The sequence below is a fragment of the Enterobacter cloacae complex sp. IR5450 genome, from assembly GCF_049238665.1.
GTDB classification, from domain to species: Bacteria; Pseudomonadota; Gammaproteobacteria; order Enterobacterales; family Enterobacteriaceae; genus Enterobacter; species Enterobacter hormaechei_C.
The window spans coordinates 1-56,698 of sequence record NZ_JBMKIC010000015.1; the positions used below are offsets into that span (position 1 = coordinate 1).

General features: G+C 55.2%; 56 protein-coding genes and 2 tRNA genes (1 of these 58 cut by a window edge). 27 read left to right on the forward strand and 31 right to left on the reverse strand.

Features of this window, described 5'->3' with window-relative positions; translation table 11 throughout:
* Positions 1 to 154: 154 nt before the first annotated feature.
* Positions 155 to 958, reverse strand: a complete 804-nt coding sequence (locus ACOTYB_RS13095; RefSeq protein ID WP_003861724.1) for a DeoR family transcriptional regulator — start codon at positions 956 to 958, stop codon at positions 155 to 157.
* Between the two features lie 239 nt (positions 959 to 1,197).
* Between ACOTYB_RS13095 and kbaZ the strand changes: the two genes are divergently transcribed.
* The 11 genes from kbaZ to ACOTYB_RS13150 all read left to right on the forward strand — a co-directional run bounded on the left by kbaZ (position 1,198) and on the right by ACOTYB_RS13150 (position 13,292).
* Positions 1,198 to 2,505, forward strand: coding sequence for a tagatose-bisphosphate aldolase subunit KbaZ (kbaZ, locus tag ACOTYB_RS13100; protein WP_421765820.1), 1,308 nt, complete (start codon positions 1,198 to 1,200; stop codon positions 2,503 to 2,505).
* Positions 2,506 to 2,524: 19 nt separating this feature from the next.
* Positions 2,525 to 2,998, forward strand: a complete 474-nt coding sequence (gene agaV / locus ACOTYB_RS13105; RefSeq protein WP_003861728.1) for a PTS N-acetylgalactosamine transporter subunit IIB — start codon at positions 2,525 to 2,527, stop codon at positions 2,996 to 2,998.
* Positions 2,999 to 3,008: 10 nt separating this feature from the next.
* On the forward strand, positions 3,009 to 3,788 hold the full coding sequence (gene agaW / locus ACOTYB_RS13110) for a PTS N-acetylgalactosamine transporter subunit IIC (RefSeq protein ID WP_003861730.1): 780 nt from the start codon (positions 3,009 to 3,011) through the stop codon (positions 3,786 to 3,788).
* Positions 3,778 to 4,656, forward strand: coding sequence for a PTS N-acetylgalactosamine transporter subunit IID (gene agaE, locus ACOTYB_RS13115; RefSeq protein WP_022651905.1), 879 nt, complete (start codon positions 3,778 to 3,780; stop codon positions 4,654 to 4,656). The genes agaW and agaE overlap by 11 nt, the downstream gene beginning before the upstream one ends.
* A 17-nt stretch (positions 4,657 to 4,673) precedes the next feature.
* Positions 4,674 to 5,108 carry a PTS galactosamine/N-acetylgalactosamine transporter subunit IIA gene (gene agaF / locus ACOTYB_RS13120; protein ID WP_003861734.1) on the forward strand — a complete coding sequence of 145 codons (435 nt, stop codon included), beginning with the start codon at positions 4,674 to 4,676 and terminating at the stop codon, positions 5,106 to 5,108.
* Entirely contained in the window at positions 5,105 to 6,238 is a 1,134-nt protein-coding gene (gene nagA, locus ACOTYB_RS13125) for an N-acetylglucosamine-6-phosphate deacetylase (protein ID WP_058648362.1), read from the forward strand. The genes agaF and nagA overlap by 4 nt, the downstream gene beginning before the upstream one ends.
* Before the next feature lie 246 nt (positions 6,239 to 6,484).
* Entirely contained in the window at positions 6,485 to 7,627 is a 1,143-nt protein-coding gene (locus ACOTYB_RS13130) for an SIS domain-containing protein (RefSeq protein WP_003861737.1), read from the forward strand.
* Between the two features lie 12 nt (positions 7,628 to 7,639).
* Complete coding sequence (gene kbaY, locus ACOTYB_RS13135) at positions 7,640 to 8,512, forward strand: tagatose-bisphosphate aldolase subunit KbaY (protein WP_003861740.1); 873 nt, start codon at positions 7,640 to 7,642, stop codon at positions 8,510 to 8,512.
* Between the two features lie 117 nt (positions 8,513 to 8,629).
* Entirely contained in the window at positions 8,630 to 10,201 is a 1,572-nt protein-coding gene (malX, locus tag ACOTYB_RS13140; RefSeq protein WP_126525085.1) for a maltose/glucose-specific PTS transporter subunit IIBC, read from the forward strand.
* A gap of 12 nt (positions 10,202 to 10,213) precedes the next feature.
* Positions 10,214 to 11,386 (forward strand): MalY/PatB family protein, encoded by a 1,173-nt coding sequence (locus ACOTYB_RS13145; protein WP_023314897.1) that lies wholly within the window; start codon positions 10,214 to 10,216, stop codon positions 11,384 to 11,386.
* Between the two features lie 16 nt (positions 11,387 to 11,402).
* Entirely contained in the window at positions 11,403 to 13,292 is a 1,890-nt protein-coding gene (locus ACOTYB_RS13150; protein ID WP_023323780.1) for an enterotoxin, read from the forward strand.
* Between the two features lie 67 nt (positions 13,293 to 13,359).
* Here the strand turns inward: ACOTYB_RS13150 and rsmI are convergent, their stop codons facing one another.
* Entirely contained in the window at positions 13,360 to 14,223 is an 864-nt protein-coding gene (gene rsmI / locus ACOTYB_RS13155) for a 16S rRNA (cytidine(1402)-2'-O)-methyltransferase (RefSeq protein WP_000809144.1), read from the reverse strand.
* A 61-nt stretch (positions 14,224 to 14,284) separates the two neighbouring features.
* Between rsmI and ACOTYB_RS13160 the strand changes: the two genes are divergently transcribed.
* From ACOTYB_RS13160 to dolP, 4 genes are read left to right on the forward strand one after another with little or no spacing between them, the layout of a single operon-like run.
* Complete coding sequence (locus ACOTYB_RS13160; protein WP_421765821.1) at positions 14,285 to 16,423, forward strand: penicillin-binding protein activator; 2,139 nt, start codon at positions 14,285 to 14,287, stop codon at positions 16,421 to 16,423.
* The gene (locus ACOTYB_RS13165; RefSeq protein ID WP_003861751.1) at positions 16,381 to 16,776 is read left to right on the forward strand and encodes a YraN family protein; all 396 of its coding nucleotides are present in this window, start codon (positions 16,381 to 16,383) and stop codon (positions 16,774 to 16,776) included. The genes ACOTYB_RS13160 and ACOTYB_RS13165 overlap by 43 nt, the downstream gene beginning before the upstream one ends.
* A 21-nt stretch (positions 16,777 to 16,797) precedes the next feature.
* Positions 16,798 to 17,388, forward strand: a complete 591-nt coding sequence (diaA, locus tag ACOTYB_RS13170; RefSeq protein WP_003861754.1) for a DnaA initiator-associating protein DiaA — start codon at positions 16,798 to 16,800, stop codon at positions 17,386 to 17,388.
* 9 nt (positions 17,389 to 17,397) lie between these two features.
* Positions 17,398 to 17,973 carry a division/outer membrane stress-associated lipid-binding lipoprotein gene (dolP, locus tag ACOTYB_RS13175; RefSeq protein WP_003861756.1) on the forward strand — a complete coding sequence of 192 codons (576 nt, stop codon included), beginning with the start codon at positions 17,398 to 17,400 and terminating at the stop codon, positions 17,971 to 17,973.
* A 50-nt stretch (positions 17,974 to 18,023) separates the two neighbouring features.
* Here dolP and ACOTYB_RS13180 read toward each other — a convergent pair whose 3' ends face one another.
* Both ACOTYB_RS13180 and ACOTYB_RS13185 read right to left on the reverse strand, forming a co-directional pair.
* Complete coding sequence (locus tag ACOTYB_RS13180) at positions 18,024 to 19,061, reverse strand: permease (RefSeq protein WP_047054277.1); 1,038 nt, start codon at positions 19,059 to 19,061, stop codon at positions 18,024 to 18,026.
* Between the two features lie 40 nt (positions 19,062 to 19,101).
* Positions 19,102 to 19,746 carry an NAD(P)H-binding protein gene (locus ACOTYB_RS13185; protein WP_220153372.1) on the reverse strand — a complete coding sequence of 215 codons (645 nt, stop codon included), beginning with the start codon at positions 19,744 to 19,746 and terminating at the stop codon, positions 19,102 to 19,104.
* A gap of 128 nt (positions 19,747 to 19,874) precedes the next feature.
* Here ACOTYB_RS13185 and ACOTYB_RS13190 point away from each other — a divergent pair, with 128 nt between their 5' ends.
* On the forward strand, positions 19,875 to 20,393 hold the full coding sequence (locus ACOTYB_RS13190) for a type 1 glutamine amidotransferase domain-containing protein (RefSeq protein WP_220153373.1): 519 nt from the start codon (positions 19,875 to 19,877) through the stop codon (positions 20,391 to 20,393).
* On the opposite strand, the gene ACOTYB_RS13195 is transcribed toward ACOTYB_RS13190, so the two are convergent.
* Positions 20,373 to 20,807 (reverse strand): YhbP family protein, encoded by a 435-nt coding sequence (locus ACOTYB_RS13195; protein ID WP_003861766.1) that lies wholly within the window; start codon positions 20,805 to 20,807, stop codon positions 20,373 to 20,375. The two genes, ACOTYB_RS13190 and ACOTYB_RS13195, sit on opposite strands and share 21 nt — an antisense overlap.
* 14 nt (positions 20,808 to 20,821) lie before the next feature.
* On the opposite strand from ACOTYB_RS13195, the gene ACOTYB_RS13200 reads away from it, so the two are divergent.
* Positions 20,822 to 21,151 carry a GIY-YIG nuclease family protein gene (locus tag ACOTYB_RS13200; RefSeq protein ID WP_003861768.1) on the forward strand — a complete coding sequence of 110 codons (330 nt, stop codon included), beginning with the start codon at positions 20,822 to 20,824 and terminating at the stop codon, positions 21,149 to 21,151.
* On the opposite strand, the gene ACOTYB_RS13205 is transcribed toward ACOTYB_RS13200, so the two are convergent.
* On the reverse strand, positions 21,138 to 21,641 hold the full coding sequence (locus ACOTYB_RS13205) for a GNAT family N-acetyltransferase (RefSeq protein ID WP_126525083.1): 504 nt from the start codon (positions 21,639 to 21,641) through the stop codon (positions 21,138 to 21,140). The genes ACOTYB_RS13200 and ACOTYB_RS13205 overlap by 14 nt on opposite strands.
* Positions 21,635 to 22,159, reverse strand: a complete 525-nt coding sequence (ubiT, locus tag ACOTYB_RS13210; RefSeq protein ID WP_003861771.1) for a ubiquinone anaerobic biosynthesis accessory factor UbiT — start codon at positions 22,157 to 22,159, stop codon at positions 21,635 to 21,637. Before ubiT ends, ACOTYB_RS13205 begins: the two co-directional genes overlap by 7 nt.
* Before the next feature lie 221 nt (positions 22,160 to 22,380).
* Here ubiT and ubiU point away from each other — a divergent pair, with 221 nt between their 5' ends.
* From ubiU to ACOTYB_RS13225, 3 genes are all read left to right on the forward strand, one after another.
* Entirely contained in the window at positions 22,381 to 23,376 is a 996-nt protein-coding gene (gene ubiU, locus ACOTYB_RS13215) for a ubiquinone anaerobic biosynthesis protein UbiU (RefSeq protein ID WP_047726829.1), read from the forward strand.
* A 7-nt stretch (positions 23,377 to 23,383) separates the two neighbouring features.
* Positions 23,384 to 24,262, forward strand: coding sequence for a U32 family peptidase (locus ACOTYB_RS13220; RefSeq protein ID WP_421765822.1), 879 nt, complete (start codon positions 23,384 to 23,386; stop codon positions 24,260 to 24,262).
* Positions 24,263 to 24,340: 78 nt separating this feature from the next.
* Positions 24,341 to 25,348, forward strand: coding sequence for a luciferase-like monooxygenase (locus ACOTYB_RS13225; protein ID WP_220153375.1), 1,008 nt, complete (start codon positions 24,341 to 24,343; stop codon positions 25,346 to 25,348).
* 100 nt (positions 25,349 to 25,448) lie between these two features.
* On the opposite strand, the gene mtr is transcribed toward ACOTYB_RS13225, so the two are convergent.
* From mtr to ACOTYB_RS13285, 12 genes are all read right to left on the reverse strand, one after another.
* Complete coding sequence (mtr, locus tag ACOTYB_RS13230) at positions 25,449 to 26,693, reverse strand: tryptophan permease (RefSeq protein ID WP_003861779.1); 1,245 nt, start codon at positions 26,691 to 26,693, stop codon at positions 25,449 to 25,451.
* A gap of 142 nt (positions 26,694 to 26,835) precedes the next feature.
* Positions 26,836 to 28,731 (reverse strand): DEAD/DEAH family ATP-dependent RNA helicase, encoded by a 1,896-nt coding sequence (locus tag ACOTYB_RS13235; protein WP_003861780.1) that lies wholly within the window; start codon positions 28,729 to 28,731, stop codon positions 26,836 to 26,838.
* Positions 28,724 to 28,804: a protein YrbN gene (gene yrbN, locus ACOTYB_RS13240; RefSeq protein WP_097397692.1), complete on the reverse strand. Its 81-nt coding sequence runs from the start codon at positions 28,802 to 28,804 to the stop codon at positions 28,724 to 28,726. The genes ACOTYB_RS13235 and yrbN overlap by 8 nt, the downstream gene beginning before the upstream one ends.
* A 107-nt stretch (positions 28,805 to 28,911) precedes the next feature.
* Positions 28,912 to 29,796: a lipoprotein NlpI gene (gene nlpI, locus ACOTYB_RS13245; protein ID WP_003861782.1), complete on the reverse strand. Its 885-nt coding sequence runs from the start codon at positions 29,794 to 29,796 to the stop codon at positions 28,912 to 28,914.
* A 110-nt stretch (positions 29,797 to 29,906) separates the two neighbouring features.
* Positions 29,907 to 32,045 (reverse strand): polyribonucleotide nucleotidyltransferase, encoded by a 2,139-nt coding sequence (gene pnp, locus ACOTYB_RS13250; RefSeq protein WP_003861786.1) that lies wholly within the window; start codon positions 32,043 to 32,045, stop codon positions 29,907 to 29,909.
* Positions 32,046 to 32,287: 242 nt separating this feature from the next.
* Positions 32,288 to 32,557: a 30S ribosomal protein S15 gene (rpsO, locus tag ACOTYB_RS13255; protein WP_003861789.1), complete on the reverse strand. Its 270-nt coding sequence runs from the start codon at positions 32,555 to 32,557 to the stop codon at positions 32,288 to 32,290.
* A 154-nt stretch (positions 32,558 to 32,711) separates the two neighbouring features.
* A complete protein-coding gene (gene truB / locus ACOTYB_RS13260) occupies positions 32,712 to 33,662 on the reverse strand; it encodes a tRNA pseudouridine(55) synthase TruB (protein WP_003861791.1) in 951 nt (316 codons plus the stop codon).
* The gene (rbfA, locus tag ACOTYB_RS13265; RefSeq protein WP_003861793.1) at positions 33,662 to 34,066 is read right to left on the reverse strand and encodes a 30S ribosome-binding factor RbfA; all 405 of its coding nucleotides are present in this window, start codon (positions 34,064 to 34,066) and stop codon (positions 33,662 to 33,664) included. The genes truB and rbfA overlap by 1 nt, the downstream gene beginning before the upstream one ends.
* Before the next feature lie 106 nt (positions 34,067 to 34,172).
* A complete protein-coding gene (gene infB, locus ACOTYB_RS13270) occupies positions 34,173 to 36,860 on the reverse strand; it encodes a translation initiation factor IF-2 (protein WP_003861796.1) in 2,688 nt (895 codons plus the stop codon).
* A 24-nt stretch (positions 36,861 to 36,884) separates the two neighbouring features.
* Positions 36,885 to 38,387 carry a transcription termination factor NusA gene (gene nusA / locus ACOTYB_RS13275; RefSeq protein WP_003861798.1) on the reverse strand — a complete coding sequence of 501 codons (1,503 nt, stop codon included), beginning with the start codon at positions 38,385 to 38,387 and terminating at the stop codon, positions 36,885 to 36,887.
* 28 nt (positions 38,388 to 38,415) lie between these two features.
* Complete coding sequence (rimP, locus tag ACOTYB_RS13280) at positions 38,416 to 38,868, reverse strand: ribosome maturation factor RimP (protein ID WP_014833432.1); 453 nt, start codon at positions 38,866 to 38,868, stop codon at positions 38,416 to 38,418.
* Between the two features lie 207 nt (positions 38,869 to 39,075).
* Positions 39,076 to 39,152: transfer RNA gene (locus ACOTYB_RS13285), tRNA-Met, on the reverse strand.
* Between the two features lie 286 nt (positions 39,153 to 39,438).
* Between ACOTYB_RS13285 and argG the strand changes: the two genes are divergently transcribed.
* Positions 39,439 to 40,785, forward strand: coding sequence for an argininosuccinate synthase (argG, locus tag ACOTYB_RS13290; protein ID WP_022649518.1), 1,347 nt, complete (start codon positions 39,439 to 39,441; stop codon positions 40,783 to 40,785).
* 186 nt (positions 40,786 to 40,971) lie between these two features.
* Here the strand turns inward: argG and ACOTYB_RS13295 are convergent.
* From ACOTYB_RS13295 to rlmE, 6 genes are all read right to left on the reverse strand, one after another.
* Positions 40,972 to 41,058, reverse strand: a tRNA-Leu gene (locus ACOTYB_RS13295).
* 9 nt (positions 41,059 to 41,067) lie between these two features.
* Positions 41,068 to 41,400 (reverse strand): preprotein translocase subunit SecG, encoded by a 333-nt coding sequence (gene secG / locus ACOTYB_RS13300; RefSeq protein WP_003861803.1) that lies wholly within the window; start codon positions 41,398 to 41,400, stop codon positions 41,068 to 41,070.
* Between the two features lie 222 nt (positions 41,401 to 41,622).
* Positions 41,623 to 42,960 (reverse strand): phosphoglucosamine mutase, encoded by a 1,338-nt coding sequence (gene glmM, locus ACOTYB_RS13305; protein WP_003861804.1) that lies wholly within the window; start codon positions 42,958 to 42,960, stop codon positions 41,623 to 41,625.
* Complete coding sequence (gene folP, locus ACOTYB_RS13310; RefSeq protein WP_220153378.1) at positions 42,953 to 43,801, reverse strand: dihydropteroate synthase; 849 nt, start codon at positions 43,799 to 43,801, stop codon at positions 42,953 to 42,955. Before folP ends, glmM begins: the two co-directional genes overlap by 8 nt.
* Before the next feature lie 98 nt (positions 43,802 to 43,899).
* Entirely contained in the window at positions 43,900 to 45,834 is a 1,935-nt protein-coding gene (ftsH, locus tag ACOTYB_RS13315; protein ID WP_003861810.1) for an ATP-dependent zinc metalloprotease FtsH, read from the reverse strand.
* A gap of 102 nt (positions 45,835 to 45,936) precedes the next feature.
* Positions 45,937 to 46,563 carry a 23S rRNA (uridine(2552)-2'-O)-methyltransferase RlmE gene (gene rlmE / locus ACOTYB_RS13320; RefSeq protein WP_003861812.1) on the reverse strand — a complete coding sequence of 209 codons (627 nt, stop codon included), beginning with the start codon at positions 46,561 to 46,563 and terminating at the stop codon, positions 45,937 to 45,939.
* Between the two features lie 127 nt (positions 46,564 to 46,690).
* Between rlmE and yhbY the strand changes: the two genes are divergently transcribed.
* Positions 46,691 to 46,984: a ribosome assembly RNA-binding protein YhbY gene (gene yhbY, locus ACOTYB_RS13325; protein WP_003861814.1), complete on the forward strand. Its 294-nt coding sequence runs from the start codon at positions 46,691 to 46,693 to the stop codon at positions 46,982 to 46,984.
* A 151-nt stretch (positions 46,985 to 47,135) separates the two neighbouring features.
* Here yhbY and greA read toward each other — a convergent pair whose 3' ends face one another.
* Positions 47,136 to 47,612: a transcription elongation factor GreA gene (greA, locus tag ACOTYB_RS13330; protein ID WP_006812122.1), complete on the reverse strand. Its 477-nt coding sequence runs from the start codon at positions 47,610 to 47,612 to the stop codon at positions 47,136 to 47,138.
* Positions 47,613 to 47,840: 228 nt separating this feature from the next.
* On the opposite strand from greA, the gene dacB reads away from it, so the two are divergent.
* From dacB to pmrB, 3 genes are read left to right on the forward strand one after another with little or no spacing between them, the layout of a single operon-like run.
* A complete protein-coding gene (gene dacB, locus ACOTYB_RS13335) occupies positions 47,841 to 49,274 on the forward strand; it encodes a serine-type D-Ala-D-Ala carboxypeptidase (RefSeq protein WP_003861817.1) in 1,434 nt (477 codons plus the stop codon).
* A gap of 2 nt (positions 49,275 to 49,276) precedes the next feature.
* Complete coding sequence (pmrA, locus tag ACOTYB_RS13340) at positions 49,277 to 49,939, forward strand: two-component system response regulator PmrA (protein ID WP_003861819.1); 663 nt, start codon at positions 49,277 to 49,279, stop codon at positions 49,937 to 49,939.
* Complete coding sequence (gene pmrB, locus ACOTYB_RS13345; protein WP_003861821.1) at positions 49,936 to 50,979, forward strand: two-component system sensor histidine kinase PmrB; 1,044 nt, start codon at positions 49,936 to 49,938, stop codon at positions 50,977 to 50,979. Before pmrA ends, pmrB begins: the two co-directional genes overlap by 4 nt.
* 33 nt (positions 50,980 to 51,012) lie before the next feature.
* Here the strand turns inward: pmrB and cgtA are convergent, their stop codons facing one another.
* From cgtA to rplU, 4 genes are all read right to left on the reverse strand, one after another.
* Positions 51,013 to 52,188: an Obg family GTPase CgtA gene (gene cgtA, locus ACOTYB_RS13350; RefSeq protein WP_003861823.1), complete on the reverse strand. Its 1,176-nt coding sequence runs from the start codon at positions 52,186 to 52,188 to the stop codon at positions 51,013 to 51,015.
* 15 nt (positions 52,189 to 52,203) lie between these two features.
* Entirely contained in the window at positions 52,204 to 53,169 is a 966-nt protein-coding gene (locus tag ACOTYB_RS13355; protein ID WP_003861826.1) for a DMT family transporter, read from the reverse strand.
* Positions 53,170 to 53,264: 95 nt separating this feature from the next.
* Positions 53,265 to 53,522 (reverse strand): 50S ribosomal protein L27, encoded by a 258-nt coding sequence (gene rpmA, locus ACOTYB_RS13360; RefSeq protein WP_003861831.1) that lies wholly within the window; start codon positions 53,520 to 53,522, stop codon positions 53,265 to 53,267.
* Positions 53,523 to 53,541: 19 nt separating this feature from the next.
* Complete coding sequence (rplU, locus tag ACOTYB_RS13365) at positions 53,542 to 53,853, reverse strand: 50S ribosomal protein L21 (RefSeq protein WP_003025032.1); 312 nt, start codon at positions 53,851 to 53,853, stop codon at positions 53,542 to 53,544.
* A 257-nt stretch (positions 53,854 to 54,110) separates the two neighbouring features.
* Between rplU and ispB the strand changes: the two genes are divergently transcribed.
* Together ispB and sfsB are read left to right on the forward strand one after the other, a co-directional pair.
* Positions 54,111 to 55,082: an octaprenyl diphosphate synthase gene (gene ispB / locus ACOTYB_RS13370; protein ID WP_003861833.1), complete on the forward strand. Its 972-nt coding sequence runs from the start codon at positions 54,111 to 54,113 to the stop codon at positions 55,080 to 55,082.
* A gap of 228 nt (positions 55,083 to 55,310) precedes the next feature.
* On the forward strand, positions 55,311 to 55,598 hold the full coding sequence (gene sfsB / locus ACOTYB_RS13375) for a DNA-binding transcriptional regulator SfsB (protein WP_017382732.1): 288 nt from the start codon (positions 55,311 to 55,313) through the stop codon (positions 55,596 to 55,598).
* Between the two features lie 63 nt (positions 55,599 to 55,661).
* Here sfsB and murA read toward each other — a convergent pair whose 3' ends face one another.
* Positions 55,662 to 56,698 carry the 3' portion of a UDP-N-acetylglucosamine 1-carboxyvinyltransferase gene (gene murA, locus ACOTYB_RS13380; protein ID WP_006812128.1) on the reverse strand. It continues 223 nt past the right edge of the window, so 1,037 of the gene's 1,260 nt are visible here — the last part of the coding sequence; the start codon falls outside the window, past its right edge — the gene reads right to left on this strand; it ends in the stop codon at positions 55,662 to 55,664.

Consider the following 56,698-nt stretch of genomic DNA (forward strand, 5'->3'; position numbering starts at 1 on the left):
GGCCTACAGGAAACGCCTCAGCGATTTACAGCCGGACCGAGGCATCGCTGAAAGCCCTCAGTTATTCTGAGGCAACGTTATAGTTTTTGCTTTCAAATTACTGGGGAACCCTCTCCCCTATGGGGAGAGGGTTAGGGTGAGGGGAAAAGCCTCTTTAGACCAGCACCACATCGATCCCGCTTTTGCGTAACCCTTCCAGGCTTTCCGCCGGAATGCCTTCATCAACAATAATCATGTCGATTCGCTGAGTATCAATGATTTTATGCAGGCTTGAACGGTTAAACTTGCTGGAGTCAGTGACAACGATAATACGCTCCGCCACCTCGCACATTTTGCGGTTCAGACGGGCTTCATCCTCGTTGTGCGTACTCACCCCCCGGTCGAGATCGATGGCATCGACGCCCAGGAACAGCAGGTCAAAATGGTAATTCTGTAAGGACTGCTCCGCCTGGTCGCCGTAGAAGGACTGTGACTGACGGCGCAAATGCCCGCCGGTCATCAGCAGCTCTACGCCTTCCGCTTCCAGTAGCGCGTTTGCCACGTTCATCCCGTTGGTCATGGCAATGACATCGGTGTGCTGGCGCAGCATGCGGGCAATTTCAAAGGTTGTGGTGCCGGAGTCCAGAATAATGCGGTGACCCGGCTTCACCAGTTCAACCGCCGCCTGCGCGATGCTGCGCTTCACTGCCGTATTAAGGGAACTTTTGTCCTCAACGGATGGCTCCACGCCGGGGGCATTGCCTTCGCAAATCAGCGCGCCGCCGTAAGCGCGAACGGCAATCCCCTGCTTTTCCAGAAAGGCCAGATCGTTACGGATCGTCACCGTCGACACGCCGAATAAAAGAGAAAGATCGTTAACCTGCACGCTTCCCTGCGCCCGCAACCGCTGAATGATCTGCTCTCGCCTTTCACTGGTGCCGGTGATGCGCTTCTCTGCGGATGAATCGGTGCTGCTCATACGAGCTCCTTAGTAAATAAACTTTCGTTTCATTTCGTTTTTCTTATTAACGCCTTTCTTTTGAGGGAATGCAAGCCCTGTATGGTAGGCGGACGCAAGCTTAATCGCCGCTGAAACCTTTCATTATGTTTCTTTTGTGAAACAGATAGGAAAACTATTATCTTTCGTTTTATTTTTACATCACCATAATGCAGTATCAAATGAAACAAAACGAAAGATGAATACCAACACCATCCGAAATGGAGAGGAAAGTGAAACATCTGACAGAAATGGTGGAACAACATAAACGGGGGAATACAAACGGGATTTATGCCGTCTGTTCCGCACATCCACTGGTACTTGAAGCTGCAATACGTTACGCCCATTCACAACAGACGCCTCTGCTGATTGAAGCCACCTCAAACCAGGTGGATCAGTTTGGCGGCTATACCGGTATGACGCCCGCCGATTTTTATGGGTTTGTCTGCAAGCTGGCGGGATCCCTCGGTTTCCCCACCTCACAGCTGATCCTTGGCGGCGATTATTTAGGTCCAAACCGCTGGCAAAACCTGCCAGCTTTGCAGGCGATGGCGAACGCCGACGATCTGATCAGAAGCTACGTGGCGGCCGGATTTAAAAAAATTCACCTCGATTGCAGCATGTCCTGCGAAGACGACCCGGTTCCTTTAACCGATGCAATCGTTGCCGGGCGTGCCGCTCGGCTGGCTAAAATTGCCGAAACCACCTGTCTCGAGCAATTTGGCGTAGCCGATCTGGTCTACGTTATCGGCACGGAAGTTCCGGTTCCCGGTGGGGCACACGAGACGCTGACCGAGCTTGAGGTCACCACGCCAGAGGCGGCACGCGCCACGCTTGAGGCACACCGCCACGCATTCGAGAAGGAAGGGTTAAGCGACATCTGGCCGCGCATTATTGGCCTGGTCGTTCAGCCTGGCGTTGAGTTCGACCATGCGCACGTTTGTGACTATCAACCGCATAAAGCCGTCGCGCTGAGCAAGATGGTTGAAGCCTACGACACGCTGGTATTTGAAGCACACTCTACCGATTACCAGACGCCGCAGGCGCTGCGCCAGTTGGTGAAAGATCACTTCGCCATTCTGAAAGTCGGCCCTGCGCTAACCTTCGCGCTGCGCGAAGCGCTGTTCTCACTGGCAGCAATTGAAGAAGAGCTGCTGCCGGCAAAAGCCTGCTCAGGGCTGCGTCACGTCCTGGAAAACGTGATGCTCGATCGCCCGGAATACTGGCAAAGCCACTATCACGGCGACGGCAATGCCCGTCGCCTGGCCCGCGGTTACAGCTATTCCGACCGCGTGCGCTATTACTGGCCAGACAGCCAGATTGACGACGCCTTTGAGCGGCTGGTACGCAACCTGGCGGATGAACCGATCCCGCTGCCGCTGATCAGCCAGTATCTGCCGTTGCAGTACAGCAAAGTTCGCGATGGTGCTCTCAGCTCCACACCACGGGAACTCATCCTCGACCACATTCAGGACATACTCCATCAGTACCATGCCGCCTGCGAAGGCGTAACGACTCAACACGCATAATTAAAAAGAGGAAAACGCTATGCCAAACATTGTCTTATGCCGCATTGATGAACGCCTGATCCACGGTCAGGTGGGCGTACAGTGGGTGGGGTTTGCGGGGGCGAACCTGGTGCTGGTGGCAAATGACGAGGTTGCAGACGATCCGGTTCAGCAAAACCTGATGGAGATGGTGCTTGCGGAAGGCATCGCCGTGCGTTTCTGGTCTCTGCAAAAAGTGATCGACAACATTCATCGCGCCGCCGACCGGCAGAAAATTCTGCTGGTCTGTAAAACACCGGCTGATTTTTTAACGCTGGTCGAGGGCGGCGTGCCCATCACCCGTATTAACGTCGGAAATATGCATTACGCCAGTGGCAAACAGCAAATTGCCAAAACGGTATCTGTAGACGCGAACGATATCGCCGCGTTTAACGGCCTGAAGGCGGCCGGAGTGGAATGCTTCGTTCAGGGCGTTCCAACAGAGACTGCTTTGGATCTCTTTAAACTGCTCTGAGGGATTCACAATGGAAATCAGTCTGTTGCAGGCTTTCGCGCTGGGGCTTCTCGCCTTTATAGCGGGCCTGGATATGTTTAACGGCTTAACACACATGCACCGTCCAGTGGTGCTCGGGCCACTGGTTGGCCTGATTCTGGGCGATTTGCACACCGGAATTCTGACCGGCGGTACGTTAGAACTGGTCTGGATGGGACTCGCGCCGCTGGCGGGCGCGCAGCCGCCAAACGTGATTATCGGCACCATCGTTGGCACCACATTTGCCATTACTACAGGCGTGAAGCCGGATGTCGCCGTTGGGGTCGCCGTGCCGTTTGCCGTGGCGGTTCAGATGGGGATCACCTTCCTCTTCTCGGTGATGTCCGGCGTGATGTCCCGCTGCGATCGCATGGCGGCTAACGCAGACACCCGTGGTATTGAACGGGTCAACTATCTTGCACTGCTGGCGCTCGGCGTCTTCTACTTCCTGTGCGCATTTCTGCCCATCTACTTCGGCGCTGAACATGCGAAAACCGCCATTGACGTGCTGCCGGAACGTCTGATCGACGGTCTCGGCGTCGCGGGCGGCATCATGCCAGCGATCGGCTTCGCCGTGCTACTGAAGATCATGATGAAAAACGTTTACATCCCTTACTTCATTATCGGCTTTGTCGCCGCGGCCTGGCTGAAACTCCCGGTGCTGGCGATTGCCGCGGCTGCACTGGCGATGGCGCTGATCGACCTGCTGCGCAAATCGCCTGAACCCACGGCGCCTGCGGCCCAGAAAGAGGAATTTGAAGATGGCATCTAATCACACCACCCTGCCGGGCGTGTCTGAAAGTGAAGAGACACTGCTGACCGGCGTGAATGAAAACGTCTACGAAGATCAGAGTATTGGCGCTGAGCTAACGAAAAAGGATATTAACCGTGTCGCCTGGCGTTCCATGCTGCTACAGGCCTCGTTTAACTACGAGCGTATGCAGGCCTCCGGCTGGCTGTATGGGCTACTGCCCGCCCTGAAAAAGATCCACACCAATAAGCGGGACCTGGCGCGCGCCATGAAAGGCCATATGGGCTTCTTTAACACCCACCCGTTCCTGGTGACCTTCGTCATCGGCATTATTCTGGCAATGGAGCGTTCCAAGCAGGATGTGAACAGCATCCAGAGCACTAAAATTGCCGTCGGCGCACCGCTCGGTGGCATTGGTGACGCCATGTTCTGGCTGACCCTGCTGCCCATCTGCGGGGGGATTGGCGCCAGCCTGGCGCTACAGGGATCCATTCTTGGCGCGGTGGTCTTTATCGTTCTGTTTAACGTGGTGCATCTCGGCCTGCGTTTTGGTCTGGCGCACTATGCCTACCGAATGGGTGTCGCCGCGATCCCGCTGATCAAGGCCAACACCAAAAAGGTTGGTCATGCTGCGTCCATTGTCGGAATGACAGTGATTGGCGCGCTGGTGGCAACCTATGTGCGCCTGAATACCACACTCGAGATTAAAGCCGGGGACGCGGTCGTCAAACTGCAAACCGATGTGATCGACAAACTGATGCCCGCCTTTCTGCCGCTGGTCTACACCCTGATCATGTTCTGGCTGGTACGCCGTGGCTGGAGCCCACTGCGCCTGATTGGTATCACCGTGGTGCTGGGCGTTGTCGGTAAATTCTGTCACTTCCTGTAAAAAGCAAAGAGGTTGCGATGTTAGGCATTATTTTGACGGGTCACGGCGGTTTTGCCAGCGGCCTGCAACAGGCGATGAAGCAAATCCTCGGCGAACAGCCGCAGTTTATCGCCATCGATTTTCCGGAAAGCTCCACCACTGCGCGGCTGACCGCGCAGCTTGAGCAGGCAGTGAATGAACTGGATGCAGAGCACGATATCGTGTTTCTCACCGATCTTCTCGGCGGTACGCCGTTTCGTGTGGCCTCTACCCTCGCGATGCAGCGCCCCGGCAGCGAAGTGATTACCGGCACCAATCTCCAGCTTTTGCTGGAGATGGTTCTGGAGCGCGACGGATTAAGCAGTGAAGCCTTTCGTTTGCAGGCGCTGGAGTGCGGCCATCGCGGCCTGACCAGCCTGGTGGATGAACTTGCACGCTGTCGCGAGGAAGCGCCCGCCGAGGAAGGGATATGAGCCAGCTGCTGCGCGCGCGTCGTCTGCTTACCGGGCAAGGCTGGCTGGATGACCATCAGCTGCGTATGGATAGAGGCGTCATCACCGCCATCGAGCCGATTCCGGCAGGGGTTAACACCCGCGAGGCAGACCTGCTTTGCCCGGCATACATTGATATCCACGTCCACGGCGGCGCGGGTGTGGATGTGATGGATGATGCCCCCGACGTGCTGGACCGGTTAGCCTTACATAAAGCGCGTGAAGGCGTAGGGGCGTTTCTGCCTACCACCGTCACCGCTCCGCTGGAGGCGATCCATGGCGCGTTACGGCGCATTGCCCGGCGCTGTCATGCCGGTGGCCCCGGCGCGCAGCTCCTGGGCAGCTATCTGGAAGGCCCGTACTTTACACCGCAGAACAAAGGGGCGCACCCGCCAGAACTGTTTCGCGAGCTGGATCTCGCGGAACTTGATGAGCTGATTGCGGTTTCGCAGAACACGCTGCGGGTGGTGGCGCTTGCTCCGGAAAAAGTGGATGCCCTGAAGGCGATCCATCACCTCAAGCAAAAAGGGATACGCGTCATGCTGGGCCACAGCGCCGCTACATACGCGCAAACCCTGGCCGCATTTGATGCAGGCGCAGACGGGCTGGTGCACTGCTACAACGGCATGACGGGATTACACCACCGGGAGCCGGGCATGGTTGGCGCCGGGCTTACGGACCCACGCGCGTGGCTGGAGCTTATTGCCGACGGGCATCACGTTCATCCTGGAGCCATGCGGCTATGTTGTTGCTGCGCGAAGGATCGTACGGTGCTGATTACCGATGCCATGCAGGCGGCGGGTATGCCTGATGGGCGCTATACGTTGTGTGGTGAAAATGTCGAGATGCAGGGCGGCGTTGTTCGCACGGCCTCGGGCGGGCTGGCGGGCAGCACGCTCGCGCTGGATGCCGCCGTGCGAAATATGGTGGAGCATACGGGGGTCGCCCCAGAAAACGCTATCCATATGGCCTCGCTGCATCCCGCCCGTCTGCTCGGTATGGATCACCTGCTGGGATCGTTAGCACCAGGCAAACGCGCCAATATTATTGCGCTCGATGCGGGTTTACACCTCCGGCAGATCTGGATCCAGGGTCAGGCTCTTTCCCTGTAGCCCCTTCACAGTGTGCTCTGTTGGCCTTACGGAAGACGATCGTAAGGCCTTTCTTTTCCTTTCCTTGATCTTTGCCTTTCCTTTCGCGATCACACTTTTCGTTTTATTTCTTTTTCGCCATTGAACTTTCGATTTCTTTTCTATAGATTTTCTTTAACTGCTAAAGTAAACAAGTGAAACGAAACGAAAGATAGCGACACATTTGCCAGCGTCTGATGTGGAATTCACACGACTAAGGACTGAGTTATGCCACAAACCACTACCACCACCGGCACCTGGACCGAAAAAGAGATCCGCCAGCAGCCAGCCAGCTGGCTTCGCTCGCTCAACAATATTGATAATCTGCGCGCGTCGATCGACAGTTTTCTGACGCCACTGTTGCGCAAGCCCGATCTGCGGATCGTTCTGACCGGCGCGGGTACGTCTGCGTTTATCGGCGACATCATTGCGCCATGGCTTGCCAGCCACACGAGAAAAAATATCACCGCGATACCTACGACCGATCTGGTCACCAACCCGATGGATTACTTCAGCCCTGCGCACCCGCTGCTGCTGGTCTCTTTCGCCCGTTCTGGCAATAGCCCGGAGAGCGTCGCTGCCGTTGAGCTGGCGAATCAGTTTGTTCCGGAGTGCTACCACCTGTCGATCACCTGTAATGAAGCGGGCAGCCTGTATCAGAATGCCGTCGACAGCGATAACGCCTGCGCTCTGCTCATGCCAGCCGAAACGCACGATCGCGGGTTCGCGATGACAAGCAGCATCACCACCATGATGGCGAGCTGCCTGGCGGTATTCGCACCGGAAACGATCAACAGCAAAACGTTCCGCGACGTGTCCGATCGCTGTCAGGCGATCCTCACGTCGCTTGGCGATTTCAGCCCCGGCGTCTTTGGTAACGAACCGTGGAAACGCATTGTTTATCTGGGCAGCGGTGGATTACAGGGCGCCGCACGGGAGTCAGCGTTGAAGGTGCTGGAGCTGACCGCCGGCAAGCTGGCGGCATTCTACGATTCGCCAACGGGTTTCCGTCACGGGCCTAAGTCGCTGGTGGACAACGAAACGCTGGTCGTCGTGTTTGTCTCCAGCCATCCGTACACGCGTCAGTACGATCTGGATCTGCTCGCCGAGCTGCGACGCGATCGTCAGGCTATGCGCGTGGTAGCCATTGCAGCCGAAACGGATCCGGTCATTGAAGCTGGCCCGCATATCCTGCTGCCGCCTTCCCGTTCATTTAACGATATGGAGCAGGCATTCTGCTTCCTGATGTACGCCCAGGTCTTCGCACTGACCCAGTCTCTGCACGTTGGCAATACGCCGGATACGCCATCCGCCAGCGGTACGGTTAACCGTGTGGTCCAGGGCGTCGTTATTCATCCGTGGCAGGCTTAAGAGGACAGGCTCATGAGTATTATTTCTACCAAATATCTTTTGCAGGACGCACAGGCGAAGGGCTATGCCGTTCCGGCCTTTAACATCCATAACGCCGAGACGATCCAGGCGATCCTCGAAGTCTGTAGCGAAATGCGATCGCCGGTGATCCTCGCGGGTACGCCGGGGACGTTTAAACATATTGCGCTGGAAGAGATTTACGCCTTGTGCAGCGCGTATTCCCTTACTTATGACATGCCGCTGGCGCTACACCTCGATCACCACGAATCGCTGGACGACATTCGCCGCAAAGTCCATGCCGGCGTACGTAGCGCAATGATCGACGGTAGCCATTACCCCTTCGAACAAAACGTCAAGCTGGTGAAATCGGTCGTCGATTTCTGCCACCTCAACGACTGTAGCGTCGAGGCCGAACTGGGCCGACTGGGTGGGGTGGAAGATGACATGAGCGTCGACGCCGAAAGCGCGTTCCTGACCGACCCGCAGGAAGCAAAACGCTTTGTCGAACTGACAGGCGTGGACAGCCTCGCCGTTGCCATCGGTACCGCGCACGGTCTCTATACCAAACGCCCAAAAATCGACTTCCAGCGGCTGGCCGAGATCCGCGAGGTAGTGACAGTGCCGCTGGTGCTGCATGGTGCAAGCGATGTGCCGGATGAGGATGTGCGCCGCACCATTGAGCTGGGCGTCTGCAAAGTTAACGTCGCAACAGAGCTGAAAATCGCCTTCTCTGACGCAGTCAAAGCCTGGTTTGCCGAGAACCCACAGGGCAACGATCCGCGCTTCTACATGCGCGTCGGCATGGATGCCATGAAAGAGGTGGTCAGAAGCAAAATCACCGTTTGCGGCTCGGCGAACCGGCTGCTGCTTCCGGCTGAAGCCTGAACCCATCGCGCATAACGTTAGTACCTAAAAAAATAACTATAAGCCTCGCAAATATGAAGGCGCGTCCTTAAGCCGGACAGCGCCTTCCATTATCCTAAAAATCCGAGGAGTCCCTACATGACACAGGAAAAGTCGTTTAAATCGAAAGCGTGGGAGTTTTTCCAGAGCCTGGGAAAGACGTTTATGTTCCCGGTCTCGCTGTTGGCCTTTATGGGGTTGTTGTTAGGTATCGGTAGTTCTGTCACCAGCCCTTCCACCATCAAAAGTTTTCCCTTTCTGGGCGGCGAGTTAACGCAGCTCACCTTTGGTTTTATCGCCATGGTCGGCGGCTTTGCTTTTACCTACCTGCCGCTGATGTTTGCCATGGCGATCCCGATGGGCCTTGCCAGACGTAATAAAGCGGTGGGCGCTTTTGCCGGATTCGTTGGCTACATGCTGATGAACATGAGCATCAACTACTACCTGACCGCCACCCACCAGCTTGCGGATGCCGCCACCATGAGACAGGTGGGACAATCCATCGTGCTTGGTATTCAAACGCTGGAGATGGGCGTGCTCGGCGGCATTGTGGTAGGGGTGATCACCTACTTCCTGCACGAACGCTTCCAGGACACGGTGCTGCACGACGCGTTTGCCTTCTTTAGCGGCATTCGTTTTGTACCGATTGTTACCGCCCTCACCCTGTCGCTGGTCGGCTTGTTCATCCCCCTGCTGTGGGAATATGTGGCAATGGGCATTGCCGGGATTGGTCATATCATCCAGAGCACCAGCGTCTTTGGGCCGTTCCTGTATGGCGTGGGCGTACTGCTGCTCAAACCTTTTGGCCTGCACCACATCCTGCTGGCGATGGTGCGCTTCACCCCGGCGGGCGGCATTGAGATGGTTAAAGGCCAGGAAGTGGCCGGTGCGCTGAACATTTTCTACGCCGAGCTGAAAGCCGGCCTGCCGTTTAGCCCGCACGTTACGGCATTTTTATCGCAAGGGTTTATGCCGACCTTTATCTTCGGCCTGCCTGCCGTGGCTTACGCTATCTACCGCACCGCGCGTCCGGAAAACCGTCCGGTGATTAAAGGGCTGCTGCTTTCTGGCGTGCTGGTTTCAGTTGTCACGGGTATTTCAGAGCCGATTGAGTTCCTGTTCCTGTTTATTGCCCCTGTGCTTTACGCGTTTCATATCGTTATGTCTGGCCTGGCGCTGATGGTGATGGCGCTCCTCGGCGTCACTATCGGCAACACCGACGGCGGCATTCTGGATCTGCTGATCTTCGGCGTCATGCAGGGGATGGCGACCAAATGGTATCTGCTGTTCCCGGTGGGTATTGCCTGGTTTGCTATCTACTTCTTCGTCTTCCGCTGGTACATCCTCAGGCACGATATTAAAACGCCGGGCCGTGAGGTTGACGCGCAGGGTGCGCTCCAGGCGGTGGAAGCCAATACCCGGGCACGTGGAAAATCAAAATACGATCATGGGCTTATTCTTCGCGCGCTTGGCGGTAAAGAGAATATTGAGTCGCTCGACAACTGCATCACCCGCTTACGTCTGGTGGTGAAAGATATGGGGCTTATCGACCAGCAGGCGCTGAAGGCCGCGGGCGCCTTGTCAGTCGTGGTGCTTGATGCCCACAGCGTTCAGGTGATCATCGGCCCGCAGGTGCAGAGCGTCAAATCCGGCATTGAAGCCTTAATTTAACAGGGGGACGTTGTGTTTGATTTCGACAGAATCATTGAGCGTAAAAGCGATAAATGCCGTAAATGGGATCATGCGTTTGTGTGCTCGCGTTTCGGTGATGTCCCGGAGGGATTTATCCCGCTGTGGATAGCAGACATGGATTTCACCTCGCCACCCGCCGTGATTGAAGGCTTCCAGCGCATCGTGGAGCATGGCACCTTCGGTTACACCTGGTGCTTCGACGAATTCTACGATGCGGTCATCGCCTTCCAGCGCACCCGTCATCAGGTTGAGGTGCATAAGTCATGGATCACCCTGACCTACGGCACCGTTTCCACGCTGCACTATACGGTTCAGGCGTTCTGCAAACCCGGCGACTGCGTGATGATGAACACCCCGGTGTATGACCCATTTGCGATGGCGACACAGCGACAGGGCGTGCGGGTGCTTGCAAATCCGCTGAGCGTGAAGGAAAACCGCTATCACCTGGATTTTAATCTGATTGAAGTTCAGCTCAAAACTCACCGTCCAAAACTGTGGTTCTTCTGCTCGCCGCATAACCCTTCGGGCCGAATCTGGCGCGCGGATGAGATACGCCAGGTGTCCGATCTCTGTAAGCGCTACGGCACGATTCTGGTGGTTGATGAGGTTCACGCCGAGCACATTCTGGACGGTACATTCGTCAGCTGTCTGACTTCGGGCTGTGCCGCCCAGGACAACCTGATTGTGCTGACCTCCCCCAATAAAGCGTTCAACCTTGGCGGGCTAAAAACATCCTACTCGATAATTCCAGACGATTCGCTGCGCCAGCGTTTCCGCCAGCAGCTGGAGAAGAACTCCATTACCTCGCCCAATATCTTCGGCGTGTGGGGAATTATTCTGGCCTATCAGCAGGGTCTGCCATGGCTCGACGCGCTGAATGGTTATCTGCGCGGCAATGCCCGCTACCTTGCGGATGCTATCCAGACCCACTTCCCTGCATGGAAGATGATGAACCCGGAGTCGTCGTATCTCGCCTGGATAGACGTCAGTGCGGACGATCGCAGTGCGACGGCGCTAACCCAACATTTCGCCAAACAGGCTGGCGTGGTCATCGAAGATGGCAGCCACTACGTACAAAACGGCGAAAACTACCTGCGTATTAACTTCGGCACCCAGCGCTACTGGCTGGAACAGTCCATCAACCGAATGCTGAAGCATTACTGATAAGGATCTTACCCCGATGAAAAAAATGCTCACTCTCTCGCTGCTGGCTCTCTGCGTTTCTCATGGCGCGGCGGCAGCAAACTACGCGCTCAGTAACGACAATATTGCCCTTTCGTTTGATGATGCAAATGCAACGGTAGTAGTAACGGACAGCAAATCTAACCATCCGCTCACGCCCCAGGAGCTGTTCTTTCTGACGCTGCCGGATGAAACAAAAATCCACACCGCTGATTTCAAAATCAAGCACGTCGAAAAGCAGGACAATGCGATAGTCATCGACTTTACGCATCCGGATTTTAACGTAACGGTGAAACTGAACCTGGTGAAGGGAAAATACGCCAGCATCGGCTACACCATCGCCGCCGTCGGGCAGCCGCGGGACGTAGCGAAAATTACCTTCTTCCCGACGAAGAAGCAGTCTCAGGCACCTTACGTTGACGGGGCGATTAACAGCTCGCCAATCGTGGCCGACTCGTTCTTCATCCTGCCAGACAAACCGATTGTGAATACTTACGCTTATGAAGCCACCACGAACCTCAACGTGGAGCTGAAAACGCCAATTCTGCCTGAGACACCGGTTAGTTTTACCACCTGGTTCGGCACTTTCCCGGAAACTAATCAGCTGCGCCGCAGCGTAAACCAGTTTATCGATGCCGTGCGTCCGCGGCCTTATAAGCCTTATCTGCACTACAACAGCTGGATGGACATCGGTTTCTTTACCCCTTACTCCGAGCAGGATGTCATTGGGCGGATGGACGAATGGAATAAAGAATTTATTGCCGGACGCGGGGTGGCGCTGGACGCGTTCCTGCTGGACGATGGCTGGGACGATCGCACCGGACGCTGGCTTTTTGGCCCGGCATTCAGCAACGGTTTTGGCAAAGTCAGGGAAAAAGCCGACAGCCTGCACAGCTCGGTTGGGCTGTGGCTTTCTCCGTGGGGCGGATACAACAAGCCGCGCGATATTCGCGTCTCGCATGCAAAAGAGTATGGTTTCGAAACCGTAGACGGCAAGCTGGCGCTGTCAGGGCCGAACTATTTTAAAAACTTTAACGATCAGATCATTAAGCTGATCAAAAACGAGCACATTACCTCGTTCAAGCTCGACGGAATGGGTAACGCCAATTCGCATATCAAGGGCAGCCCATTTGCATCGGATTTTGACGCGTCCATTGCCCTGCTGCACAACATGCGCAGCGCAAACCCGAACCTGTTTATCAACCTGACCACCGGCACCGACGCCAGCCCGTCCTGGCTGTTCTATGCTGATTCAATCTGGCGTCAGGGCGATGATATCAACCTGTACGGCCCCGGCACGCCAGTGCAGCAGTGGATGACCTACCGCGATGCCGAAACCTGGCGATCCATCGTGCGCAAAGGTCCTCTGTTCCCGCTGAACTCACTGATGTACCACGGGATCGTCAGCGCAGAGAACGCTTACTATGGACTCGAGAAAGTGCAAACAGACAGCGATTTTGCCGATCAGGTCTGGAGCTACTTCGCAACCGGAACTCAGCTTCAGGAGCTGTACATCACGCCGTCCATGCTGAATAAGGCGAAGTGGGATACCCTGGCGCAGGCGGCGAAATGGTCGCGTGAGAATGCCAGCGTGCTGGTGGATACTCACTGGATTGGCGGTGACCCAACTTCGCTTCAGGTTTACGGCTGGGCCTCATGGAGTAAAGACAAAGCGATTTTTGGCTTACGCAACCCGTCGGATAAGCCGCAACGTTACTACCTGGATTTAACCAAAGATTTTGAGATCCCGGCAGGAGAGCGTTCGCAGTTTACCCTGAAAGCCGTGTACGGCAGTAATTCGACCGTACCAGAGGAGTATAAAAACGCTGTGGTAATTACGCTGCAACCGCTGGAAACGCTGGTGTTTGAGGCGATGCCGGGGAAATAGTGAGGCTCTGACACGGTGTAGGCCGGGTAAGGCGAAGCCGCCACCCGGCAAAACAGGCGGCAGGGGCTTACTCCCCCTGCTGCTCCAGCGCATATTTATACAGTGCATTTTTCTTCACGCCGTGGATCTCCGCCGCCAGCGCCGCCGCTTTTTTCAGGGGGAGTTCAGCCTGTAGCAGAGCCAGCGTACGCAGCGCATCGGCAGGCAGAGCGTCTTCCTGCGCTTTGTGCCCTTCAACAATCAGCACCATTTCGCCCTTGCGGCGGTTTTCATCCTCTTTCACCCACGCCAGCAGTTCGCCAACCGGCGCACCGTGAATGGTTTCCCACGTTTTGGTCAACTCGCGCGCCAGCACCACGTAGCGCCCTTCGCCCCAGACGGTCACCATATCTTCCAGGCTTTCCAGCAGACGGTGAGTTGATTCGTAGAAGATCAACGTACGCGGTTCAGCTTCCAGATCCTTTAACACATCGCGACGGCCTTTGGATTTAGCAGGCAGGAAGCCTTCGTAGCAGAAACGATCGGACGGCAGGCCCGCAGCGCTTAACGCCGCAATGGCCGCGCACGGCCCCGGCAGCGGCACCACGCGGATGCCTGCTTCACGGCAGGTGCGTACCAGATGGTAGCCCGGATCGTTGATCAGCGGCGTTCCCGCATCGGAGACCAGCGCAATGTTCTGCCCTTCTTTAAGCTTCGCCACCAGCGTTTCGGCTTTTTGTTGCTCATTGTGATCGTGCAGGGCAAACAAACGGGCGTTAATGGCAAAGTGTTGTAGCAGTAAACCGGTATGACGGGTGTCTTCAGCAGCAATTAAATCAACAGCTTGCAATACGGTGAGCGCACGTTGGGTAATATCAGACAAATTCCCGATAGGAGTAGGTACAATATAAAGCTGGCCTTGAGAATTATCTGCCGTTTCGTGTTGTTTCATTGTTTCGTCCGTATTGCCGATTTAATATTGAGCATTGCGTAAAAAAATCACTGGATACAGTATGGTACCGTTAACGTTTCTTCAAAAAAAAGCCGCGCACAGCGTGCCCCTCCTGCTGGCAGCCCTGATCTTTACCGGCTGCGGCACCCAGGCACCTGACCAGAGCACTGCTCATATGCAGGGATCCGCTCAGGCTGATTCTGGCTTTTATCTGCAACAAATGTCGCAGAGTACAAATGATACCAGGATCAACTGGCAATTACTCGCCATTCGTGCACTGCTGAAAGAAGGGAAAACCCAGCAGGCCGCCGAGCTGTTCAGCCAGCTGCCGCAGGATCTTAACGACGCTCAGCGCCATGAGCAGACGCTGCTGTCAGCAGAACTGAAGGTCGCGCAAAAAGATTACGACGGCGCGAAGAAGATCCTCGGCACCATCGATCTCAGCACGCTGGATAAAAACCAGCAGGCCCGTTTCTGGCAGGCCGGTATCACCGCTGAGCAGGGCCGCCCTTCCCTGACGCTACTCCGCGCGCTGATAGCCCAGGAGCCTCTGCTCGCGGGTGCGGACAAGCAGAAAAATATTGATGCAACCTGGCAGGCGCTCGCCTCCATGACCCAGGATCAGGCCAAAGCGCTGGTAATCAACGCCGATGAAAATGTTCTGCAAGGCTGGCTGGATCTGCAACAGATGTGGTTCAACAACCGCAGCGATCCGAACATGCTGAAAGCTGGCATTACCGACTGGCAAAAGCGTTACCCGCAAAACCCGGGAGCGAAAATGCTGCCAACGCAGCTGGTGAACGTGCAAAACTTTAAGCCCGCCTCCACCAGCAAAATCGCCCTACTGCTGCCGTTAAACGGTCAGGCAGCGGTGTTTGGTCGCGCCATTCAGCAAGGTTTCGAAGCCGCGAAAAACGGCACTACCGCCGTCAGCGGTAGCGCGGTTCCGACCCAGGCAGCACAAGCGGCGAATGTGAATGACGTTGTCAGCCCGTCCGCCGCCGAAACCAGCGACCTGACCACCGCGCAAACCCCTGCGCAGGGCACCATGCAGAATCCGGTTACCGCCCCAACGACGCAGCCCGCTCCCCCTGCGCCTGCGGCAACACAGGCCCCGGCTGAAACACCGGCGCCCGCGACGGCAGAACAACCTCAGCCGCAAACCGCGCAGCCGGAACAGCAGCCAGCAACCCAGCCGCAGGCTGTGGCCACCACCAGCGCTAACCCTGGTGCAGAGTTGAAAATCTACGACACCAGCGCTCAGCCGCTTGACCAGGTGCTGGCGCAGGTTCAGCAGGACGGGGCCAGCATCGTTGTCGGTCCGCTGTTGAAAAACAACGTGGAAGCGCTGATGAAGAGCAACACCACGCTGAACGTGCTGGCGCTTAACCAGCCTGAGCAGGTTCAGAACCGCGCCAATATCTGTTACTTCGCCCTCTCTCCGGAGGATGAAGCCCGCGATGCGGCCCGTCATATTCACGAGCAGGGCAAGCAGGCGCCGCTGCTGTTGATCCCACGCAGCACGCTGGGCGATCGCGTTGCCAACGCGTTTGCGCAAGAGTGGCAGACCCTTGGCGGTGGCGTGGTGTTGCAGCAGAAATTTGGCTCAGCTTCCGAACTGAGAGCGGGCGTGAACGGCGGGGCAGGTATTGCCCTCAACGGTAGCCCGGTATCCGCCAGCCTTCCGCAGCAGCAGAGCGTCACCATCGGCGGTCTGACGATCCCAGCGCCCCCTACCGACGCGCAAATCAGCGGCGGCGGTAAAGTGGATTCGGCGTACATCGTCGCTACGCCGGAAGAGATCGCCTTTATCAAACCGATGATCGTCATGCGTAACGGCAGCCAGAGCGGCGCAACGCTCTACGCCAGCTCACGCAGCGCACAGGGTACCGCAGGCCCGGATTTCCGTCTGGAAATGGAAGGACTGCAATACAGCGAGATCCCGATGCTGGCAGGCAGCAACCCGCAGTTGATGCAGCAGGCGCTGGGCGCGGTGCGCAATGACTATTCCCTGGCGCGTCTGTACGCGATGGGCGTCGATGCCTGGGCGCTGGCAAACCACTTCACCCAGATGCGCCAGGTACCGGGCTTCGAGCTTAACGGGAATACCGGCGATCTGACCGCCGATCAGGATTGTGTGATTAACAGGAGGTTATCATGGCTCAAATACCAGCAGGGGCAGATTGTCCCGGCCAGTTAAGCCGTAAACAGACCGGCGACGCGTGGGAGTTAAAGGCGCGTCGCTGGCTTGAAGGCAAAGGACTGCGCTTTGTCGCCGCCAACGTTCGCGGGCGCGGCGGCGAGATTGACCTGATCATGAAAGACGGTCAGACCATCGTGTTTGTTGAAGTTCGCTACCGACAGTCGTCCCGTTTTGGCGGTGCTGCCGCCAGCGTGACGCTCGCCAAACAACAAAAATTATTACAGACTGCCCACTTGTGGCTTGCCCGCCATAATGGGAGTTTTGATACTGTGGATTGCCGTTTCGATGTGGTAGCCTTCACCGGAAATGCGATCGACTGGCTTAAAAACGCGTTTGGCGAAGACGCATAAATAAGATTTTAAAGGGATACCGTGCTCGAACGAATTAAAGTGTGCTTCACAGAAAGCATTCAAACGCAGATTGCCGCGGCGGAAGCCCTTCCGGACGCGATCTCGCGTGCAGCGATGACACTGGTTCAGTCGCTGCTCAACGGCAACAAAATCCTCTGTTGTGGCAATGGCACGTCCGCCGCCAACGCACAGCATTTTGCTGCCAGCATGATTAATCGCTTCGAAACCGAGCGCCCGAGTTTACCTGCCATTGCACTAAACACCGATAACGTGGTCTTAACTGCGATTGCCAACGATCGTCTGCATGACGAAATCTACGCCAAGCAGGTGCGCGCCTTAGGCCATGCCGGAGACGTGCTGCTGGCGATCTCCACGCGCGGTAACAGCCGGGATATCGTTAAAGCGGTTGAAGCGGCAGTGACCCGGGATATGACGATTGTCGCCCTGACCGGTTACGACGGCGGTGAGCTGGCTGGCCTGCTGGGGCCGCAGGATGTGGAGATCCGCATTCCTTCGCACCGTAGCGCCCGCATCCAGGAGATGCATATGCTCACGGTGAACTGCTTATGCGATCTGATCGATAACACGCTTTTCCCTCACCAGGATGATTAAGGAGTTCTCATGAAGGTTTTATCGGCCCTTGCAGTCGTGATGTCTGCATTACTGCTTCAGGGATGCATCGCTGCCGCTGTAGTCGGTACCGCAGCGGTCGGCACCAAAGCAGCGACCGATCCGCGTACCGTTGGGACGCAGGTGGATGACGGTACGCTTGAGCTGCGCGTAAACAGTGCACTGTCGAAAGACGAGCAGATCAAGAAGGAAGCACGCATCAACGTGACGGCTTATCAGGGCAAAGTGCTGCTGGCAGGCCAGGCGCCAAATCCTGAACTCGCCTCGCGCGCCAAACAGATCGCGATGGGTGTGGAAGGCACGGCGGAAGTGTATAACGAGATCCGCCAGGGCCAGCCGATTGGTCTCGGCACCGCGTCATCTGATACCTGGATCACCACCAAAGTGCGTTCCCAGCTGCTGGGTACCGACCAGGTGAAATCCTCAAACGTGAAAGTGACCACGGAGAACGGCGAAGTGTTCCTGCTGGGTCTGGTGACGGAACGTGAAGGGAAAGCGGCAGCGGATATCGCCAGCCGGGTGAGCGGCGTGAAGCACGTCACCACCGCGTTTACTTATATTAAGTAATTCACACCTGACTGTAAGCCCGGTAAGCGCAAGCGCCACCGGGCTTTCTTTCACACAAGCGCCATACTCCCCACAATCACTCCACTCAACGCCACCAGCCCCGCAGTCAGCCACAGCGCTTTCGCCGGGAATGACTTACGCAGCATGATAAGCGACGGCAGGCTCACCGCCGGCAGCGTGATGAGCAGCGCCAGCGCTGGTGCGGTCCCCATACCGGCCATCATCATGGTCTGAATAATCGGGATCTCCGCCGCGGTTGGGATCACGAACAGGCAACCGGCCACCGCCATCGCAATCACCCACATCAGCGTGTTGTCGATAGCGCCATCCGCATGCGGGAACAGCCAGACGCGCGCGGCCCCCAGCACCAGTACGGCCAGGATATAGACCGGAATGGTGCTCCAGAAAAGCTGCCACAGCGCTTTGCCCCAGCGAGCAAAGAAACTGCCCTGCGGCTCGCTGACGTCCAGCTCAACGGAAGCAGACCCGGCCTCGTTGTCTTTCACCAGGTGCTGCACCAGCGTAGCGACAAGCACCACCGTCAGCAGGCCAGCCGCCAGACGGATAAACGTGAAATGCCAGCCGAGAACGAAGCCCATAAACACCAGCGTTGCCGGGTTCAGCAGTGGGTTACCCATCCAGAAGGCAAGCGCGCCGCCCATCGACACGCGCTGTCGGCGCATACCCGCCGCCACCGGTGCGGCGCAGCAGGAACACATCATGCCCGGCAGGGAGAAAATCGTCCCCAGCAGCGTGCCCTGCAAGCGTGGCTGTCCCAGGGTTTTCACCAGCCAGTTACGCGGGATAAGTACCTGAATCAGCGAGCCCAGCAATACGCCCAATACCGCCGCTTTCCAGACGGCAAGAAAATAGACCATTGCGTAATCCCACGCCGCGCGTAGCGGGCTGGAATCGGCCTGCGCGAGAATCGATTTACCGATGCTGTGGGTGTCGGCGGCGGTGAAGGCTTTACCGTAGTACGGCTGCCATTTCACATACCAGAGGCCAATGATGACCACGAGAAAGAAGAGTGCGGGCTTCCACCACTGAACAGGTGTTGCCGCCTGAGATGAAGACTGACCAGTCATACCATTCCCCGGAAGGTGTTATTTAATAAGCCGGGGAAGTTTACGCCTCGCCCTGCGCGATTTCACGCAGTTTTGCCGAAGGGATAATATTAACCCCCTCCTGCGACGGAGCCAGCGCCTCTTTTAGCATCGCCAGCGCGACATCCCGCGCCTCGATGGACTTCCAGTTACCCGGCAGAATGCGAAACAGCGGAGCGAAAAAAGACTCGTTAAAACGACGTTCGTCACGGTGCCCCATCAGCATGGAAGGCCGCGCGATGGTCAGGCGCTCCCATTTCTGCGCGATTAACGCCTCTTCCATTTTGCCCTTCACCTGGTTGTAAAAAAACGGCGAGCCTGCGTTCGCGCCGTGCGCGCTGACCACCAGGAAATGTTTTGCGCCCAGCTTTTTCGCCGTCAGGGCGGTATCCACCACCAGCGTGTAATCCGCATGGACAAAAGCTTCTTTACTGCCCGCTTCCCGTCGGGTGGTGCCAAGGCAGCAAAAGGCGATATCAATGGGATCCTGCACCTGCGCCAGCGCGTCGGTGAGCTGTGGATCGTGCGGGTTATAGACGCCGGTGATATCCAACAGCGGGCGACGCGTCGGGGCGGCGATATAGTTGATATGCCGATCCTGGATCAGCAGCCGCAGCAGATGTCCACCCATCAGCCCGGTTGCGCCGGTAATCAGTACCTGACTCATCTTATCCCCTTTACAGAATTGTCCGTTTGCGTTCTGGGCCTGCTCTACCACACTTAAAAGTCTGTTACCGGTAAGTATTTACCACAAACGGGAAAAAAACAGTCTGAAGCGAAAACAACGGAGGAAGCATGGGTAAAAAAATCGCAGTCTTGATTACCGACGAGTTTGAAGATTCAGATTTTACGTCGCCAGCAGAGGCATTCCGCAAGGCGGGCCACGAAGTGGTCACCATCGAGAAAGAAGCGGGTAAAACCGTGAAGGGCCATAAGGGCGAAGCCAGCGTGACCATTGACGAATCCATTGATAACGTCAGCCCGTCGGATTTCGACGCCCTGCTGTTACCGGGCGGCCATTCACCGGATTCCCTGCGCGGAGACGAGCGTTTCGTCACCTTTACCCGTGACTTCGTCGGCACCGGTAAACCGGTATTTGCCATTTGCCACGGTCCGCAGCTGCTGATCAGCGCCGAGGTGGTGCGCGGGCGTAAGCTCACCGCGGTGAAGCCGATCGTTATCGATCTGAAAAACGCGGGAGCCGAGTTCTACGATCAGGAAGTGGTGAACGATAACGATCAGCTGATCACCAGCCGTACACCGGACGATCTGCCGGCGTTTAACCGTGAAGCGCTACGCCTGCTCGGCGCGTAACCAGTGCAGCTTTTTACCAAAGCCCAGGGTGTTGTCGGTAAATTTCAGCTCATCAAGGCGGATTTCCCACACCGGGGCTTTTAGCGCCGCAGCCACCGGGAAGCGGCGCGTATAGCGTTTACGTTGCGCGTCGCTCTCCTCCCCTTCCAGGCGACGAATTTCACCTTTGAACTGGACCCCGCGGATCAGCGCAACAGTTTTAGGCTGACCGTTTACCGTACCTGCCACTTTTGCCTGCTGGCCCGTCATCTGCGCATGCCGCGTTTTGTCTTCGCTCATTACGTAAAAGGCCACGCGCTCGGGATCGTAGTAATAAAAGGCATTTGCGCACCACATCTCCTCGTCTTTACAGACGCACCAGGTCACGACATGCTGCTTTGCCAGCCAGCGGTTAATGGCGGCCAGTGTTTCCATTTTCGCTCTCTCTCATGCTATGGTGCGTTCACCTTAACATACTGAATCTGTTTACTGTGTGCTGGTTTCTCTATCTTGTCCGAACCGCTGATAACGCACTCTACACCGGGATCACTACCGATGTGGCACGGCGTTTTTTACAACATCAAACGGGGAAAGGGGCGAAAGCACTACGGGGGAAAGGTGAACTTCAGTTAGCGTTTTCAGCCGCCGTGGGCGACAGATCCCTGGCGCTCAGGCTGGAATACCGCATCAAGCAGCTGACAAAGCGCCAGAAAGAGCGTCTCGTCAACGGGGACGGCTCTTTCGAGGCGCTACGCGAAAGCCTGCTTAAAAACGATTGAAATGATCGTGGTACTCCACCAGACCGGTAACGCCGTCGAGCGCATCATCTGCCAGAGGATGCACCTGGAAAGATGTTTCCGTGCCCGGCCCGTGGCAGCGCAGATCGTATCTGGACGCTGGCTCAAAACCTAAACGTTCGTAGAACGCCGGATCGCCCAGAACGACGACAGCGGCATAGCCAAATTCATTCAATGAATCCAGTCCTTCATAGACCAGCTGGCGCGCCAGGCCCTGGCCACGGTAGTTTTCATCCACCGCCAACGGCGCCATGCCGACCCACTGCAACTCTTCACCCTGCACAATCACCGGGCTGAAGGCCACGTAGCCGACCACCTGCCCTTCATCGTCAGTGGCAACCAGGCCCAGCGTAATCAGGCCATCTTCGCGAAGATCGTGAACCAGTTGGGCTTCGGCGTCGCCTGCAAAAGAGCGGCGTAACAACGCATCGATACCCGGCGCATCAATCCCAATTTCGACTCGAATCAGCATGGTTCACCTACTGAAGTGTGTTTACTGTCCGGCGGGGTTTTTAGCCCGGCCTCAACGAAATCTGCCATTTGCATCAACATCATACGCAGCGCTTTCGGCATCTGCTCCAGCTCAATGGCATCCATTAAATTTTTGACGTACAGACCGAGCTCCGTGTCGCCTTCAATCACCAGACGACGCTGGAAGAAGAGGGTGTCCGGATCCTGTTTGCGCGCGGCGATCATCAGCAGATCGCTGGCATCCGCGCTAAAGCTGACATCCGCCTCGGCGGTTTCACGGACGATAAGCCGATCGTTCTCAACGGAAGTAAACCAGCGCAACCCGATATCGCGCACTTCAATCTTTAACCAGCGGCCTTCCAGAAACTCCAGCTCACCGTCCTGTAGCGCCTGGCGGAACTGCCAGCTCAGTACCTGTTCCAGCACCTGGCGTTTAAGCGCGAACGGCGCCAGTTTTACCGGCACGCTCAGCATTGATGGACCAAATTGTACGAGACGTGAACGCAGTTTATCCAGCACGAGCTTTACTCCCTGATAGCTATAGTCCTGCTATTTTGCCATATCCCGACAAGAAGATAGCGGCGTAAATCAACAAACCGTTGTCCGGAGTACCTCATTATTGGTGCCATCAATACGCCATTAGCTGCCTTAAATCAAAAATTGTCGCGTATGGGTTAATTAAAATCCCAGCTCGTTAACATTTTTTACGATCCCTGCGATCGACAACATCGGGATAAATTATGGAGCTGCTCTGCCCTGCCGGAAACCTTCCGGCGCTTAAGGCGGCCATCGAAAATGGGGCCGATGCGGTCTATATCGGGCTGAAAGATGATACCAACGCCCGCCATTTTGCGGGTCTTAACTTTACGGAGAAAAAGCTTCAGGAAGCCGTTAACTTCGTCCACCAGCACCGGCGCAAACTGCACATCGCCATCAATACCTTTGCCCATCCTGATGGCTATGCCCGCTGGCAGCGCGCCGTGGATATGGCGGCCCAGCTGGGCGCCGATGTGCTGATCCTGGCCGACCTCGCCATGCTTGAGTATGCGGCAGAACGTTATCCGCATATTGAGCGCCATGTCTCTGTTCAGGCATCGGCCACCAATGAAGAGGCCGTCCGTTTTTATCATCGACACTTTGACGTGGCTCGCGTGGTGCTGCCGCGCGTACTCTCTATTCATCAGGTTAAGCAACTGGCGCGCGTCACGCCAGTGCCGCTGGAGGTTTTTGCCTTCGGCAGCCTGTGCATCATGGCCGAAGGCCGCTGCTATCTTTCCTCGTATTTGACCGGCGAATCGCCAAATACCGTCGGCGCCTGCTCGCCTGCCCGCTTCGTTCGCTGGCAGCAAACGCCGCAGGGACTGGAGTCACGCCTGAATGATGTGTTAATTGACCGCTATCAGGACGGTGAAAACGCGGGCTACCCGACGCTGTGCAAAGGCCGATATCTGGTGGACGGCGAGCGCTACCACGCGCTGGAGGAGCCCACCAGCCTCAACACGCTGGAACTGCTGCCAGAGCTGCTGGCCGCCAATATTGCCTCGGTGAAAATCGAAGGCCGCCAGCGCAGCCCGGCCTACGTGAGCCAGGTGGCAAAGGTGTGGCGTCAGGCCATCGACCGCTGCATGGCGGACCCGCAAAACTACGCTCCGCAGGCGGCATGGATGGAGACGCTCGGCGCGATGTCCGAAGGCACCCAAACCACGCTCGGCGCGTATCACCGTAAATGGCAGTGAGATAATCATGAAATATTCATTAGGGCCGGTGCTTTACTACTGGCCAAAAGAGACGCTGGAAGATTTTTACCAGCAGGCGGCTAACAGCAGCGCCGATGTGATTTACCTCGGCGAAGCGGTGTGCAGCAAGCGCCGCGCCACCAAAGTGGGCGACTGGCTGGATATGGCGAAAAGCCTGGCCGGCAGCGGCAAGCAGGTGGTGCTCTCGACGCTGGCGCTGGTGCAGGCGTCCTCTGAACTGGGCGAGCTGAAGCGCTACGTCGAAAACGGTGAGTTCCTGCTGGAGGCGAGCGACCTGGGCGTGGTGAACCTGTGCGCCGAACGTAAGCTGCCGTTTGTCGCCGGACATGCCCTGAACTGCTATAACGCCGTGACCCTGCGCCTGCTGCTCAAACAGGGGATGACCCGCTGGTGCATGCCGGTTGAACTCTCCCGCGACTGGCTGGCCAACCTGCTTACACAGTGCGAAGAGCTGGGCATTCGCAACAAGTTTGAAGTGGAAGTTCTGAGCTATGGGCATCTGCCGCTGGCCTACTCTGCCCGCTGCTTCACCGCACGTTCCGAAGATCGTCCGAAAGACGAGTGCGAAACCTGCTGCATTAAGTACCCGAACGGACGCAGCATGCTGTCGCAGGAGAATCAGCAGGTGTTTGTTCTTAACGGCATTCAGACCATGAGCGGTTACGTCTATAACCTCGGCAACGAACTGGCGTCAATGCACGGGCTGGTGGATATGGTGCGTCTTTCGCCGCTGGATACCTGCGTATTCGCCATGCTGGACGCCTTCCGCGCCAACGAAAATGGCGCTGCTCCGCTGCCTCTGACGGCAAACAGCGACTGCAACGGTTACTGGCGACGTCTCGCCGGGCTGGAATTGCAGGCATAAAAAAGGCTCACTTTGTTAACAACGGTTATCATTTTTTAATGCAGTATTAAAGATTGACCGTCGACAAAGTGAGCTGTTATGACTGACAAAACCATTCCGTTTTCGGTGCTGGATCTGGCGCCGATCCCACAAGGCTCCTCGGCCAGAGAAGCCTTCACGCACTCTCTCGATCTTGCTCAGCTTGCCGAAAAGCGCGGCTATCACCGCTACTGGCTGGCGGAGCACCACAATATGGTGGGCATCGCCAGCGCCGCCACCTCGGTGCTGATTGGCTATCTGGCGGCGAATACCACCAGACTGCACCTGGGCTCCGGCGGTGTGATGCTGCCGAACCACGCCCCGCTGGTGATCGCCGAGCAGTTCGGCACGCTGAATACCCTCTATCCGGGCCGTATTGATTTAGGGCTTGGCCGTGCGCCGGGCAGCGATCAGCCGACCATGCGCGCCCTGCGCCGCCATATGAGCGGCGATATCGACAACTTCCCGCGCGATGTGGCGGAGCTGGTGGGCTGGTTCGACGCGCGTGACCCGAACCCGCACGTGCGCCCGGTACCGGGTTACGGCGAGAAGATCCCGGTATGGCTGTTGGGCTCAAGCCTCTACAGCGCGCAGCTTGCCGCCCAGCTGGGGCTGCCGTTTGCGTTTGCCTCGCATTTCGCACCGGATATGCTGCATCAGGCGCTGCATCTCTACCGCACGCACTTCAAACCGTCCGAGCGTCTGGAGAAACCGTACGCGATGGTGTGTATCAATATCATTGCCGCCGACAGCAACCGCGACGCGGAATTCCTGTTCACCTCCATGCAGCAGGCGTTTGTGAAGCTGCGTCGCGGTGAGACGGGCCAGCTGCCGCCGCCGGTAGAGAATATGCATCAGCTATGGTCGGCCTCCGAGCAGTATGGCGTGCAGCAGGCTCTGAGTATGTCGCTGGTAGGTGATAAGGCGAAAGTGCGTCACGGGCTGGAGTCGGTGCTGCGTGAAACCCAGGCGGATGAGATTATGGTTAACGGCCAGATTTTCGATCACCAGGCGCGTCTGCATTCGTTTGATTTGGCAATGCAGGTGAAAGAGGAGTTGGTGGGGTAGTTTTTTGCTTTGCCCGGTGGCGCTTCGCTTACCGGGCCTACATTCTTTTCTCCCTCTCCCTGCGGCAGAGGGCCGGGGTGAGGGGTTCAGACCGCACGTTTTACTGATACACAGGCAACAGATTAAAACTCGACAGCACGTGCACCACCGCGTTACCGATACCAAATACCAGGATCAGCGCAATCATCGGTTTTCCGCCCCAGACGCGGAATTTCGGGCTGCCGAAGCGCTTACGTGATTTGCGCGCCAGCAGCGCCGGTACAATCGCCGCCCAGATGGTGGCCGCCAGTCCTGCATAGCCGATGGCGTACAGGAAACCGTTCGGCCACAGCAGGCCGCCCACAATCGGCGGCAGGAAGGTCAACAGCGCCGTTTTGAAGCGCCCCGTCGCAGAGTCATCAAAACCAAACAGATCCGCCAGGTAGTCAAACAGGCCCAGCGTCACGCCGAGGAATGAACTCGCCACCGCAAAGTTCGAGAAGACCACCAGAAGCAGATCCAGGCTGCGGCTGTTCAGCACGCCGCCCAGCGCCTGTACCAGCACATCAATGTTACCGCCCTTCTGCGCAATGCCGATAAATTCCGGACGCGGGATGTTACCCATCGTCCCCAGCAGCCAGATCACATACAGCGCCAGCGCCAGCAGCGTGCCGTAAACCAGGCATTTCACGATGGTGCGCGGATCCTTGCCGTAGTACTTCATCAGGCTCGGTACGTTACCGTGGTAGCCAAACGACGCCAGACAGAACGGCAGGGTCATCAGCAGGTACGGCGTATAAGAGGTGTTCGTTTCGGCAACGTTAAACAGCGTGGCCGGCGTGACGTGCCCCAGCAGGCTGCCGAAGGTAAGAAAGAAGGTGATGACCTTTGCGCCCAGTACGATTGCCGTCATGCGGCTGACCGCTTTGGTGCTCATCCAGACGATAAACGCCACGCCCAGCGCGAAGCAGAGACCCGCCAGACGCGCCGGAACGTTCAGCGACATCTCTGAGAAGGTGTGATGCAGAATCGACCCGCTCGCTGAAATGTACGCGTAGGTCAGGATATAAAGTACAAACGCGATGGACAGCCCGTTCACCAGGTTCCAGCCTTTGCCCAACAGATCCCGGGTGAGGGTGTCGAAGCTGGAGCCAATGCGGTAGTTCAGGTTTGCTTCAAGGATCATCAGCCCGGAATGGAGCATGCAGAACCAGGTGAAAACCAGTGCCGCCAGCGACCAGAAGAACCACGCACCGGACATGACCACAGGCAGGGAAAACATCCCGGCACCAATGATGGTTCCGCCGATGATCACCACGCCGCCAAGCAGCGAAGGTGACGTTTGGGTGGTGGTTAGTGTTGCCATGCGGCCTTATCTCCAGTGAAAAATGTGGTTCTGCATTTTAATGTGTTGCACTGTACCAGTACAAGAGTACAAAAGGAATAAAAAAAGCCCCGATAGCGACTATCGGGGCTGTATATTTTACTTTACGTCAGAAGCGAAAGGCTTACGCGTCACCGAAACGACGACGGCTGGCACCTTCTTCACGGCGTGGACCACGGTTTTCGCGGCGCTCACCGGAGAAACGACGGCCTTCACCACCGCGACCTTCGCTGCGACCGCCTTCACGACGCTCGCCACCGAAACCGCGACCACCGCCACGACGTTCGCCGCCACGGTCAGGACGTGGCTGTGCATCGCCCAGCAGCTGCATGTTCATCGGCTTGTTCAGGATGCGGGTGCGAGTAAAGTGTTGCAGTACTTCGCCCGGCATGCCTTTTGGCAGCTCGATGGTGGAGTGGGAACCGAACAGCTTGATGTTACCAATGTAACGGCTGCTGATGTCGCCTTCGTTAGCGATCGCGCCAACGATGTGACGAACTTCAACACCATCATCACGGCCCACTTCAATGCGATACAGTTCCATTTCGCCAGCGTCACGACGCTCGCGACGTGGACGGTCTTCACCACCACGCTCTGGACGGTCACCGCGTGGACCACGGTCGTTACGGTCGCCACGACGTTCGAAACGATCGTCACGGTCACGGAACTCACGCTTAGGACGCATCGGCGCATCAGGTGGCACGATCAGGCTACGTTCGCCCTGCGCCATTTTCAGCAGTGCTGCGGCCAGGGTTTCCATGTCCAGCTCTTCGCCTTCAGCGACAGGCTGGATCTGGGACAGCAGCGCACGGTACTGATCCAGATCGCTGCTTTCCAGCTGCTGCTGTACTTTCGCGGCGAATTTTTCCAGACGGCGTTTGCCCAGCAGTTCTGCGTTTGGCAGCTCGGCTTCTGGAATGGTCAGCTTCATGGTGCGTTCAATGTTACGCAGCAGACGACGCTCGCGGTTCTCAACGAACAGCAGCGCACGGCCCGCACGACCCGCACGACCGGTACGGCCAATACGGTGAACGTAAGACTCGGAGTCCATTGGGATATCGTAGTTTACAACCAGGCTGATACGCTCAACGTCCAGGCCACGTGCTGCCACGTCGGTTGCAATCAGAATATCCAGACGACCGTCTTTCAGACGCTCCAGGGTCTGCTCGCGCAGGGCCTGGTTCATGTCGCCGTTCAGCGCTGCGCTGTTGTAGCCGCTACGCTCCAGGGCTTCAGCCACTTCCAGGGTCGCGTTTTTGGTACGTACGAAGATAATCGCCGCATCAAAATCTTCCGCTTCCAGGAAACGGACCAGCGCTTCGTTTTTGCGCATGCCGTATACAGACCAGTAGCTCTGGCTGATGTCCGGGCGAGTGGTCACGCTGGACTGAATGCGCACTTCCTGCGGCTCTTTCATGAAGCGGCGGGTAATGCGACGGATCGCTTCTGGCATAGTTGCAGAGAACAGAGCGGTCTGATGACCTTCCGGGATCTGCGCCATGATGGTTTCTACGTCTTCGATGAAGCCCATACGCAGCATTTCATCGGCTTCGTCCAGTACCAGGCCGCTCAGTTTAGAGAGGTCCAGGGTACCGCGCTTCAGGTGATCCAGCAGACGGCCCGGCGTACCGACAACAATTTGTGGGCCCTGGCGCAGGGCGCGTAACTGCACGTCATAACGCTGGCCGCCGTACAGGGCTACCACGTTTACGCCGCGCATATGTTTAGAGAATTCCGTCATGGCTTCAGCAACCTGAACAGCCAGTTCACGGGTTGGAGCCAGGACGAGGATCTGCGGCGCGCGCAGGTCCGGATCAATGTTGTTCAGCAGCGGCAGCGAGAATGCTGCGGTTTTACCGCTACCAGTCTGGGCCATGCCCAGCACGTCACGACCAGAAAGCAGGTGTGGGATACACTCAGCCTGGATCGGAGATGGTTTTTCGTAACCCAGATCGTTAAGGGCTTCAAGGATAGGAGCCTTCAGGCCCAGATCTGCAAAAGTGGTTTCGAATTCAGCCATGTAGTACAAGTGCCTCGATATTAATGGCGGCCAGTCTACTTAGCTCATCGTGAAAATGATTAGCAATTTTCATTGAAAAGTGTGAACCGGCTCAAATTAGGTGTATTGACGAACAACAACGCCCTCACCAGTGAAGGTGATGGCAATCAAAAGATTACGGGCTGATGTTTATGTCGTCAGCTATTGCTGGTCCGATTCTGCCAGGTCGTCTTGCTCCTGGCCCAAGAGCGATAATTCCAACAATGCATAACGGTGCTCAACGAAGTTATGTACGTTGTTAGCAACCGCTAATTTGAACAGTGCCGTAGCGCTGTCCATATCCCCCAGACTTAGGTAGTACTTACCTAAATAGAAGTTGGTTTCACTGAGATGCTCAGCGAGCGAGGTGTTATCCGTTGCGTCCGCCTTGAGGCGTTCCATCAGCGTTGCTTCGCTAATGTTGCCCAGGTAGAACTCGACAATGTTCCATCCCCACTGTTCCTTGTCCGATTTCTCGAAGCGCTGTTTCAGTGCTTCTTTGGCCTGCTTCTCATCAAGCTTCTGCTCAACGATGTAAAGCCACAGGCTGCGGAAAGGATCATTAGGATCGTCTTGATAAAACGCCAGCAGATCATCTTGCGCTAACTTATCACGTCCGCCGTAATACAATGCGATACCGCGATTCAAGTGCGCGTAGTTGTAAGTTGGATCAAGCTCAAGTACAGAATCAAACGCTTCATAGGCAGCATCAAAATTGCCTGCCTGCGTTAAATAAATGCCTAAGTAATTGAATACTTCAGGCATATCAGGTCGAATCGCCAGCGCTTGTGAAAAATCATTTCGCGCCAGTGCCCTCAGACCGAGACTATCATACAACACTCCGCGCTCATATAAAAGCTGTGCGCGTTCGTCATCGGTTAAAGCCCGACTGGCAAGTATTTGTTCCATGCGTGCCAGAATGACTTCCTGCTGCAAAGTCGGTTGCAATGGCACTGCGAGGACTTCGCTCTTACGCCAGGCAGAGTTGCTGCATCCTGCCAGCGTTAAAGCTGTCGCAACGAAACACCAGCGCAAAAAAGGCTTCATTTCCCACTCCCGAAGACAACTATTGGATGAACGTCCTGTCCCCCGGCGGCTTAACAAGGCGTCCTGCCTGATAATAAGCCCTCCGCCTGCGCGGAGGGCAAATGGCAACCTTACTCGCCTTGCTGTTCAGCAGCCGGAGCTTCCGGCGCCGCAGCAGGCTGAGACTGCTCGGTTGCTTCTTTAATGCTCAGACGGATACGGCCCTGGCGGTCAACTTCCAGAACTTTCACCGGTACTTCCTGACCCATTTGCAGGTAATCGGTCACTTTCTCAACGCGCTTGTCAGCGATCTGAGAGATGTGTACCAGACCTTCTTTACCGCCACCGATGGCAACGAATGCGCCAAAGTCAACGATACGGGTCACTTTACCATTGTAGATACGGCCCACTTCGATTTCTGCCGTGATCTCTTCGATACGACGGATAGCGTATTTCGCTTTCTCGCCGTCGGTTGCTGCGATCTTCACAGTACCGTCATCTTCGATTTCGATGGTGGTGCCCGTTTCTTCGGTCAGTGCACGGATAACGGAACCGCCCTTACCGATAACATCTTTGATCTTGTCTGGATTGATCTTGATGGTGTGAATACGCGGAGCGAATTCAGAGATATCACCGCGTGGCGCGTTGATAGCCTGTTCCATCACGCCCAGGATGTGCAGACGCGCACCTTTAGCCTGGTTCAGAGCAACCTGCATGATCTCTTTGGTGATACCTTCAATTTTGATATCCATCTGCAAAGCAGAGATACCGTCGCGGGAACCCGCCACTTTGAAGTCCATATCACCCAGGTGGTCTTCATCACCCAGAATGTCAGACAGAACAACGTAGTTGTCGCCTTCTTTCACCAGACCCATTGCGATACCCGCAACGGCGGCTTTAATTGGCACGCCTGCATCCATCAGCGCCAGAGAAGCACCACACACGGAAGCCATGGAAGAAGAACCGTTGGATTCAGTGATTTCAGACACCACACGTACGGTGTACGGGAATTTGTCTGCTTCTGGCATCACTGCCAGCACGCCGCGCTTCGCCAGACGACCGTGACCAATTTCACGACGCTTCGGTGAGCCAACCATACCGGTTTCGCCCACAGAGTACGGAGGGAAGTTGTAGTGGAACAGGAAGCTGTCAGTGCGCTCGCCCATCAGTTCGTCGATGATCTGTGCGTCACGTGCAGTACCCAGGGTCGCGGTTACCAGCGCCTGCGTTTCACCACGGGTGAACAGCGCAGAACCGTGAGTACGTGGCAGTACGCCAGTACGCACGTCCAGACCACGGATCATGTCTTTTTCACGGCCATCAATACGCGGCTCGCCTGCCAGTACGCGGCTACGAACAACGTTTTTCTCGATGGCATGCAGGATTTCGCCAATTTCGTTAGCGTCCAGCGTTTCGTCTTCGGCAACCAGGGTCGCGGTCACTTCAGATTTGATCACATCAACCTGAGCATAGCGCTCCTGTTTGTCGGTGATGCGGTATGCGTCGCTCAGACGAGATTCTGCCAGTGCAGCAACGCGTGCGTTCAGCGCGTCGTTTGCCGCTTCTGGCTGCCAGTCCCAACGTGGTTTACCGGCTTCTTTCACCAGGTCGTTGATGTTCTGGATAACAACCTGCTGCTGGTCGTGGCCGAAGACCACAGCGCCCAGCATCTGGTCTTCGCTCAGCAGTTCAGCTTCGGATTCAACCATCAGCACCGCGGCTTCAGTACCGGCGACAACCAGGTCCAGCTTACTCTCTTTCAGCTCTTCCTGAGTTGGGTTCAGCACGTACTGATCATTGATGTAACCCACGCGCGCAGCACCGATTGGACCATTGAATGGAATACCAGACAGTGACAGGGCAGCAGACGCACCGATCATCGCAACGATATCCGGGTTAACCTGCGGGTTAACGGAAACAACGGTTGCGATAACCTGCACTTCGTTCACGAAGCCTTCCGGGAACAGCGGACGAACCGGGCGGTCAATCAGACGCGCGATCAGGGTTTCGCCTTCGCTTGGACGGCCTTCACGACGGAAGAAGCCACCTGGGATTTTACCGGCAGCGTAGGTACGCTCCTGGTAGTTAACGGTCAGCGGGAAGAAGTCCTGACCTGGTTTAGCTTTTTTCTGGCCAACTACGGTAACGAATACAGCAGTGTCATCCATGCTTACCATAACGGCAGCAGTAGCCTGACGCGCCATCATGCCGGTTTCCAGCGTGACGGTATGCTGACCATACTGGAATTTACGAACGATCGGATTCAGCAAAGTTCTGTCCTTTCTTAAATGTTTGAAAGCACACCTCAGGTGTGCTGACGATTTAACCCGACCTTCTTCGCATCCTCGCGACTAATGACAACCGACACCCCCCTGGGTGAAGCCTCTCATTAGCCGCGCGAACCTCTGCAATGAAGATCATTTATAGCAACAATACAATAGTTTCCATTGAATTGCTGCCGTCTGGTTGAAAAAAGGGGCCATCAGGCCCCCTTTTCTGAAACTCGCAAGAATTAGCGACGCAGACCCAGACGCTCGATCAGCGCGGTGTAGCGTGCAACATCTTTACGCTTCAGGTAGTCGAGCAGTTTACGACGCTGAGAAACCATACGCAGCAGACCACGACGGCTGTGGTGATCTTTTTTGTGCTCTGCAAAGTGACCTTGCAGGTGGTTAATCTGTGCAGTCAGCAGTGCAACCTGAACTTCGGTAGAACCGCTGTCGTTAGTACCACGACCAAACTCAGAAACGATTTTAGCTTTAGCTTCAACGCTTAGAGACATTTTCAAACTCCAAAGTATAAAGAATGTAAGGATGCCGATCTCTAATTCAGCTATCCCATGTACGCCCCGCAGATTGTTAAACAATTTACCAGGCGTTAAGCGGCGATATTCTACTCGTCTCCCCTGCTTATCGCAAGGTAAGGCGTTATCACCGTCACGCTTCGACCGGATATTCGACGACCAGACGACGCGGCGCCACACGCCCTTCGCCGTCCATTTCGCCCATACCGATGAATTTCCCTTCGTCACCTTCCGTCACGCGTACCAGGCCCTCAAGCGGTGCCCCCGTTGTGCGAACCGGGTTTCCGTTCTTAAAGTAAACGGACGATGTTAAAGGAAGATTAACAACCGGGAAGTCCACTGCCGGACTGTCCATTGGCATCAGCAGCGGGTCCAGCAGATCGGCCGGCGCAACGCCCTGCGCTTGCGCCTGCTCAATCAGGGCGTGCAGATGCTCAAGCGTCACCATGCGTTCGACCGGATATTTGCTGACCGCCAGACGACGCAGATAAATCACATGCGCGCCGCAGCCCAGCTTTTCACCGAGGTCATCAATGATGGTGCGGATATAGGTCCCTTTCGAACAGTGTACTTCCAGCTCGAGTTCATCACCTTCGTGACGAATGAACAGCAGCTCATACACGGTAATCGGACGAGCTTCGCGCGGAACCTCAATGCCCTGACGTGCATATTCGTAGAGCTTTTTGCCCTGATATTTCAGCGCCGAATACATCGACGGCACCTGTAGCGTATCACCACGGAAGCTGTCCAGCGCCGCATCAAGTTGCTCTGCGCTGAAGGTCACCGGGCGCTCTTCCACCACCTGGCCATCTGCATCGGAGGTATCCGTACGCTGGCCCAGTTTGGCAATCACGCGGTAGCGCTTATCGGAATCCAGCAGGTACTGGGAAAACTTTGTCGCTTCCCCCAGGCAGATCGGCAGCATGCCGGTTGCCAGCGGATCCAGCGCGCCAGTGTGCCCTGCTCGGTTGGCGTTATAAATACGCTTCACTTTTTGCAGCACGTCGTTGCTGGATGCGCCCTGTGGTTTATCCAGCAAGAGCACGCCATGCACGTCACGACCGCGACGACGAGGACGACTCATCAGTCCTCCTTGCTGTCGTCCGCCGGGTTAACACGACGCTCATCGTCATGTTTCACCACGCTGGTCACCAGGTTGGACATACGCATACCTTCAACCAGCGAGTTGTCGTAGAAGAAGGTCAGCTCTGGCACGATACGCAGGCGCATCGCTTTGCCAAGCAGAGAGCGAATGAAACCAGAGGCTTCCTGCAACGCTTTAATGCCGTTCTTCACAGCGTCTTCATCCTGGTCATTCAGGAAAGTTACAAACACTTTGGCGTACGCCAGGTCGCGGGACATTTCCACGCCAGACACGGTGGTCATCATACCCACGCGTGGATCTTTGATTTCACGTTGCAGAATGAGAGCGATCTCTTTCTGCATCTCCTGCGCGACGCGCTGTGGGCGACCAAATTCTTTCGCCATAATAAATTCTCCAGACAAAAAAGGGGCTTAAGCCCCTTTTTAAAATTACTGCCGGGTGGCGCTTCGCTTACCCGGCCTACGCTAATTAATCTTCAGTTGACGAAGATTACGCGATGGTACGCTGAATTTCGATGATCTCGAACACTTCGATCATATCGCCAACGCGAACGTCGTTGTAGTTCTTCACGCCGATACCACATTCCATGCCGTTACGAACTTCGTTAACGTCATCTTTGAAGCGGCGCAGGGATTCCAGCTCACCTTCGTAGATAACCACGTTGTCGCGCAGAACGCGGATTGGGTTGTGACGCTTAATGGTCCCTTCGGTAACCATACAGCCCGCGATCGCACCGAATTTCGGTGATTTGAACACGTCACGTACTTCAGCCAGACCGATGATCTGCTGTTTCAGCTCAGGAGACAGCATGCCGCTCATCGCTGCTTTCACTTCGTCAATCAGGTTATAGATGACGGAGTAGTAACGCAGATCCAGGCTTTCAGCATCAATCACTTTACGCGCAGATGCGTCAGCACGAACGTTGAAGCCAACCAGGATCGCGTTTGACGCTGCTGCCAGAGTTGCGTCGGTTTCGGTGATACCACCTACGCCAGAACCGATGATCTTCACTTTCACTTCGTCGGTAGACAGTTTCAGCAAGGAGTCGGAGATCGCTTCCACAGAACCCTGAACGTCCGCTTTCAGAACAACGTTCACTTCGTGAACTTCGCCTTCGGTCATGTTGGCGAACATATTCTCGAGTTTGGATTTCTGCTGACGAGCCAGCTTCACTTCACGGAATTTACCCTGACGATACAGAGCGACTTCACGCGCTTTCTTCTCGTCACGTACGACGGTTACTTCGTCACCGGCAGCCGGAACACCGGACAGCCCCAGGATTTCCACTGGAATGGACGGACCCGCTTCCAGCACTTCCTGACCCAGTTCGTTACGCATCGCGCGAACGCGACCGTATTCGAAACCACACAGAACGATGTCGCCCTTGTGCAGAGTACCTTCGCGAACCAGAACGGTTGCAACCGGACCACGACCTTTATCCAGGAAGGATTCGATTACCGCGCCGCTCGCCATACCTTTACGAACCGCTTTCAGCTCCAGAACTTCAGCCTGAAGCAGGATAGCGTTCAGCAGGTCGTCGATACCGGTACCTGCTTTTGCAGATACAGGGATGAACTGCGCTTCACCGCCCCACTCTTCCGGCATAACGCCGTACTGGGACAGTTCGTTCTTCACGCGATCCATATCAGCTTCTGGCTTATCGATTTTGTTGACTGCAACAACCAGAGGCACCTGCGCCGCTTTCGCGTGCTGGATAGCTTCAATGGTCTGTGGCATCACGCCATCGTCGGCAGCAACAACCAGAACAACGATATCCGTTGCCTGAGCACCACGAGCACGCATTGAGGTAAACGCTGCGTGGCCTGGGGTATCCAGGAAGGTGATCATGCCGTTTTCGGTTTCTACGTGGTAAGCACCGATGTGCTGGGTAATACCACCCGCTTCGCCGGAGGCAACCTTAGTAGAACGAATGTAGTCAAGCAGAGAGGTTTTACCGTGGTCAACGTGACCCATGATGGTCACAACCGGTGCGCGCGGTTCAGCCGCTGCGCCCGTATCACGGTCGCTCATTACTGCTTCTTCCAGCTCGTTTTCACGACGCAGGATAACTTTGTGGCCCATCTCTTCGGCAACCAGCTGTGCGGTTTCCTGGTCGATGACCTGGTTGATGGTGGCCATTGCGCCCAGTTTCATCATCGCTTTGATGACCTGAGAGCCTTTCACCGCCATTTTGTTAGCCAGTTCGCCAACGGTGATAGTTTCGCCGATCACAACGTCACGGTTAACGGCCTGAGCAGGCTTCTGGAAGCCCTGCTGGAGAGCGGAACCTTTACGCTTGCCGCCTTTACCGCCGCGAACCGCTGCACGCGCTTCTTCACGGTCAGCTTTTGATTCAGCGTGTTTGTTACCTTTTTTCGCAGGACGCGCAGCTTTTGCACTGCGAGTACGACCACGACCACCTTCTACTTCGCGGTCGTTGTCGTCTTCTGCCTGACGCGCATGCTGAGACGTGGTGACGTGATAATCGCTGGTATCTTCAGTTGGTTCAGCAGTATTCACACCATTCTTCTCGTTTTCTTCTGCCATGCGACGCGCTTCTTCGGCGACGCGGCGAGCTTCTTCTTCAAGCTTGCGGCGGGCTTCTTCTTCCGCTTTACGCTTCAGCTCGGCAGCTTCATTTTCACGGCGGGCTTTTTCAGCCTGGGCAGTTTTGGTCATTTCGTCGGTCTGTTGATTGCTCACTTTGTCTTTTTCCGCAGCGTCACGCTTCGCTTTTTCACCGGCGTCGCGTTTCGCTTTTTCTGCGGCCTCACGTTCAGCTTTTAATTCTGCTTCACGTTTGGCAGTGGCTTCTGCCTCACGCTGAGCTTGTTCTTCCGCTTCACGCTGTGCCTGCTCTTCCGCGGCAAGGCGTTCTGCCTCTTGCGGATCACGTTTTACAAAGGTGCGCGTCTTGCGGACTTCAATTTGTACCGACTTGCTTTTGCCACCGGTACCAGGGATGTTCAACGTGCTACGCGTTTTACGCTGTAGCGTTAACTTATCAGGCGTAGAGCCGTGTTCACGGTTCAGGTGCGCTAACAAGGTTTGTTTTTCTTGCGCGGTCACCGAGTCATCAGCGGACTTCGGGATCCCTGCATCAGCAAATTGCTGTACCAGGCGGTCCACGGAGGTCTGAATCTCAGCAGCCAGCGATTTTACAGTTACATCAGTCATGCTGTTCCTTCCTGCTACAGTTTATTACGCTTCGTCGCCGAACCAGCAAATATTACGTGCGGCCATGATGAGTTCGCCGGCTTTCTCGTCGGTTAAACCTTCGATATCGGCCAGGTCATCAACGCCTTGCTCAGCGAGATCTTCCAGCGTACAAACACCACGGGCAGCCAGCTTGAACGCAATCGCACGATCAAGACCTTCCAGATTCAGCAGGTCATCAGCCGGCTTCTTATCGCCAAGGCTTTCTTCCTGAGCCAGCGCCAGGGTGGTCAGTGCGTTTTTAGCGCGTTCACGCAGGGCTTCAACGGTTGGTTCATCCAGACCGTCAATTTCCAGCAGCTCTTTCATTGGCACGTAGGCCAGTTCTTCCAGCGTAGAGAAACCTTCTTCAACCAGCACAGTGGCGAAGTCTTCGTCAATGTCCAGGTATTTGGTGAAGGTATCGATCGCCGCGTGGGCTTCAGCCTGATGCTTGGCCTGAAGGTCATCAACGGTCATCACGTTGAGTTCCCAGCCGCTCAGCTGTGACGCCAGACGTACGTTCTGACCGTTACGGCCAATCGCCTGCGCCAGGTTGCCCGCTTCTACAGCGATATCCATGGTGTGTTTGTCTTCGTCAACAACGATAGACGCCACATCAGCCGGTGCCATTGCGTTGATCACAAACTGCGCCGGGTTGTCGTCCCACAGAACGATATCAATGCGCTCGCCGCCCAGTTCGGTAGAAACCGCCTGAACACGTGCGCCACGCATACCGACGCAAGCACCGACCGGGTCGATACGCTTGTCGTTGGTTTTCACCGCAATTTTCGCACGGGAACCCGGATCGCGGGCCGCCGCTTTGATTTCGATAACTTCTTCGCCGATTTCCGGCACTTCGATACGGAACAGTTCAACCAGCATTTCTGGTTTAGAACGCGTCACGAACAGCTGTGCACCACGCGCTTCAGGACGTACGGCATACAGCACACCACGAATACGGTCGCCTGGGCGGAAGTTTTCACGCGGCAGCATGTCTTCACGCAGGATCACGGCTTCAGCGTTACCCGGCAGCCCTTCGGATTTGATCTCCAGAGAGATGTTGTCGCGGTTCACTTTCTTCACCACGCCAGTGATGATTTCGCCTTCCTGATCGCGGAACTGATCGACAACCAGCGCGCGCTCGGCTTCGCGAACTTTCTGCACGATAACCTGCTTCGCGGTCTGGGTGGTGATACGGTCGAAGGTAACAGATTCAATCTGATCTTCAACGTAGTCACCCACGTTCAGACTTTCGTCTTCAAAACGTGCCGCTTCCAGGGTGATCTCTTTGGTCGGTTGGGTCACTTCTTCAACGATTACCCAACGACGGAATGTATCGAAGTCACCGCTTTTACGATCGATTTCTACGCGAACATCGATCTCTTGTTCGTATTTTTTCTTGGTTGCTGTAGCCAGTGCACTTTCCAGCGCTTCGAAAATCTTCTCACGCGGCAGTGATTTCTCGTTGGAGACGGCTTCAACAACAGCCAAAATTTCTTTGTTCATCGCGGGCTTTTCACCTCAATCCAGACTGTTAAAAGTGGGGAACCAGGTTCGCCTTCTGGATATTACTCAGCGCGAACACTTCATCTTTGCCTTCGACTGTCACCGTGATCATTTCACCATCAACGGCTTTGATAATTCCCTGCCATTTACGGCGGTTCTGTACGGCCATACGCAGAACGAGAGCCACTTCTTCACCGGTAAAGCGCACGTAGTGCTCGGCCGTGAACATCGGACGATCGAGGCCAGGTGAGGAAACTTCCAGGTTGTACGCAACGGTAATCGGATCTTCAACATCAAGAACCGCACTCACCTGGTGGCTGACATCAGCACAATCATCAACATTGATGCCATCTTCACTATCAATATAGATGCGCAGTGTGGATGTACGGCCGCGAACGAATTCGATGCCGACCAGTTCGTAGCCCAGTGCTTCGACCGGCGCAGTAATCATCTCTGTTAATTTTTGCTCTAATGTGGACAAGCCCACCCCCAAGACATAAAAAAAGGGCGTAAAGCCCAGTTATTCTGTAGTCAGATAACAAAAAACCCCGATAAATCGGGGCTTTAGATAACTGAACCCTATAGCCACAACTGTGGCCTGGAGCACTCTCCGAAAGCATTTTTTCAAATCCAGCTACGAAGGCTCTAAGTCTTCACAGTATATTTGAAAAAGAACTTTATGGGAAAGTGGTTGCGGGGGCCGGATTTGAACCGACGACCTTCGGGTTATGAGCCCGACGAGCTACCAGGCTGCTCCACCCCGCGCCTGAAACGTGGCAAATTCTACGCGTTTTGGACAGAATTTGCAAATAATGCTGGGATTTGGTACCGAAGACGGGACGTAAAATCGGCATTCAGTATATTGATAGTTGACCCCACCTGTCAACCCAACTTCGGCCAGGGCAATAAAAGGGAAATTTTTACAAAAAACGCACACGTCTCTTTCGGTCGTCGATAAAAGATGATTAAATGAATACTCACTTATTTTGCATAAAAATGCATCGAGAGCGAAAGCGGTCTCTAATCAGTCAATCAAGCAGGATTTTATTATATGACGACGATTCTCAAGCATCTCCCGGTAGGACAACGTATTGGCATCGCTTTTTCTGGCGGCCTGGATACCAGCGCTGCACTGCTGTGGATGCGCCAGAAGGGAGCGGTTCCTTATGCATATACTGCGAACCTGGGTCAGCCGGACGAGGAAGATTATGACGCGATCCCTCGTCGTGCCATGGAATATGGCGCAGAGAACGCACGTCTGATCGACTGCCGTAAGCAGCTGGTCGCCGAAGGGATTGCCGCGATCCAGTGCGGTGCTTTCCATAACACTACCGGCGGCCTGACCTATTTCAATACCACCCCGCTGGGTCGTGCCGTCACCGGCACTATGCTGGTCGCCGCCATGAAAGAAGATGGCGTGAACATCTGGGGGGACGGTAGCACCTATAAAGGCAACGATATTGAACGTTTCTATCGTTATGGCCTGCTGACCAACGCCGAGTTGCAGATCTACAAACCGTGGCTGGATACCGACTTCATCGACGAGCTGGGTGGCCGTCATGAAATGTCTGAGTTTATGATTGCCTGCGGCTTTGACTACAAGATGTCGGTTGAGAAAGCCTACTCAACCGACTCCAACATGCTGGGTGCGACGCATGAAGCGAAAGACCTGGAATTCCTGAATTCCAGCGTAAAAATTGTTAACCCGATCATGGGCGTGAAGTTCTGGGATGAGAACGTTAAGATCCCGGCGGAAGAAGTGACCGTGCGTTTCGAACGCGGTCATCCGGTTGCCCTGAACGGTAAAACCTTCTCCGACGATGTTGAACTGATGCTGGAAGCAAACCGCATCGGCGGTCGTCACGGGCTGGGTATGAGCGATCAGATCGAAAACCGTATCATCGAAGCAAAAAGCCGCGGCATTTACGAAGCTCCAGGGATGGCGCTGCTGCACATCGCTTATGAGCGTCTGCTGACCGGTATTCACAACGAAGACACCATTGAGCAGTATCACGCTCATGGCCGTCAGCTGGGCAAACTGCTGTATCAGGGTCGCTGGTTTGATCCACAGGCGCTGATGCTGCGTGACGCCCTGCAACGTTGGGTGGCAAGCGCCATCACCGGCGAAGTGACCCTGGAACTGCGTCGCGGTAACGACTACTCCATCCTGAACACCGTGTCTGACAACCTGACCTATAAAGCAGAGCGTCTGACCATGGAGAAAGGTGAGTCAGTATTCTCTCCGGACGATCGTATTGGCCAGCTGACCATGCGTAACCTGGACATCACCGATACCCGTGAGAAGCTGTTCAACTATGTTGAGAATGGCCTGCTCTCCGCGAATTCCGGTAATGGTCTGCCGCAGGTTGAGAACCTGGAACACAGCGATAAGAAGTAATCGACAGCAAGACATGCAAAAGGCGCCCAATGGGCGCCTTTTTTGTGGTCTTCGTAGGCCCGGTAAGCGCAGCGCCGCCGGGCAAAACGGCGGGTGGCGCTGCGCTTACCCGCCCTACAATAGATCGGAAACACAGAATATAGAGACGAAAAAAAGACGTCTTGCGACGTCTTTCTTCTGGAATATTGGTACCGAGGATGGGACTCGAACCCACAAGCCCGTTAGGGCACTACCACCTCAAGGTAGCGTGTCTACCAATTCCACCACCTCGGTACGGAATACTTACTGCGGGATATCGCTGGTTGGCTTAGCCGGTGCAGCTGGCTGAGTTTGCTCAGTTTTTGCTGGCGCGCTCAGATTTTCCCACTCGCTTCCTTTACTGGTCTTGTTGCTGTTGATATTGCCCAGCACCAGACTGATAATGAAGAACAGCGTAGCCAGAATCGCCGTCGTGCGGGTCATGAAGTTCGCAGAACCACTTGAACCGAACAGCGTACCAGAAGCGCCTGCTCCGAAGGAGGCTCCCATATCAGCGCCTTTACCTTGCTGTAGCATAATCAGCGCTACGAGAGCGATGGCTACAATAAGGAAAATAACTAAAAGAGCTTCGTACATAATCAACCTGTTCCTTGCGGATTTGCCGCATACCAATGCTTCGACCAATTAGCAGGATTTTGTTTCCCACTGAAGCGGGTGTGAATACTAACCAAAGCGAATCACCTTCGCAAGGGCATTTTCGAGGCATTGTATCAACTGCGGAAAAAAACAGCAAAAAGCCATTAATTGTTTAAAACAAAGGCGGCAAACGCCGCCTTTTTAAACACTTATTCTGAAAGATTATGCAGCTTTGACTGCATCCGCAATGCGGTGCGCAAATTCAGTCACCTGCGCTTCGTCTTCGCCTTCCACCATCACGCGGATCAGCGGCTCGGTACCCGACTTACGCAGCAGGACGCGCCCACGGCTGCCAAGCGTCGCTTCCACCTCTGCCATCACCGCTTTCACGTTATCATTTTCCAGCGGGTCACCTTTACCCGCGGTGAAACGCACGTTGACCAGGATCTGCGGGAACATTTTCATGCCGCTGCACAGATCGTGCAGGCTCATATGGTTACGCGCCATCGCGGCAACAACCTGAAGCGCCGCCACAATGCCGTCACCGGTGGTGGTTTTATCGAGCAGGATCACGTGGCCGGAGTTTTCCGCGCCAATACGCCAGCCTTTCTCCTGGAGTTTTTCCAGCACGTAGCGGTCACCCACCTTCGCACGAACAAACGGGATGCCCAGCTGTTTCAGCGCCAGTTCCAGACCCATATTGCTCATCAAAGTGCCCACCGCGCCACCGCGCAGTTGCCCCTGACGCAGGCCTTCACGCGCAATGATGTAGAGGATCTGATCGCCATCGACCTTGTTACCTTCGTGATCAACCATGATCACACGGTCACCATCGCCATCCAGGGCAATACCCAGATCGGCCTTTTCAGCCAGGACACGCGCCTGCAAGGCACGCACGTCTGTCGCGCCAACTTCTTCGTTGATGTTCAGACCGTCCGGCTCGCAGCCGATAGTGATCACTTTCGCACCCAGCTCGCGGAACACATTCGGCGCAATGTGGTAAGTCGCACCGTTGGCACAGTCCACCACAATTTTGAGGTGTGCCAGGCTCAGCTCATTCGGGAAAGTGCCTTTGCAGAATTCAATGTAGCGGCCTGCGGCATCGACAATACGGTTTGCTTTACCCAGCTCAGCGGAGTCAACACAGGTGATCTCTTTTTCCATTTCCGCTTCAATCGCCTCTTCCACGTCATCCGGCAGTTTAGTGCCGTCGATGGAGAAGAATTTGATACCGTTGTCATAGAACGGGTTATGGGAAGCGGAAATGACGATGCCCGCTTCCGCACGGAAGGTGCGGGTCAGATAGGCAACAGCAGGAGTCGGCATTGGCCCCGTAAAGGAAGCTGAAAGCCCCGCCGCCGCCAGCCCGGCTTCCAGCGCGGACTCCAGCATATAACCCGAAATACGGGTATCTTTCCCAATAATGATCTTACGGGAGCCATGACGCGCCAGCACTTTCCCCGCTGCCCAGCCCAGCTTCAGGACAAAGTCAGGGGTAATTGGCGCATCGCCTACGCGCCCACGGATGCCATCGGTACCAAAATATTTACGATTACTCATAGCGTTTGTTTTCCTTCGCTGCCAGTGTGGCTTCCACCACACGCATGGCTTCTACTGTTTCTTTTACGTCATGTACGCGAATGATGTGTGCACCTTGCATCGCGGCAATCACCGCGCAGGCCAGACTGCCGCTCAGACGTTCGCTCGGCCCGACATTCAACAACTGACCAATCATCGATTTTCTCGACATTCCCACCAGCAGTGGCAGGCCGAACTGATGAAACTCTGATAAGCGCGCAAGCAACGCGTAATTGTGTGAGAGATTTTTACCGAAACCGAAGCCCGGGTCGAGCAGCAATTTCTCTTTTGCGATACCCGCACGTTCACAGCGTTCGATATGCTTAATAAAGAAGCGGGTGACGTCGGCAAACACGTCTTCATATTTTGGCGCCTCCTGCATTGTCTTAGGCTGGCCCTGCATATGCATCAGACACACCGGTAGCCCGGTTTCTGCGGCGGCTTCAATCGCGCCCGGCTCGGTCAACGAGCGGATATCATTGATAATGTGAGCGCCCACTCTCGCCACTTCACGGATCACTTCGGGTTTGGAGGTATCAACAGAGATCCACACTTCAAAGCGCCGGGCGATAGCCTCCACCACCGGCACCACGCGCGCCAGCTCTTCTTCCACCGAAACCTCCGCCGCGCCAGGTCGCGTTGACTCCCCTCCAACGTCAATGATGGTGGCACCCGCGTTAATCATTAAATTCGCGTGTTTAACCGCGTCGATAAGCGAATTATGCGTGCCGCCGTCAGAGAAGGAATCAGGCGTGACATTCAGGATCCCCATCACATGGGGATGTGAAAGGTCGAGATGCGAGTCCTGGGCGAATAGTTTCATGGTGAAGTCCCTGGGATTAATGTGGTTAAACAGATAAGAAAAACCCCGGAGCAAGCTCCAGGGTTTGAGATACAGACAAACGCTTCAACAGCAGTGACTTACTTGTCGCCTAACTGCTCTGACATGGTGTTGCCCGGGTTTGGCGTACGCGGTTCATCGACCGGACGCGGCGCACGCGGGGTGCCATTGTTGTCAGAATTGTTAGACGCGCCTGGGTCTTCCCAGCCTGCCGGCGGACGCACTTCGCGGCGCGCCATCAGGTCGTCAATCTGTGGTGCATCGATGGTCTCATATTTCATGAGCGCATCTTTCATCGAATGCAGGATGTCCATATTGTCGTTCAGGATCTGACGGGCGCGAGCGTAGTTACGTTCAATCAGCGCTTTCACTTCCTGGTCGATGATACGTGCCGTTTCATCGGACATATGTTTCGCTTTTGCCACGGAACGGCCCAGGAACACCTCGCCCTCTTCCTCTGCATACAGCAGCGGACCGAGTTTGTCGGAGAAGCCCCACTGGGTCACCATGTTACGCGCCAGGTTTGTCGCCACTTTAATATCGTTCGACGCACCGGTGGAAACATGTTCCGCACCGTAGATGATTTCTTCTGCCAGACGACCGCCGTACAGGGTTGAGATCTGGCTTTCCAGCTTCTGACGGCTGGCGCTGATCGCGTCGCCTTCAGGCAGGAAGAAGGTCACACCCAACGCACGACCGCGTGGAATGATCGTCACCTTGTGTACCGGATCGTGTTCCGGCACCAGACGACCGATAATCGCGTGGCCCGCTTCGTGATATGCCGTGGACTCTTTCTGCGCTTCCGTCATCACCATGGAGCGACGTTCCGCACCCATCATGATTTTGTCTTTCGCTTTCTCAAATTCGACCATGGACACTACACGCTTGTTACCGCGAGCGGCAAACAGGGCTGCCTCGTTGACCAGGTTAGCCAGATCCGCACCGGAGAAGCCTGGAGTACCACGCGCGATGATTGCCGCGTCGATATCTGGCGCTAGCGGTACGCGACGCATATGCACTTTCAGAATCTGTTCACGACCGCGAACATCCGGCAGACCGACCACAACCTGGCGGTCGAAACGGCCTGGACGCAGCAGCGCAGGGTCAAGTACGTCCGGACGGTTAGTTGCCGCGATAACGATGATACCTTCGTTACCTTCGAAGCCGTCCATCTCAACCAGCATCTGGTTCAGCGTCTGCTCACGTTCATCGTGACCACCACCCAGGCCTGCGCCACGCTGGCGGCCTACGGCATCGATTTCATCGATGAAGATGATGCACGGTGCTGCCTTCTTAGCCTGCTCGAACATGTCACGCACACGAGATGCACCGACACCCACGAACATTTCAACGAAGTCAGAACCTGAAATAGTAAAGAACGGCACCTTCGCTTCACCCGCGATGGCTTTTGCCAGCAGGGTTTTACCCGTACCCGGAGGGCCGACCATCAGGACGCCTTTCGGGATCTTACCGCCCAGTTTCTGGAAACGGCTCGGCTCGCGTAGGTATTCAACCAGTTCACCCACCTCTTCTTTTGCTTCGTCACAACCTGCTACGTCAGCAAACGTGGTCTTGATCTGGTCTTCCGTCAGCATACGCGCCTTGCTCTTACCGAACGACATGGCACCTTTGCCACCACCGCCCTGCATCTGGCGCATAAAGAAGATCCAGACGCCGATAAGAAGCAGCATCGGGAACCAGGAAATGAAGATAGAAGCCAGCAGGCTTGGTTCTTCCGGCGGCTCGCCTACCACTTTGACGTTTTTGGTCAGAAGGTTATCAAGCAGCTTAGGATCGTTCACCGGGATGTAAGTCGTGTAACGGTTACTATCTTTCTTGGTAACGTTGATCTCACGTCCGTTGATACGCGCTTCGCGAACCTGGTCCTGATTGACCTCTTGCAGGAAGGTAGAATAATCCACCTTGCGGCCATTCGACTCGCTGGGCCCAAAGCTCTGGAATACTGACATCAGCACAACGGCAATGACCAGCCAGAGTATTAGGTTTTTCGCCATGTCACTCAAGGGATTAACCTCATATTACAACTGTGTTAAAAACAGCGTCAGGATACTCTATATCCAGTTTCATTCAAACTTTCGTCTGAAATCTCCCGGTTATCATTTTCGCCCGGTCGCTACAATATACACTTCACGGGAACGGGCCCGGGAAGAGTCCGGCTTACGAACTTTGACCTTCGCAAACAGGGAGCGAATTTCCTTAAGATACTCCTCGAAACCTTCGCCCTGAAACACCTTCACAACAAAACTACCACCAGGCGCTAGTACATCACGACACATTTCTAACGCTAGTTCCACCAGATACATGGCGCGGGGGATATCCACCGCCGGTGTTCCACACATATTTGGCGCCATATCCGACATGACAACCTGGACCTTACTGTCACCTACACGATCAAGTAATGCTTTAAGCACTAATTCATCACGAAAGTCGCCCTGAAGGAAGTCGACACCGACGATGGGATCCATTGGTAAAAGATCGCATGCGATGATTCGGCCCGTTCCGCCGATCTGCGTAACCGCATACTGGGACCATCCGCCAGGTGCCGCACCGAGGTCGACCACCGTCATTCCCGGTTTAAAAAGTTTGTCACTTTGCTGTATTTCATCAAGTTTAAACCAGGCGCGGGAACGCAACCCCTTTTTCTGCGCCTGTTGAACATATTTATCGCTAAAGTGTTCCTGAAGCCAGCGGCTGGAGCTGGCAGAACGCTTTTTACCTGTCATTTAACATTTCCGTCCTGGTTCATCGTTGCTTGCCTGTGACGTAAATTTCTACGCAGCTATTTGGCGATATTAGGGAGATGGCGGTAGAATGAACCGTTTTCAATCCCAACGTAAGCAAAAATATACGATGAATCTGAGTACTAAACAAAAACAGCACCTTAAAGGTCTGGCACATCCGCTCAAGCCTGTAGTGATGCTTGGCAACAATGGTTTGACCGAAGGGGTGCTTGCCGAGATTGAACAAGCGCTGGAACACCACGAGCTGATCAAGGTGAAAATCGCCTCTGAAGACAGAGACACTAAAAACCTGATCGTGGAAGCCATCGTGCGCGAAACCGGCGCCTGTAATGTACAGGTCATCGGTAAAACGCTGGTGCTCTATCGCCCATCTAAAGAGCGCAAAATCTCGCTGCCACGTTAAGGATATCCTGAATCGAACACATTTTCTGTGTGAAACGAGGGATTTCTTTCAGCAGGCGAGCAAAATGCCATGCTCCGTGAGTTGATAAAAGGCCGCTATGCGGCCTTTTTCTTTTCTTTACAATGTATCAACATCTTAGTAGAGAAGCGAATTACAGATATTCAACCTTAATAATTTCGTATTCCACTTCACCACCAGGGGTGCGGATGGTGACCACATCGTCCTGCTCTTTGCCAATCAGGCCACGAGCAATTGGCGAGTTCACCGAAATCAGGTTCTGTTTGAAGTCCGCTTCATCATCACCCACGATGCGATAGGTCTGCTCTTCGTCGTTGTCCAGATTCAGGACGCTGACGGTAGAACCGAAGATAACACGGCCATTATTTGGCATTTTGGTGATATCAATAACCTGCGCGTTAGACAGTTTCGCCTCGATATCTTTAATGCGCCCCTCACAGAAACCCTGCTGCTCACGCGCCGCGTGGTATTCAGCATTCTCTTTCAGGTCGCCATGCTCACGCGCTTCCGCGATAGCGGCGATGATTTCAGGGCGACGCACGGATTTCAGAAAATCCAGCTCTTCGCGCAGTTTTTCGGCACCACGTAAGGTCATCGGAATAGCTTGCATTTGTTATACCTCTTAAACATTCCTGTTGGGAGCAGTGTTCCCTGCTCCAGCCCACCTGAACAGGCCAGAAGCAAAAAGAAAACCGACCCGGGAGCAACGCCCCAGGTCAGCAGCAATTTTTCAATTTGATACGCATTTTACCGCGAAGTTCACTATGGGTCATCGTTTACTTTACAGTGCCATGCACCGTAGTATGACGGTTTGTTTTCGGGTTGTTAGCGCGAGATTATGCGATTTTCCAGTTTTATCATCGGATTGACTACCAGTATAACGTTCACCGTTCAGGCCGCGAATGTTGATGAGTACATTAATCAACTGCCCGCCGGCGCGAACCTTGCCCTGATGGTGCAGAAGGTTGGCGCGCAGGCTCCCGAGATTGACTATCACAGTCAACAGATGGCGCTGCCTGCCAGTACCCAGAAGGTGATCACCGCCCTCGCCGCTCTGCTCCAGCTCGGGCCTGACTTCCGTTTTACTACCACCCTTGAAACCAGAGGTAACGTTGAGGGTGGCGAACTGAAAGGCGATCTTATCGCCCGTTTTGGTGGCGATCCCACCTTTAAGCGCCAGGATGTCCGCAACATGGTGGCGGTACTGAAAAAATCCGGCGTAACAAAAATTGATGGCAACGTGCTGATCGACACCTCCATTTTCGCCAGCCACGATAAAGCGCCTGGCTGGCCATGGAACGACATGACGCAGTGTTTTAGCGCCCCGCCAGCCGCCGCCATCGTTGACCGTAACTGCTTCTCCGTATCGCTTTACAGCGCGCCAAAACCAAATGACTTAGCGTTTATCCGCGTGGCGTCTTACTACCCGGTCACGATGTTCAGCCAGGTGCGGACGCTGGCGAAAGGCTCCCCGGAGGCACAGTATTGCGAGCTGGACGTGGTACCGGGCGATCTCAACCGCTATACGCTCACCGGCTGCCTGACCCAGCGGGCCGATCCACTCCCGCTGGCCTTTGCCATTCAGGATGGCGCAGGTTATGCCGGTGCCATTTTTAAAGATGAACTGAAGCAGGCGGGCATAACCTACACCGGAACGCTGCTGCGCCAGACGCAGGTGAATGAGCCAGGCACGGTGATTGCCAGCAAACAGTCCGCGCCACTGCATGATTTGCTTAAGATTATGCTGAAAAAGTCGGATAACATGATTGCCGACACGGTGTTCCGCATGATCGGGCACGCGCGCTTTGGTGTGCCGGGCACCTGGCGGGCCGGTTCTGATGCCGTACGTCAGATCCTGCGCCAGCAGGCGGGTATCGATCTGGGCAATACGATCGCCGTTGATGGTTCCGGTTTATCGCGTCATAACCTGATCTCGCCGGCCACCATGATGCAGGTGTTGCAGTACATTGCTCAGCATGACGCTGAGCTAAACTTTATTACGATGCTGCCGCTTGCCGGACACGACGGCTCTCTTCAGTACCGCGCGGGCCTTCACGCTGCGGGCGTGGATGGCAAAGTGTCAGCCAAAACGGGTTCCCTGCAAGGCGTTTACAACCTTGCCGGTTTTATCACCACCGCCAGCGGACAACGCATGGCATTTGTGCAGTATCTTTCCGGCTATGCCGTCGAACCGGCTGACCAGCGCAATCGCCGTATTCCACTGGTGCGTTTCGAAAGCAGGCTCTATAAGGACATCTACCAGAATAACTAGCGATGAAACTACTGATAGTTGAAGACGATCTGTTATTGCAGGAAGGGTTAGCGCTGGCGCTGGGCAATGAGGGCTACGCCCTGGATTGTGCCGCCACGGCCGCTGAAGCAGATGCCCTGATCCAGAGCGGTGAATACAGCCTGGTGATCCTGGATTTGGGACTGCCGGATAAAGACGGCGCGACGCTGCTCTGCCAGTGGCGTCGTCGCGGAGTGGAGAATCCCGTATTGATTCTCACCGCCCGCGATGCCATTGAAGACAGAATTAACGGGCTTGATTCTGGCGCTGACGATTATCTGGTAAAACCCTTCGCCCTTGCCGAGCTACAGGCTCGCGTACGGGCGTTGATCCGCCGCTATCAGGGCCACAGCGACAACCTGCTGACGGACGGGGATATTACCCTCAATCTGCAAACTCAGCAGGTGCTGCGCCAGTCTCAGCCTGTGGAAGTGACCCCAAAAGAGTTCGCTCTGCTGACGCGCCTGATCATGCGCAGCGGGCAGACCGTGCACCGTGAAACGCTGCAACAGGACATCTACTCCTGGCAGGACGATCCAGGATCAAACACGCTTGAAGTTCATATTCATAATCTGCGCCGCAAGCTCGGTAAAGATCGCATCAAAACCGTACGCGGCGTGGGTTACCGTCTGGAGAGCCAGAAATGAACAGTATGCGCCGGCGATTAATGGTGTTGCTGGCGGTTATTCTGCTATTTTTTCAACTCATTAGCGTAGTCTGGCTGTGGCATGAGAGCCGCGAGCAGATCGGTTTTCTGGTGAACGAAACGTTGTCCGCTAAAGCACGCAACAACCATGTCGAAAAAGAGATCCGCGAAGCCATTGCCTCCCTGCTGGTCCCTTCACTGGTGATGGTCGGTTTTACCCTGCTCTTCTCATTCTGGGCAGTCACATGGATCACCCGACCACTCAACAAACTTCGCGCCAGCCTTGCGAACCGTTCGGCGGATAATCTGACTCCCCTGCCGATGTATTCTGATATGGAAGAGATAGGCGCAGTAACCACGTCCCTCAACCAACTCCTCGCCCGGCTGGACCACACTATTCAACAGGAACGCCTGTTTACCGCCGATGCGGCACACGAGTTACGTACGCCGCTGGCGGGGATTAGGCTCCATCTGGAACTGATGGCTCAGTCCGGTTCCCCGCAGGCCACGCCACTGATAAACCGGATCGATCAGCTGATGCACACGGTGGAACAGCTGCTGATGCTGGCGCGTGCCGGACAGGCGATGGCCAGCGGCCATTACGATACCGTGAACTGGACTGAGTCGATCATTGCTCCGCTTAGCCTGGAGCATGAAGCCAAAGAGCATACGGTATTATGGCCGGCCCACAGCACGCTGACGGTACAGGGGGACGCCGTCCTGTTACGTCTGATGCTAAGGAACCTTCTGGAGAATGCCGCCCGTTACAGCCCGGCAGGCACAACCATTGAAGTGGCATTAACAGCGACGGAGGGGGGTACCCGGGTGAGCGTTACCGATCAGGGGCCGGGTATTGATGAGGCGCACCGCCAGTCGATCACCGAACCTTTCCGACGTCTCGACCAGCGCTACGGCGGCAGCGGCCTTGGGCTGAGCATCGTACAGCGTATCGTACAGCTCCATCATGGTCATTTAACGCTGGAGAACGGCGCTGAGGGCGGCCTCATCGCCAGCTGTTGGTTACCGACGAAAATAGGATAAAAAAAAGCCCCGTTAAGGGGCTTTATACAGGGGTTAGTGCTTGTAGATGAACTCGACGCCTTCTTCGTCGTCTTCATCCCAGTCATCGTCCCAGTCTTCATCATCTTCTTCCGCTTCCAGCTCTTCGAGCTGCTGGCGGTGGTAGTCATCCCACATGAATTCGACTTTTTCAGGCTGTTTCGCCTCTTCTGCCTGAACAACCGGATTCTCGATGATAAAGGTCATCACATCCCAGCAGAGATCTTTCACGCCAACCTGGCTGGCGGCAGAGATCAGATAGTACTTATCTTCCCAACCCATCGCTTCGGCAATCGCTTTAGCTTTCGCTTCAGCTTCCGCTTTGTCCATCAGGTCGATCTTGTTGAATACCAGCCAGCGCGGTTTTTGCGCCAGTTTTTCACTGTATTTCTCCAGCTCGCCGATAATGATACGAGCGTTTTCAACCGGATCGGAACCGTCGATTGGATCGATGTCGATGAGGTGCAACAGTACGCGGCAACGCTCAAGGTGCTTCAGGAAGCGAATACCCAGACCGGCGCCTTCTGCAGCCCCTTCAATCAGACCCGGGATGTCAGCGACCACGAAGCTCTTCTCGTTATCCATACGGACAACGCCCAGGCTCGGTACCAGCGTCGTAAACGGATAATCTGCCACTTTTGGTTTCGCCGCAGAGACCGCACGGATAAACGTCGATTTACCGGCGTTTGGCATGCCCAGCATCCCCACATCCGCCAGCAGCATCAGTTCCAGTTGCAGGTCGCGCTTATCACCCGGGGTACCCATGGTTTTCTGACGCGGGGTACGGTTAACGGAAGATTTGAAACGGCTGTTACCCAGACCATGCCAGCCGCCTTTCGCCACCATCAGGCGCTGACCGTGTTTGGTCATATCACCCATGGTTTCGCCCGTACCCTGATCGATGACACGCGTACCCACCGGCACTTTGATCGTCACGTCTTTACCGCGTTTACCGGTACAGTCGCGGCTCTGGCCGTTCTGGCCACGCTCGGCGCGGAAAGATTTTTCGAAACGGTAGTCGATCAGCGTGTTGAGGTTTTCATCCGCCTCCAGCCACACGTCGCCACCGTCCCCACCGTCACCGCCATCAGGACCGCCACGAGGAATATATTTTTCACGGCGGAAGCTTACACAACCGTTACCGCCATCACCTGCCACGACCAGAATCGTCGCTTCATCAACAAACTTCATTTTACTCTCCGTAACTCATTCGCCTGAGCGGGGGACTATTACAACCGCTTCATTTTTGCGCCAACGCCCCCAGAGACGATGACCAATGGCGGAATACATCGCGCCCGCAACCACGACAAACGCACCGAGATAACCCAACAGGTTGAGCATCGGCTTGACGAAGACATCGGGCCAGGCCATTGATAATAAATCTGAAAATAACAGCGTAAACAGCGGGGTAAGCGTGATTAAGGCGCTCACCTGTGCTGCCTGCCAGCGCGCCATGGCTTCAGCCAGCGCGCCATAACCGACCAGCGTATTCAGCCCACAAAAAATGAGGCACGCCAGTTGCCAGTCGCTGAGCTGGGTAATTACACCCGGCTTCGCTAAAGGCAATAATGCCAGTGTACACAAAGTGTACAGCAAAAAGAGGATCTGCTGTGAGGCAAGACGGCGCAATAACACCTTTTGCGCGACGCCATAACTCACCCAGACCGTTGCTGCGCCCACCCCAAAAATGACACCCCAGGTGTAATCCGTCAGGCGGGTAAAAATCTCAATCAGGCTGGTGTTAAAGAACATCACCAGCCCGCAAAGCAGCATACTTGCCCCAATGATCTGCGTGCCGCGCATCTTCTCCTTGAGGATGAATACGCTGGCGACCATCATGCCGACCGGTGAAAGCTGACCAATCACCTGCGACGCTGTAGGGCTAAGATATTGCAGGGAAGAGCTGAACAGAATGAAGTTACCGAACAGACCGCCCGTCGCGATAGCCAGTAACACCAGCCAACGCGGTTTTCGAAAGATGCGCAGCGGTGGCAGCTTACCTTTGACGGCCAGAATGGCACCCAGGCCTATGCTTGCCATCAGGAAGCGATAAAACACCACCGTCGGTGGCTCCATGACTTCCAGTACCTGCTTCATTGCAATTGGCAGCGCACCCCAGCACATTGCGGTAGTGAGCGCCAAAAGAATACCAATGCCGGCCTGCTGCTTCATGCCCGTTTTCCCTACAGAAAATTTTCCGGGTTTCCAATGTAAAAAGCCCCGCAACACGTTGCGGGGCTTTAATCCGTTACCGGACCGAGAAAACCTTACTCAGCAACGATGCTGATGTATTTACGGTTGTTCGGGCCTTTAACTTCAAATTTCACTTTACCGTCTGCTTTAGCAAACAGAGTGTGGTCACGACCGCAACCTACGTTGGTACCCGCGTGGAACTTGGTGCCACGCTGACGAACGATGATGCTACCCGCCAGAACGGATTCGCCACCGAAACGCTTAACGCCCAGGCGTTTAGCTTCTGAATCGCGACCGTTACGTGTGGAGCCGCCAGCCTTTTTATGTGCCATTTAAATCTCTCCTCAGGTCTTAGGCGCTGATGCCAGTAATTTTCACATCAGTGAACCACTGACGGTGGCCCTGCTGCTTACGATAGTGTTTACGACGACGAAACTTAACGATTTTAACTTTCTCGCCACGACCGTGAGCAACAACTTCAGCTTTGATAACGCCGCCATCAACGAAAGGAACGCCGATTTTGACTTCTTCACCGTTTGCGATCATCAGAACTTCAGCGAACTCAACAGATTCGCCAGTTGCGATGTCCAGCTTTTCCAGGCGAACGGTCTGACCTTCGCTTACTCGGTGTTGTTTACCACCACTTTGGAAAACCGCGTACATATAAACTCCGCTTCCGCGCACATCCTCGTATGATTCAGAGTGCGCTATAAATATTCACAATAGGGCGCGAATATTACGCAAAACGCGAGCCTTTGACAAGTGCTACCATCAATACATGAAGAAAAAAAACACAACACGTACGGTAACGTTTATCTGAGCCGTTTTTTCAGTACAATCAGCAATACTATTTATAAACCGAAACCCTTTGTGTACCCATCTCGTGTGGGATAAACAGGATAAAAAGCCCGGCTTTTGCGATGAATTTAGAAAAAATCAATGAGTTAACCGCGCAAGATATGGCGGGTGTGAATGCAGCAATCCTGGAGCAACTCAACTCTGACGTTCAGCTGATCAATCAGTTGGGCTATTACATCGTCAGCGGCGGCGGTAAACGTATTCGTCCGATGATTGCCATTCTGGCCGCACGCGCGGTTGGCTATCAGGGAAATGCCCATGTCACGATCGCGGCGCTGATCGAATTTATCCACACCGCCACCCTGCTTCACGACGATGTTGTGGATGAATCAGACATGCGTCGTGGCAAAGCCACCGCCAACGCCGCGTTTGGTAATGCGGCAAGCGTTCTGGTAGGCGATTTTATCTATACCCGAGCCTTCCAGATGATGACCAGCCTTGGCTCGCTGAAGGTGCTGGAAGTGATGTCAGAAGCCGTGAACGTTATCGCTGAAGGTGAAGTCCTACAGCTGATGAACGTCAACGACCCGGACATCACCGAAGAAAACTATATGCGGGTGATTTACAGCAAGACCGCACGTCTGTTCGAAGCCGCCGCGCAGTGCTCTGGCATTCTGGCTGGCTGTAGCGAAGCGGAGGAAAAAGGCCTTCAGGACTATGGCCGTTACCTCGGCACCGCGTTCCAGTTGATTGATGATTTGCTGGACTACAGCGCGGATGGCGAAACGCTCGGTAAAAACGTCGGCGATGACCTGAACGAAGGCAAGCCAACGCTGCCGCTGCTCCACGCGATGCGCAATGGTACACCAGAGCAGGCGAAAATGATCCGGGAGGCTATCGAGCAGGGAAATGGACGCCATCTTCTGGAACCGGTACTGGAAACAATGGCAATCTGCGGCTCCCTGGAATGGACGCGTCAGCGCGCTGAAGAAGAAGCGGACAAAGCCATCGCCGCTATTCAGGTCATTCCCGACAGCCCATGGCGTGATGCGCTAATCGGCCTCGCGCACATCGCCGTCCAGCGCGACCGTTAATCCCTCATCATCTCCCTGCCCCTACGCAGGGAGACTCCAGTACGCTCCAGTAAATTACATTTACGCGTAAGCCCATCGGGTTACAGGCCGTATGTATAAAGCCGTGCCTTATTCTGAATATTGCTTCTCGTAACATGAACTTTTTAGAACAGATGTTCGAAGTGAGTATAGTAATGCTGTCTTTTCACACGAAACGACGTGGACGATAACGAACACAAGGACAGCATTATGGATACAAAATTCATCGACTGGCATTCTGCTGACATTATTGCGGCACTGCGTAAAAAAGGAACTTCGCTGGCTGCCGAATCACGTCGTCATGGGCTGAGCTCGTCGACGCTGGCAAACGCCCTGACCCGCCCATGGCCGAAGGGGGAACTGATTATCGCGACGGCGCTGGATACGCATCCGTGGGTGATATGGCCGTCACGCTACCACGATCCCATCACCCATGAATTTATCGACAGAACGCGCATGATGCGCCAGAGCAAAACGAAGAAAGCGCATCAGGACTGATGCACCAGAATTGACAAGAACAGCAATCCCCCGGCCTGTTCTGGCAGGGGGGTGCCGGAATGATTACTCGCCCTTCACACGCTCGATATTTGCACCCAGCGCGCGCAGTTTATCCTCAATACGCTCGTAACCACGATCGATGTGGTAGATACGATCGACAACGGTAGTCCCTTCCGCAATACAACCTGCCAGTACGAGGCTCGCAGATGCGCGCAGATCGGTCGCCATCACCTGCGCACCGGACAGTTTTTCAACGCCGTGGCAAATTACCGTGTTGCTTTCAATCTCAGCATGCGCACCCATACGGATCAGTTCCGGTACGTGCATGAAACGGTTTTCGAAGATGGTTTCCGTGATGAAGCCCGTGCCTTCGGCCACCAGGTTCAACAGCGTGAACTGTGCCTGCATATCCGTCGGGAATGCCGGATGTGGCGCAGTACGCACGTTAACGGCTTTAGGACGCTGCCCGTGCATATCCAGGCTGATCCAGTCTTCACCGATTTCAATGTCCGCACCCGCATCGCGCAGCTTCGCCAGCACCGCATCCAGGGTATCCGGCTGGGCGTTACGGCAGACAATCTTACCGCCAGAAATGGCCGCGGCCACCAGGAAAGTGCCGGTTTCGATACGGTCTGGCAGTACGCGATACACACCGCCACCCAGACGTTCAACGCCTTCGATGGTGATACGGTCTGTGCCCTGCCCGCTGATCTTCGCTCCCAGCGCGACCAGGAAGTTCGCGGTATCCACGATCTCCGGCTCACGGGCGGCGTTTTCGATGATGGTAGTGCCTTCTGCCAGCGTAGCAGCCGACATGATGGTGACCGTTGCGCCCACGCTCACTTTGTCCATGACAATGTGCGCGCCTTTCAGACGACCATTGACGGATGCTTTAACGTAACCCTCTTCCAGCTTGATCTCCGCGCCGAGTTTTTCCAGGCCGAAGATATGCAGGTCAACGGGACGCGCGCCGATAGCGCATCCGCCCGGCAGTGAAACCTGTCCCTGACCGAAGCGCGCCACCAGCGGACCAAGCGCCCAGATGGACGCACGCATGGTTTTCACCAGCTCATACGGCGCTGAGAAGTTGTTCACGTTGC

Coding starts and splice junctions, on each gene's coding strand:
- ACOTYB_RS13095 (WP_003861724.1), bottom strand. CDS start 958: ATGAGCAGCACCGATTCATCCGCAGAGAAGCGCATCACCGGCACCAGT.
- kbaZ (WP_421765820.1), top strand. CDS start 1,198: ATGGAGAGGAAAGTGAAACATCTGACAGAAATGGTGGAACAACATAAA.
- agaV (WP_003861728.1), top strand. CDS start 2,525: ATGCCAAACATTGTCTTATGCCGCATTGATGAACGCCTGATCCACGGT.
- agaW (WP_003861730.1), top strand. CDS start 3,009: ATGGAAATCAGTCTGTTGCAGGCTTTCGCGCTGGGGCTTCTCGCCTTT.
- agaE (WP_022651905.1), top strand. CDS start 3,778: ATGGCATCTAATCACACCACCCTGCCGGGCGTGTCTGAAAGTGAAGAG.
- agaF (WP_003861734.1), top strand. CDS start 4,674: ATGTTAGGCATTATTTTGACGGGTCACGGCGGTTTTGCCAGCGGCCTG.
- nagA (WP_058648362.1), top strand. CDS start 5,105: ATGAGCCAGCTGCTGCGCGCGCGTCGTCTGCTTACCGGGCAAGGCTGG.
- ACOTYB_RS13130 (WP_003861737.1), top strand. CDS start 6,485: ATGCCACAAACCACTACCACCACCGGCACCTGGACCGAAAAAGAGATC.
- kbaY (WP_003861740.1), top strand. CDS start 7,640: ATGAGTATTATTTCTACCAAATATCTTTTGCAGGACGCACAGGCGAAG.
- malX (WP_126525085.1), top strand. CDS start 8,630: ATGACACAGGAAAAGTCGTTTAAATCGAAAGCGTGGGAGTTTTTCCAG.
- ACOTYB_RS13150 (WP_023323780.1), top strand. CDS start 11,403: ATGAAAAAAATGCTCACTCTCTCGCTGCTGGCTCTCTGCGTTTCTCAT.
- rsmI (WP_000809144.1), bottom strand. CDS start 14,223: ATGAAACAACACGAAACGGCAGATAATTCTCAAGGCCAGCTTTATATT.
- ACOTYB_RS13160 (WP_421765821.1), top strand. CDS start 14,285: ATGGTACCGTTAACGTTTCTTCAAAAAAAAGCCGCGCACAGCGTGCCC.
- ACOTYB_RS13165 (WP_003861751.1), top strand. CDS start 16,381: ATGGCTCAAATACCAGCAGGGGCAGATTGTCCCGGCCAGTTAAGCCGT.
- dolP (WP_003861756.1), top strand. CDS start 17,398: ATGAAGGTTTTATCGGCCCTTGCAGTCGTGATGTCTGCATTACTGCTT.
- ACOTYB_RS13180 (WP_047054277.1), bottom strand. CDS start 19,061: ATGACTGGTCAGTCTTCATCTCAGGCGGCAACACCTGTTCAGTGGTGG.
- ACOTYB_RS13185 (WP_220153372.1), bottom strand. CDS start 19,746: ATGAGTCAGGTACTGATTACCGGCGCAACCGGGCTGATGGGTGGACAT.
- ACOTYB_RS13190 (WP_220153373.1), top strand. CDS start 19,875: ATGGGTAAAAAAATCGCAGTCTTGATTACCGACGAGTTTGAAGATTCA.
- ACOTYB_RS13195 (WP_003861766.1), bottom strand. CDS start 20,807: ATGGAAACACTGGCCGCCATTAACCGCTGGCTGGCAAAGCAGCATGTC.
- ACOTYB_RS13200 (WP_003861768.1), top strand. CDS start 20,822: ATGCTATGGTGCGTTCACCTTAACATACTGAATCTGTTTACTGTGTGC.
- ACOTYB_RS13205 (WP_126525083.1), bottom strand. CDS start 21,641: ATGCTGATTCGAGTCGAAATTGGGATTGATGCGCCGGGTATCGATGCG.
- ubiU (WP_047726829.1), top strand. CDS start 22,381: ATGGAGCTGCTCTGCCCTGCCGGAAACCTTCCGGCGCTTAAGGCGGCC.
- ACOTYB_RS13220 (WP_421765822.1), top strand. CDS start 23,384: ATGAAATATTCATTAGGGCCGGTGCTTTACTACTGGCCAAAAGAGACG.
- ACOTYB_RS13225 (WP_220153375.1), top strand. CDS start 24,341: ATGACTGACAAAACCATTCCGTTTTCGGTGCTGGATCTGGCGCCGATC.
- mtr (WP_003861779.1), bottom strand. CDS start 26,693: ATGGCAACACTAACCACCACCCAAACGTCACCTTCGCTGCTTGGCGGC.
- ACOTYB_RS13235 (WP_003861780.1), bottom strand. CDS start 28,731: ATGGCTGAATTCGAAACCACTTTTGCAGATCTGGGCCTGAAGGCTCCT.
- yrbN (WP_097397692.1), bottom strand. CDS start 28,804: ATGAAAATTGCTAATCATTTTCACGATGAGCTAAGTAGACTGGCCGCC.
- nlpI (WP_003861782.1), bottom strand. CDS start 29,796: ATGAAGCCTTTTTTGCGCTGGTGTTTCGTTGCGACAGCTTTAACGCTG.
- rpsO (WP_003861789.1), bottom strand. CDS start 32,557: ATGTCTCTAAGCGTTGAAGCTAAAGCTAAAATCGTTTCTGAGTTTGGT.
- truB (WP_003861791.1), bottom strand. CDS start 33,662: ATGAGTCGTCCTCGTCGTCGCGGTCGTGACGTGCATGGCGTGCTCTTG.
- rbfA (WP_003861793.1), bottom strand. CDS start 34,066: ATGGCGAAAGAATTTGGTCGCCCACAGCGCGTCGCGCAGGAGATGCAG.
- infB (WP_003861796.1), bottom strand. CDS start 36,860: ATGACTGATGTAACTGTAAAATCGCTGGCTGCTGAGATTCAGACCTCC.
- nusA (WP_003861798.1), bottom strand. CDS start 38,387: ATGAACAAAGAAATTTTGGCTGTTGTTGAAGCCGTCTCCAACGAGAAA.
- argG (WP_022649518.1), top strand. CDS start 39,439: ATGACGACGATTCTCAAGCATCTCCCGGTAGGACAACGTATTGGCATC.
- secG (WP_003861803.1), bottom strand. CDS start 41,400: ATGTACGAAGCTCTTTTAGTTATTTTCCTTATTGTAGCCATCGCTCTC.
- glmM (WP_003861804.1), bottom strand. CDS start 42,960: ATGAGTAATCGTAAATATTTTGGTACCGATGGCATCCGTGGGCGCGTA.
- folP (WP_220153378.1), bottom strand. CDS start 43,801: ATGAAACTATTCGCCCAGGACTCGCATCTCGACCTTTCACATCCCCAT.
- ftsH (WP_003861810.1), bottom strand. CDS start 45,834: ATGGCGAAAAACCTAATACTCTGGCTGGTCATTGCCGTTGTGCTGATG.
- rlmE (WP_003861812.1), bottom strand. CDS start 46,563: ATGACAGGTAAAAAGCGTTCTGCCAGCTCCAGCCGCTGGCTTCAGGAA.
- yhbY (WP_003861814.1), top strand. CDS start 46,691: ATGAATCTGAGTACTAAACAAAAACAGCACCTTAAAGGTCTGGCACAT.
- greA (WP_006812122.1), bottom strand. CDS start 47,612: ATGCAAGCTATTCCGATGACCTTACGTGGTGCCGAAAAACTGCGCGAA.
- dacB (WP_003861817.1), top strand. CDS start 47,841: ATGCGATTTTCCAGTTTTATCATCGGATTGACTACCAGTATAACGTTC.
- pmrA (WP_003861819.1), top strand. CDS start 49,277: ATGAAACTACTGATAGTTGAAGACGATCTGTTATTGCAGGAAGGGTTA.
- pmrB (WP_003861821.1), top strand. CDS start 49,936: ATGAACAGTATGCGCCGGCGATTAATGGTGTTGCTGGCGGTTATTCTG.
- cgtA (WP_003861823.1), bottom strand. CDS start 52,188: ATGAAGTTTGTTGATGAAGCGACGATTCTGGTCGTGGCAGGTGATGGC.
- ACOTYB_RS13355 (WP_003861826.1), bottom strand. CDS start 53,169: ATGAAGCAGCAGGCCGGCATTGGTATTCTTTTGGCGCTCACTACCGCA.
- rpmA (WP_003861831.1), bottom strand. CDS start 53,522: ATGGCACATAAAAAGGCTGGCGGCTCCACACGTAACGGTCGCGATTCA.
- rplU (WP_003025032.1), bottom strand. CDS start 53,853: ATGTACGCGGTTTTCCAAAGTGGTGGTAAACAACACCGAGTAAGCGAA.
- ispB (WP_003861833.1), top strand. CDS start 54,111: ATGAATTTAGAAAAAATCAATGAGTTAACCGCGCAAGATATGGCGGGT.
- sfsB (WP_017382732.1), top strand. CDS start 55,311: ATGGATACAAAATTCATCGACTGGCATTCTGCTGACATTATTGCGGCA.